This is a genomic window from Enterocloster citroniae (assembly GCF_040545455.1).
GTDB lineage: Bacteria > Bacillota > Clostridia > Lachnospirales > Lachnospiraceae > Enterocloster > Enterocloster citroniae.
In genome coordinates, this window is sequence record NZ_JBEPLZ010000005.1 from 57,672 (window position 1) to 115,342 (window position 57,671).

General features: G+C 48.7%; 52 protein-coding genes and 2 pseudogenes (1 of these 54 only partly in view). 24 read left to right on the forward strand and 30 right to left on the reverse strand.

Annotated features, from left to right (window positions below; translation table 11 throughout):
• The 7 genes from ABID13_RS08050 to ABID13_RS08080 form a co-directional block, all read right to left on the reverse strand.
• Window positions 1-76, reverse strand: partial view of a hypothetical protein gene (locus ABID13_RS08050; protein WP_007861798.1) — the beginning only. It extends 683 nt beyond the left edge of the window; the window shows 76 of its 759 coding nt (coding positions 1-76); its start codon is at window positions 74-76; its stop codon lies beyond the left edge, outside the window.
• A 100-nt stretch (window positions 77-176) separates the two neighbouring features.
• Window positions 177-1,199, reverse strand: a complete 1,023-nt coding sequence (locus ABID13_RS08055; RefSeq protein ID WP_048929250.1) for a zinc-binding alcohol dehydrogenase family protein — start codon at window positions 1,197-1,199, stop codon at window positions 177-179.
• A 28-nt stretch (window positions 1,200-1,227) separates the two neighbouring features.
• Window positions 1,228-2,121: an SDR family NAD(P)-dependent oxidoreductase gene (locus ABID13_RS08060; RefSeq protein WP_007861801.1), complete on the reverse strand. Its 894-nt coding sequence runs from the start codon at window positions 2,119-2,121 to the stop codon at window positions 1,228-1,230.
• A 28-nt stretch (window positions 2,122-2,149) separates the two neighbouring features.
• Entirely contained in the window at window positions 2,150-3,421 is a 1,272-nt protein-coding gene (locus tag ABID13_RS08065; protein WP_007861803.1) for a TRAP transporter large permease, read from the reverse strand.
• Window positions 3,422-3,424: 3 nt separating this feature from the next.
• Window positions 3,425-3,904: a TRAP transporter small permease gene (locus tag ABID13_RS08070; protein ID WP_048929066.1), complete on the reverse strand. Its 480-nt coding sequence runs from the start codon at window positions 3,902-3,904 to the stop codon at window positions 3,425-3,427.
• A gap of 88 nt (window positions 3,905-3,992) precedes the next feature.
• Window positions 3,993-5,084, reverse strand: a complete 1,092-nt coding sequence (locus ABID13_RS08075; RefSeq protein ID WP_007861807.1) for a TRAP transporter substrate-binding protein — start codon at window positions 5,082-5,084, stop codon at window positions 3,993-3,995.
• Window positions 5,085-5,122: 38 nt separating this feature from the next.
• Window positions 5,123-5,806 carry a ribulose-phosphate 3-epimerase gene (locus ABID13_RS08080; RefSeq protein ID WP_227162123.1) on the reverse strand — a complete coding sequence of 228 codons (684 nt, stop codon included), beginning with the start codon at window positions 5,804-5,806 and terminating at the stop codon, window positions 5,123-5,125.
• Between the two features lie 463 nt (window positions 5,807-6,269).
• Here ABID13_RS08080 and ABID13_RS08085 point away from each other — a divergent pair, with 463 nt between their 5' ends.
• Complete coding sequence (locus ABID13_RS08085; protein ID WP_007861809.1) at window positions 6,270-6,950, forward strand: GntR family transcriptional regulator; 681 nt, start codon at window positions 6,270-6,272, stop codon at window positions 6,948-6,950.
• Between the two features lie 115 nt (window positions 6,951-7,065).
• Here ABID13_RS08085 and ABID13_RS08090 read toward each other — a convergent pair whose 3' ends face one another.
• The 7 genes from ABID13_RS08090 to ABID13_RS08120 form a co-directional block, all read right to left on the reverse strand.
• Window positions 7,066-7,908, reverse strand: coding sequence for a class II fructose-bisphosphate aldolase (locus ABID13_RS08090; RefSeq protein ID WP_007861810.1), 843 nt, complete (start codon window positions 7,906-7,908; stop codon window positions 7,066-7,068).
• A gap of 12 nt (window positions 7,909-7,920) precedes the next feature.
• Window positions 7,921-8,241 carry a hypothetical protein gene (locus ABID13_RS08095; protein ID WP_045092995.1) on the reverse strand — a complete coding sequence of 107 codons (321 nt, stop codon included), beginning with the start codon at window positions 8,239-8,241 and terminating at the stop codon, window positions 7,921-7,923.
• Between the two features lie 30 nt (window positions 8,242-8,271).
• Window positions 8,272-9,270, reverse strand: a complete 999-nt coding sequence (locus tag ABID13_RS08100; protein ID WP_048929067.1) for a dihydroxyacetone kinase subunit DhaK — start codon at window positions 9,268-9,270, stop codon at window positions 8,272-8,274.
• 16 nt (window positions 9,271-9,286) lie between these two features.
• Window positions 9,287-9,907, reverse strand: coding sequence for a DAK2 domain-containing protein (locus ABID13_RS08105; protein WP_048929068.1), 621 nt, complete (start codon window positions 9,905-9,907; stop codon window positions 9,287-9,289).
• Window positions 9,908-10,123: 216 nt separating this feature from the next.
• On the reverse strand, window positions 10,124-11,071 hold the full coding sequence (locus ABID13_RS08110) for a sugar-binding transcriptional regulator (protein ID WP_048929069.1): 948 nt from the start codon (window positions 11,069-11,071) through the stop codon (window positions 10,124-10,126).
• A 6-nt stretch (window positions 11,072-11,077) separates the two neighbouring features.
• A complete protein-coding gene (locus tag ABID13_RS08115; RefSeq protein ID WP_161797494.1) occupies window positions 11,078-11,512 on the reverse strand; it encodes a ribosomal maturation YjgA family protein in 435 nt (144 codons plus the stop codon).
• A gap of 47 nt (window positions 11,513-11,559) precedes the next feature.
• The gene (locus ABID13_RS08120) at window positions 11,560-12,966 is read right to left on the reverse strand and encodes a deoxyguanosinetriphosphate triphosphohydrolase (RefSeq protein WP_048929070.1); all 1,407 of its coding nucleotides are present in this window, start codon (window positions 12,964-12,966) and stop codon (window positions 11,560-11,562) included.
• A 360-nt stretch (window positions 12,967-13,326) separates the two neighbouring features.
• On the opposite strand from ABID13_RS08120, the gene ABID13_RS08125 reads away from it, so the two are divergent.
• The 3 genes from ABID13_RS08125 (at window position 13,327) to zwf (ending at window position 17,192) form a co-directional block, all read left to right on the forward strand.
• Window positions 13,327-14,298 (forward strand): beta-propeller fold lactonase family protein, encoded by a 972-nt coding sequence (locus tag ABID13_RS08125; protein WP_007861818.1) that lies wholly within the window; start codon window positions 13,327-13,329, stop codon window positions 14,296-14,298.
• A gap of 91 nt (window positions 14,299-14,389) precedes the next feature.
• Window positions 14,390-15,808 carry an NADP-dependent phosphogluconate dehydrogenase gene (gene gnd, locus ABID13_RS08130; RefSeq protein WP_007861819.1) on the forward strand — a complete coding sequence of 473 codons (1,419 nt, stop codon included), beginning with the start codon at window positions 14,390-14,392 and terminating at the stop codon, window positions 15,806-15,808.
• Window positions 15,798-17,192, forward strand: coding sequence for a glucose-6-phosphate dehydrogenase (zwf, locus tag ABID13_RS08135; RefSeq protein ID WP_045092998.1), 1,395 nt, complete (start codon window positions 15,798-15,800; stop codon window positions 17,190-17,192). Before gnd ends, zwf begins: the two co-directional genes overlap by 11 nt.
• 23 nt (window positions 17,193-17,215) lie before the next feature.
• Here the strand turns inward: zwf and ABID13_RS08140 are convergent, their stop codons facing one another.
• From ABID13_RS08140 to ABID13_RS08150, 3 genes are read right to left on the reverse strand one after another with little or no spacing between them, the layout of a single operon-like run.
• A complete protein-coding gene (locus ABID13_RS08140; protein ID WP_007861822.1) occupies window positions 17,216-18,544 on the reverse strand; it encodes an MATE family efflux transporter in 1,329 nt (442 codons plus the stop codon).
• 1 nt (window position 18,545) lies between these two features.
• Window positions 18,546-19,253 carry a gamma-glutamyl-gamma-aminobutyrate hydrolase family protein gene (locus tag ABID13_RS08145; RefSeq protein WP_007861824.1) on the reverse strand — a complete coding sequence of 236 codons (708 nt, stop codon included), beginning with the start codon at window positions 19,251-19,253 and terminating at the stop codon, window positions 18,546-18,548.
• A gap of 22 nt (window positions 19,254-19,275) precedes the next feature.
• The gene (locus ABID13_RS08150; protein WP_048929071.1) at window positions 19,276-20,139 is read right to left on the reverse strand and encodes a hypothetical protein; all 864 of its coding nucleotides are present in this window, start codon (window positions 20,137-20,139) and stop codon (window positions 19,276-19,278) included.
• Window positions 20,140-20,395: 256 nt separating this feature from the next.
• Here ABID13_RS08150 and ABID13_RS08155 point away from each other — a divergent pair, with 256 nt between their 5' ends.
• Window positions 20,396-21,025 (forward strand): flavin reductase family protein, encoded by a 630-nt coding sequence (locus ABID13_RS08155; protein WP_048929072.1) that lies wholly within the window; start codon window positions 20,396-20,398, stop codon window positions 21,023-21,025.
• Between the two features lie 161 nt (window positions 21,026-21,186).
• On the opposite strand, the gene ABID13_RS08160 is transcribed toward ABID13_RS08155, so the two are convergent.
• The 12 genes from ABID13_RS08160 to ABID13_RS08215 all read right to left on the reverse strand — a co-directional run bounded on the left by ABID13_RS08160 (window position 21,187) and on the right by ABID13_RS08215 (window position 34,485).
• Window positions 21,187-21,921 carry a SanA/YdcF family protein gene (locus ABID13_RS08160; protein ID WP_045093002.1) on the reverse strand — a complete coding sequence of 245 codons (735 nt, stop codon included), beginning with the start codon at window positions 21,919-21,921 and terminating at the stop codon, window positions 21,187-21,189.
• A 116-nt stretch (window positions 21,922-22,037) separates the two neighbouring features.
• Window positions 22,038-22,406 (reverse strand): RidA family protein, encoded by a 369-nt coding sequence (locus ABID13_RS08165; RefSeq protein ID WP_007861832.1) that lies wholly within the window; start codon window positions 22,404-22,406, stop codon window positions 22,038-22,040.
• A 152-nt stretch (window positions 22,407-22,558) separates the two neighbouring features.
• Window positions 22,559-23,848 carry a CCA tRNA nucleotidyltransferase gene (locus tag ABID13_RS08170; RefSeq protein ID WP_048929073.1) on the reverse strand — a complete coding sequence of 430 codons (1,290 nt, stop codon included), beginning with the start codon at window positions 23,846-23,848 and terminating at the stop codon, window positions 22,559-22,561.
• Between the two features lie 100 nt (window positions 23,849-23,948).
• Window positions 23,949-25,307, reverse strand: a complete 1,359-nt coding sequence (gene dsdA, locus ABID13_RS08175) for a D-serine ammonia-lyase (RefSeq protein WP_007861834.1) — start codon at window positions 25,305-25,307, stop codon at window positions 23,949-23,951.
• A gap of 82 nt (window positions 25,308-25,389) precedes the next feature.
• Window positions 25,390-26,154: an alpha/beta hydrolase family protein gene (locus ABID13_RS08180; protein ID WP_045093005.1), complete on the reverse strand. Its 765-nt coding sequence runs from the start codon at window positions 26,152-26,154 to the stop codon at window positions 25,390-25,392.
• 18 nt (window positions 26,155-26,172) lie between these two features.
• Complete coding sequence (locus tag ABID13_RS08185) at window positions 26,173-27,624, reverse strand: Na+/H+ antiporter NhaC family protein (protein ID WP_045093006.1); 1,452 nt, start codon at window positions 27,622-27,624, stop codon at window positions 26,173-26,175.
• Between the two features lie 217 nt (window positions 27,625-27,841).
• On the reverse strand, window positions 27,842-28,396 hold the full coding sequence (locus ABID13_RS08190) for a cupin domain-containing protein (RefSeq protein ID WP_082082623.1): 555 nt from the start codon (window positions 28,394-28,396) through the stop codon (window positions 27,842-27,844).
• Between the two features lie 219 nt (window positions 28,397-28,615).
• Window positions 28,616-30,055, reverse strand: a complete 1,440-nt coding sequence (gene proS, locus ABID13_RS08195) for a proline--tRNA ligase (protein ID WP_045093007.1) — start codon at window positions 30,053-30,055, stop codon at window positions 28,616-28,618.
• Between the two features lie 35 nt (window positions 30,056-30,090).
• A complete protein-coding gene (locus ABID13_RS08200; protein WP_147329427.1) occupies window positions 30,091-30,270 on the reverse strand; it encodes a hypothetical protein in 180 nt (59 codons plus the stop codon).
• Between the two features lie 319 nt (window positions 30,271-30,589).
• Window positions 30,590-31,663: an AI-2E family transporter gene (locus ABID13_RS08205; RefSeq protein WP_045093008.1), complete on the reverse strand. Its 1,074-nt coding sequence runs from the start codon at window positions 31,661-31,663 to the stop codon at window positions 30,590-30,592.
• A 109-nt stretch (window positions 31,664-31,772) separates the two neighbouring features.
• Window positions 31,773-33,494, reverse strand: coding sequence for a dihydroxy-acid dehydratase (gene ilvD / locus ABID13_RS08210; protein ID WP_048929074.1), 1,722 nt, complete (start codon window positions 33,492-33,494; stop codon window positions 31,773-31,775).
• Window positions 33,495-33,789: 295 nt separating this feature from the next.
• Window positions 33,790-34,485, reverse strand: coding sequence for a FadR/GntR family transcriptional regulator (locus ABID13_RS08215; RefSeq protein WP_007861845.1), 696 nt, complete (start codon window positions 34,483-34,485; stop codon window positions 33,790-33,792).
• Window positions 34,486-34,755: 270 nt separating this feature from the next.
• On the opposite strand from ABID13_RS08215, the gene ABID13_RS08220 reads away from it, so the two are divergent.
• Window positions 34,756-37,161, forward strand: coding sequence for an ATP-binding protein (locus tag ABID13_RS08220; RefSeq protein WP_045093010.1), 2,406 nt, complete (start codon window positions 34,756-34,758; stop codon window positions 37,159-37,161).
• A 466-nt stretch (window positions 37,162-37,627) separates the two neighbouring features.
• On the opposite strand, the gene ABID13_RS08225 is transcribed toward ABID13_RS08220, so the two are convergent.
• Entirely contained in the window at window positions 37,628-39,406 is a 1,779-nt protein-coding gene (locus ABID13_RS08225) for a DUF262 domain-containing protein (RefSeq protein ID WP_048929075.1), read from the reverse strand.
• A gap of 590 nt (window positions 39,407-39,996) precedes the next feature.
• Here ABID13_RS08225 and ABID13_RS08230 point away from each other — a divergent pair.
• The 18 genes and pseudogenes from ABID13_RS08230 (at window position 39,997) to ABID13_RS08315 (ending at window position 57,357) form a co-directional block, all read left to right on the forward strand.
• Window positions 39,997-40,311 carry a YdcP family protein gene (locus ABID13_RS08230; RefSeq protein WP_002566144.1) on the forward strand — a complete coding sequence of 105 codons (315 nt, stop codon included), beginning with the start codon at window positions 39,997-39,999 and terminating at the stop codon, window positions 40,309-40,311.
• A gap of 21 nt (window positions 40,312-40,332) precedes the next feature.
• Window positions 40,333-40,710, forward strand: a complete 378-nt coding sequence (locus tag ABID13_RS08235) for a YdcP family protein (RefSeq protein ID WP_002566145.1) — start codon at window positions 40,333-40,335, stop codon at window positions 40,708-40,710.
• Window positions 40,711-40,714: 4 nt separating this feature from the next.
• Window positions 40,715-40,954, forward strand: a complete 240-nt coding sequence (locus ABID13_RS08240; RefSeq protein ID WP_002566146.1) for a hypothetical protein — start codon at window positions 40,715-40,717, stop codon at window positions 40,952-40,954.
• A gap of 31 nt (window positions 40,955-40,985) precedes the next feature.
• Window positions 40,986-42,383, forward strand: coding sequence for an FtsK/SpoIIIE domain-containing protein (locus ABID13_RS08245; RefSeq protein WP_048929076.1), 1,398 nt, complete (start codon window positions 40,986-40,988; stop codon window positions 42,381-42,383).
• Window positions 42,384-42,534: 151 nt separating this feature from the next.
• Window positions 42,535-43,758 carry a MobT family relaxase gene (gene mobT, locus ABID13_RS08250; RefSeq protein ID WP_003524072.1) on the forward strand — a complete coding sequence of 408 codons (1,224 nt, stop codon included), beginning with the start codon at window positions 42,535-42,537 and terminating at the stop codon, window positions 43,756-43,758.
• A gap of 51 nt (window positions 43,759-43,809) precedes the next feature.
• Window positions 43,810-44,031, forward strand: a complete 222-nt coding sequence (locus ABID13_RS08255) for a hypothetical protein (RefSeq protein ID WP_002566149.1) — start codon at window positions 43,810-43,812, stop codon at window positions 44,029-44,031.
• Between the two features lie 129 nt (window positions 44,032-44,160).
• Window positions 44,161-44,655, forward strand: a complete 495-nt coding sequence (locus tag ABID13_RS08260) for an antirestriction protein ArdA (protein WP_007036144.1) — start codon at window positions 44,161-44,163, stop codon at window positions 44,653-44,655.
• 25 nt (window positions 44,656-44,680) lie between these two features.
• A complete protein-coding gene (locus ABID13_RS08265) occupies window positions 44,681-45,169 on the forward strand; it encodes an antirestriction protein ArdA (RefSeq protein WP_038286771.1) in 489 nt (162 codons plus the stop codon).
• Window positions 45,170-45,258: 89 nt separating this feature from the next.
• Window positions 45,259-45,651 carry a conjugal transfer protein gene (locus ABID13_RS08270; RefSeq protein ID WP_002566152.1) on the forward strand — a complete coding sequence of 131 codons (393 nt, stop codon included), beginning with the start codon at window positions 45,259-45,261 and terminating at the stop codon, window positions 45,649-45,651.
• Window positions 45,635-47,140 (forward strand): annotated as a pseudogene (locus ABID13_RS08275) (ATP-binding protein); the annotation flags it as partial. The gene ABID13_RS08270 and the pseudogene ABID13_RS08275, both read left to right, overlap by 17 nt.
• A 744-nt stretch (window positions 47,141-47,884) precedes the next feature.
• A complete protein-coding gene (ltrA, locus tag ABID13_RS08280) occupies window positions 47,885-49,711 on the forward strand; it encodes a group II intron reverse transcriptase/maturase (protein WP_007858427.1) in 1,827 nt (608 codons plus the stop codon).
• Between the two features lie 112 nt (window positions 49,712-49,823).
• A pseudogene (locus tag ABID13_RS08285) lies at window positions 49,824-50,768 on the forward strand (ATP-binding protein); the annotation flags it as partial.
• Window positions 50,765-53,095 (forward strand): CD3337/EF1877 family mobilome membrane protein, encoded by a 2,331-nt coding sequence (locus ABID13_RS08290; RefSeq protein WP_002566154.1) that lies wholly within the window; start codon window positions 50,765-50,767, stop codon window positions 53,093-53,095. The pseudogene ABID13_RS08285 and the gene ABID13_RS08290, both read left to right, overlap by 4 nt.
• Window positions 53,092-54,096: a bifunctional lytic transglycosylase/C40 family peptidase gene (locus ABID13_RS08295; RefSeq protein ID WP_002566155.1), complete on the forward strand. Its 1,005-nt coding sequence runs from the start codon at window positions 53,092-53,094 to the stop codon at window positions 54,094-54,096. Before ABID13_RS08290 ends, ABID13_RS08295 begins: the two co-directional genes overlap by 4 nt.
• Window positions 54,097-54,111: 15 nt before the next feature.
• Complete coding sequence (locus tag ABID13_RS08300; protein WP_002566156.1) at window positions 54,112-55,035, forward strand: conjugal transfer protein; 924 nt, start codon at window positions 54,112-54,114, stop codon at window positions 55,033-55,035.
• A 220-nt stretch (window positions 55,036-55,255) separates the two neighbouring features.
• A complete protein-coding gene (locus ABID13_RS08305) occupies window positions 55,256-55,954 on the forward strand; it encodes a hypothetical protein (RefSeq protein ID WP_002566157.1) in 699 nt (232 codons plus the stop codon).
• Between the two features lie 744 nt (window positions 55,955-56,698).
• Window positions 56,699-57,121 carry an RNA polymerase sigma factor gene (locus ABID13_RS08310; RefSeq protein WP_002566159.1) on the forward strand — a complete coding sequence of 141 codons (423 nt, stop codon included), beginning with the start codon at window positions 56,699-56,701 and terminating at the stop codon, window positions 57,119-57,121.
• Window positions 57,118-57,357 carry a helix-turn-helix domain-containing protein gene (locus ABID13_RS08315; RefSeq protein WP_002566160.1) on the forward strand — a complete coding sequence of 80 codons (240 nt, stop codon included), beginning with the start codon at window positions 57,118-57,120 and terminating at the stop codon, window positions 57,355-57,357. Before ABID13_RS08310 ends, ABID13_RS08315 begins: the two co-directional genes overlap by 4 nt.
• The last annotated feature ends 314 nt before the right edge of the window (window positions 57,358-57,671 follow it).

A 57,671-nucleotide genomic window follows, 5' to 3' on the forward strand; every position in this document is an offset into this window, starting at 1 on the left:
TCCTTGGCAGCACGACCAAAAACAGGGCCGCTATTACTGCGATCAATACAATCTGCCCTGTGGAACTATCCTGCATGGTATTACTCCTCTCTCAAAACTTATTTATCAGCCAGTATTTGTTTATTATACCATGTCAGCGGGCAACCAGCAATGTTGGTTTTTAGGTCGTTCCAACCTCAGTCAAATGTGAGGACCACCTTGCCCGCACCGCTGCCCTTATCAGCCAGCACGGCAAATGCCTCCTCGTATTTTTCAGCCGGGAACACATGGGTTATAAGCCGGTCCACCCGGTCCAGGCGGTTTGGAAGCTGTTCCAGCGTTTCCGGGAATTTTTCCATCTGGTGCCTGGTCCCCAGGATGGTGAGTTCCTTTGCATTGACCGCCTTAAAGTCGATTGCAATGGGTGTCTGGCCAAATGTCATGGCCACCAGACGGCCGGCCGGTGACAGGATCTTTACGGCGTGTTCCAGAAGAGCCGGGATCCCCGCTGCCTCAAACACCACATTGACCCCCTCTCCCTTTGTCACCTCCATGATCAGTGCGTCCAGATCCTCCTTCATGGGATTGACCATGTGATCCGCCCCAAACCCGGCTGCCATGGCAAGCCTGTTTTCATTTGGCTCGGATACGATCACCACCGCTCCCCGGCTCTTAGCCACATCCGCTACGATCAGGCCGATAGGCCCTGCCCCGTGGACCAGGACCACGTCCCCGGGCCTGACATTGCCGCGCCAATTGGCCTGGGATCCAATGGTGTAGGGTTCACACAGGGCTGCCTGGACATAACTCATTTTACGTTTATCATATTGGTACACCTGGGACCGCTTTACCACTGCATACTCCCTGAATGTCCCGTCCACAATACATCCCAGAACCTTAAGGTCCCTGCACACATTGTGGTGGCCGCTGCGGCAGGCATAACATTTTCCGCAGTATGTAATGGGCTCAAATACCACCCCGTCTCCCACCTTAATATCCTTCACCGCCGTTCCGGCCGCCTCCACTTCTCCGGCCGCCTCATGCCCGATCACCCTTGGGTATACCGCATAAGGATTGCTTCCATGGGCCACATGCACATCGGACCCGCAGATCCCCGCGGCACGGATCCGCACCAGGACCTGGTCCGGTTCGGTGATAACAGGCTTCTCTATGTCCAGCATCTCCATGTGGTTTGGTCCAATTACCGTAATTGCTTTCATTTTTCCGTCCTTTCCATCCATTCTGTCCTTAAATACCGGGGCAGGACAGGAATCCTCCGTCCACTGCGATCACCTGCCCCGTAATGTAGCCCGACATATCAGGATCTGCAAAAAACCGCAGCGCTCCCACCAGTTCCCTGGAATCCCCCAGCCTGCCCATGGGCGTGCGGTGGATCACATTGTAGTAGCGCTGGGTGTAGGTTCCGTCAGGATTCACGTACATGTCATGGTTTAAAGGTGTGAGGAAGTATCCGGGAGCAACTGCATTGACCCTTACCTTACCGAATTCATTGGACAGGTAATTGGACAGCCACCGGGTGAACATATCCACGGCAGCCTTGCTGGACGCATAGGCAGGCACCATGCTGAGGGCGTCATAGGCCGCCATGGAGGTGATGTTGATAATGGAATTTCCCTCCACTCCTACAAGGTCCACTGCAAATACCTGGCTGGCGATCACAGTCCCCAGCCAATTCACATTCATGACCCCCATCATCTTTTCAGCGTCAATGTTAAACAGGGTACGGCTCTTTCCCAGCAGTTCCCGGGCAGCTCCCCTGCTGTCCGGGCTGTCCGGATCAGCCTTTGATACCTGCGTATCCATCTCCTCCCCCTGCCTGTATGCTTCCACAGTCGTCTTGGCAAGGGGGTCCTGGATTCCGGCGCAGTTGATCAGCACATTGCACTTTCCCAGTTTTTCCCTCACCTCCCGGCGGGCCTGTTCCATGGAATTTTTGTCCACCACATTACAGCGGACCGCAGCCGCAGTCCCGCCCTGTTCCCTGATTTTTGCCGCCACCCTTTGGGCAGCCTCCATATCATAATCCAGCACAGCGATCAGCTTACCGTCTTTGGCAAGCTCCACGGCAAACACACTGCCAAGGCCGCCGCCTGCGCCGGTTATAACAACAACCTGTCCCATTTTCCTCATCCTCCAACTACTTATAGTGTTAATTTAAAATGCTTGGTATCCACAGGGTAAGCTGGGGTACAAATGATACCAGCATCAGTACAAAAAGGCTCGTGGCCAGGAATGGAATCGTGGCCCTGAAAGCCTTAAAAGCAGAAATTTTTCCTATTTGGGCGCCTGTGCACACGCACATGCCCACCGGCGGTGTTGTCAGCCCCAGCATCAGGTTCAGGATCGCCATCAGCGCAAAGTGGACCGGATCCATCCCCACCGCGGTTGCCACTGGAAGCAGTACCGGAAAGGTGATCAGGATCGCCGCAAGGCTTTCCATGAACATACCCACAAACAGCAGCACCACATTGATGAGAAGGATCACCACAATGCGGTTATCCGTGATGCTGAGTATGCTGTTGGCCACCATCTGCGGAATGCGTTCCGCTGTCAGGATATAGGCAAATACATTGGCCAGGCCAATGAGCACGATAATGCTGGCGCAGGCCCTTATATTTTCCCACACAATCCTGGGCACATCCGTGATCTTGATCTCCTTATATACAAAGACTCCTACGATCAGTGCGTATACGCAGGTGACAATGGATGCCTCCGTGGGTGTAAACACACCGGAAAGGATCCCCCCAAGAAGGATGACCGGCATCAACATGGCCCAAATCGCGTCCTTGGTCGTCTGAGCACGCACCTTCCAGTCAGCCCTCTCATGCCTTGGATAATCGCGCTTTACGGAAATGATATAGGTGGGTACACAGAGGGCCAGGCCCAGCAGTATTCCCGGAATGATACCTGCCTGGAACATTTTCCCCACGGAAATACTTACGCAGGAACCAGCTATGACCATGGGCACGCTGGGCGGGATAATGGGACCCACCACCGAAGATGCCGCGGTCACCGCCACGGAAAAATCATCATCATAACCATCCTCCACCATGGCCGGGATCAACATGCTTCCCAGGCTGCACACATCGGCAATGGCGGTGCCGGAAATGCCGGCAAACACCATGCTTGCCACAATGTTTACCAGTGCAAGGCTTCCGCGGAAATGCCCCAGGAAGGAGTTACAGAAATTCAGGATGCGCTTTGTGATCCCTCCCCCGTTCATCAATGCGCCTGCCAGCATAAATCCCGGAATGCAGAGCAGGGTAAAGGAGTCCATGCCGGCATAAAACTTCTGGGCGATGACGGTCAGCGGTATTCCGTTTGCAAACAGATAAAACAGGGATGAAAACCCCAGTGAAAATGCAATGGGCACTCCCAATATCAGCAGTACAAGAAATATGATAAACATCATTGCAACCATATTTTATTCTTCCCCCTTTCCCATTTCCAGGATCTCCCTGATGATTCCGGAGACACAGTATACGGATGTCAGGGCGAATATCCCTACCGGAACCAGGTAGAAGATGCCCATGTTGATCCTCAGTGAAGTGGATACGGTCCTGAGACCTGTTTTCCAGAATATATGGGCCTGTTTTGTGCCTGCCACACCCACAACGCATATGAACACATAATCCAAAATGTTTATGATATGCCTGAACGGGCCATGCATATTGTTTGTCACAATATCGATAACCGCGTACTCGCTGTATTTGATGGCCATGGGCGCACCGAACATAATTGTGTACATAAAAAATAACCTTGTCATTTCGTCTGTCCAGGGAGCCGAGATCCCCGGTGTATACCGTGTGATGACCTGGACCAGAACGCAGATACTTACCAGGCCAAAGGAGAGGGCCGTAAGGTAGTGGAATATCTTATCCAGTATGTCAGTAATTTTCTTCATCGCTATCCCCCGACTGAAATCAAATTTATTAGCTGCGCTTTTATAAAACGCCGCCTGCTGCCCGCAAGCGGCGTCTAAAACCATCCTGTTATTTTGCATTGGCCTCGGACATTTCACAGATCTTCTGATACATATCCCAGAGTTCTGCCCCCTGGTCCTCCAGATAGGACTGGATCACCGGGCTCATGGCTTCCCTGACGGCCTCCCGGTCCACCTCTGTGTTAATTATCATGCCTGCGTCTATACACTTCTGGCGGTAATCATCCTTGTGCTCATAGTAGTAATCATTGGTCCACTGCTGCATTTCCCGGGATGTCTCTTCCAGCCAGCCCTTCATCTCATCATCCAGCCCATTGTAAAGGTCGGCCGAGATCAGATTGAGGATCGTTGAATATACATGGTTTGTCTCATTCACATACGTTTGTACTTCATAAAAGCTGTTGTCATAGATCATGTCATAAGGATTCTCCTGCATCTCCACAACCCCCTGGCTCAATGCGTTAAAGGTCTCTCCCAGGGCAATGGATGAGCACACAGCGCCTGCACTGTTCCACATATTGGTGTGCAGCGTGTTGCCGGACATACGCATCTTTCGTCCGCTCAGGTCAGCGGGGGTGTTGATCGGCACATTGGAAGTCAGCTGGCGGGCGCCGCGCAGCTGATACCACAGCACATGAAAGCCCGCTGTCTCAAAGTCGTTTTTGATGGAAGTTCCGATCTCACTCTCAACCATGTTCTGTACATCTTCCTCCGAGTTGTAAGCCCAGGGCGCTTCCAAAAGAGTGGCGCTGGGCGCATATCCGTTAAAGGATCCTCCGGACATGGTCATATCCGTTGTGCCCACCAGCATACCCGCCAGGGAATCCGCCTCTGAACCGGATGAACTGGAGGGATAGATTTCTACCACAAAGCGTCCGCCTGACTTTTCCTCCAGACGCTTCTTAAACTCGGTCGCCGCCTGCCCCCACGGATGGTCCAGGGATACGGTCAGATCATACTTCAGCTTTACGGTCTCCCCTGCGGCAGCCGCTTCCTTGCTGCCGGCAGCCGCTGCCTGAGTGTCCTTGCCCCCTGCCTCTGCCGCCTGGGTGGCAGGCGTGGCGCCCGAACCCGAACCGCATCCAAAGAGCATACTTGCACTTAATACCACGGAAATGATGACTGCTAATCTTTTTTTCATTCAATGATCCTCCTGTATTTATGTTTGTTTTAACTGTTTTAATAAGCCCGGATCCTGTCTATGCAGGCCGCATAATCCTCCTCCTGGAAAAACAGCTCCTGTTTTCCCAATACAAACCCCTCCACTCCGCAGTTATGGTACAGGTCGCTGATAATCTCCTTTGTGGCTCCCCCATCCAGCAGAAGGTGATAATCAAGTCCATGTTCCTCCCTGTAGCTGTTGAGTTCAATAAACTTCTGACGGGTATAGGGCATAAATTCCCTGCCTGCAAATCCGGGATTTACCGCCATGATCATGACATAATCCGTAATCGGAAGCATATCCTTCACACGTTCCAGCGCGGTACAGGGATTCAGGATAAGACCGGTCTTCTTGCCCTGCATCTGGATCAGCTCAAGGGTGGCGGACGGAATCAGTTCTGATTCCGGGTGGATATAAATGATATCAGCTCCTGCCTGGGCTACCTTTTCTATGTAGTTGTGCGGATTCATGACCATCATATGGCAGTCAATTAATTTGCGGGCCCCCCGGTCCGTAACCCTCCGGATCATCTCCAGTTCACGTACAGACATTCCAAAGTTTGGAACAAATGTCCCATCCATCAGGTCCACATGATAAATATCCATATCCGTGGCATCCAGTTTCTCAACCTCTTCCCTGATATTGTCGATGGCCAGATTTAATATGGACGGACACAATAATTTCGGCCTCATTTCCATCATGATAAGCTCCTTTTTAATGATTCCTTATTTGCGCTCTTAAAATGTATACTAGTATAACATCTGAGGCAAGTATAATACGATGTATATATAAAGTCAATGGGTTTTGTGATTTTTTATGTTTTTTACAACTTTATCGCTCTCTTATAGTGCTATTTTAACATATTTAATTGCTCATCATGTCTTTCATTATAAAATATTTTTAGTTTAACTCCATATTTTTTTACATATTATTACATTTATTTACTAATAATATATTTTATTCCATTCAATCTGGTATACATTTTTGAATTTCGGACGACTGTTTCAAATGAAATTTTATGGCATATTTACGTATAACACCAATTTTTAACAGTATAATATATTGAATTATTTGGGGTTATGTTATAGAATGTATACTAGATATTGTCATCTGGATATTACCAAATACCAAAAATATTGATTCATCTGACAGACAGGAGTAACTATGATCGAAACCATTCAGACACCGTCTAACCTTACCCAAATCATTTACCAGCATCTGTGGCATGAGATTGCTTCCCTTCACCTGATGCCGGGAGAAAAGCTCAGCGAGGTTAAACTGGCAAAAGAATTCAACTGCAGCCGTATTCCGGTCCGGGAAGCAGTGCATCTTTTAGCAGCTGAAAACGCACTGGAAGCCCGTCCTCAGAGAGGCAGCTACGTGACCCTGATCAATGTGCAGCAGCTGGAACAAATCCGTTATCTGCGTGAAGCTCTGGAATACAAGATCATGATGGATGGCTACCACACCGGATGTTTTGAATCCATTGTCCCATATCTGGAGTCCCTGGTAGCACGTCAGGAGGAGCTTCTGAATGCATCCGCATATGAACTGGCGTTTCAGCTGGATACGGAATTTCATAAGATATTTTATAATATGACACATAAGGAATTTGTGCTGGAACACACCGGTGAACGGGATATCCACTACATGCGGGCCCGTCTTCTTGCTCTCCGCCTGGAAAATCCCATTATGATGCCCCATCAGCACCGCGCCATTGTGGAATCCATTAAAAACCATGATGAGATCGGACTTCAAAAGGCAATTTATGGTCATCTGAATAATGTGAATATCATGTTTAATACCCTTCAGCCTGATCTGGAGCAGTACATCTGCCGAAATTAAAGACAGACGCCGCGCACAAAAAAACGTATGGTTCCCCGGTTGTTGTCTCCAAGGAACCATACGTTCTATCACATATGCGTTTATTCACTCCATTCCGGCAATGGATCCCATCCCCTCACTCCAGTGCAAACATGGCCATGGCCTTAAGTACGTCCGCCTCCATGGCATCCACTGCCGCCTTGGCCAGGTCATGGAAATACTTCACCTCTTTTTCCTCCAAAAGCTTCTTTACCGCCTTAACGCCTGCGTTTGACATGTAGGAAAAGTAATTGATCTTCCTGATACCGCAGCGGATGGCCTTTTGGGTATCCTCCACGCTGATCCCTGATCCGCCGTGCATTACAAGAGGAATGCCTGTGAGTTCTCTGATCTTTACGATCCGTTCAAAATCCAGGTTGGGCTTGGTGGTATAAAAGCCGTGTACCGTGCCCACGGATGCCGCCAGGGCATCGATCCCCGTATCCTTTACATACCTTGCAGCCAGGTCCGGATCCGTATACGCCTCGCTCACTTCCTTAAGGCCAAATTCCCGCCCCTCATGCCCGGTCACGATCCCGATCTCCGCCTCCACATCCGCGCCCGCTGCCTTTGCCAGGGCCACTACCTCCTTTGTCATACGGACATTTTCCTCATAGGAAAGGGAGGACCCATCGTACATAACAGCGCTGAAACCAATGTCCAGGGCCCGTTTCACATACTCTATATCCTCGCCGTGGTCCAGCATTACACACACGGGTACCTGGGCATCCTTTGCCATACGCACCATAATTGGGCCGATCACGTCAATGGACGTCTCGCACTCATGCAGCTGGGCGTGCTGGATAATAACGGGCTCGTTCCGCTTTTCGGCCGCCCCCAATACTGCCATCAGTATCTCCAGATTAGGTGTGTCAAAGGCTCCGATACAGCACCGGCGGTCCTCTGCATACTGCAGGACCTGATTCATATTGACTAACATCCGGCTATCTCCTTACTTTTCCTCATAAAGTTCAATAATGGCATCATCCCAAATCACAAATGCAAGCCTCACCCCGGGCCCCAGGTCCAGGGGACCAAATATCACCTGCTGTGCCAAGGCCGCATAGTGGTCCAGATCATCTACCTTATAAGCCACATGAGGCTGCTTGGAAAGGATCTCAGGAAAGGGAGTCCCCTCCTCAAATTTCAGGTATTCGATTTTAAAATCATAGTCATCCACATTGCTGACCCAGAATTTCATGGCCTCGTTATAGGTCATTCCCTCTTTTTTGTTCAGGACCGGAATTCCAATGTGCATATATTCAGCCGCCATATCATATCCTCCTTGGTGCGGACACCTGTATTATTTTTTCATATAAGGGGTGTTGCAGGGTGCATTCCAGTAGTGGAGCAGTTCATCATCCATCCTTGCCATAAACATCTGGAATCCGGCCTGCTCCTGTACTGTCAGCAGCTCACCCACATGGTTGGCAACGATCTCTATATTCTTACCCTTGAGATATTCCACGCATTTGCGGTAAATAATAAACAGTTCCATCAGGGTGGTGGCCCCGGTACCGTTGAGGATCAGCATAACCTTCTCCCCCTCCTTGATATCCAGGTCAGCGATCAGGCCGTCCAGCATGATGACCGCTGCCTCATCCGCTGACTTCATGGGCTGGCGTCCTCCGCCGCCCTCCCCGTGCTGCCCCATGCCGATCTCCATCTCATCCTCGCCCAGATCTGCCAGCAGGCTTCCGGTTGCAGGATGGGTCGCACCTGAAACAGCCACTGCCAGGGTGGCCATGTTGTCGGCAAAGCGCTGTGCCACTGCCGCCACCTCTTCCAGGCTCTTGCCCTCGGCGGCAGCCGCTCCCGCTATCTTGTAGGCGGGGATACAGCCAACCAGGCCGCGCCTGTCATCCGCATTGGACCTGGGCGCATTGGCAATGTCCTCCTGGGTCACTACCTTGATCACGTTCAGGCCTTCCTTGGCGCACTTTTTCATGGTCAGGTTGCCGGTCAGCATATCCCCCGCATGGTTCAGAACAATATAAAGTACGCCCTTTCCCTTGTCAGCCAGCTTGATGGCATCCAGGCATGCCTGCGGCCCGGGAGCAGCGAACACATCGCCCACAACCGACACATCCACCATACCCTCCCCCACAAAACCGCTGATGGCCGGCTCATGACCGGAGCCGCCCTGGGTCACAATGGTCACACGGTCCGCCTGGGCCAGCTTGTTATTGATGACCATACGGCTCTCCCCCAGGGAAACAAGATCCTTGTTTGCCAGTACAAAGCCCTCCAAAAGCTCAGGTGTCAGGTTCTCGGGATTGTTAATAAATTTTTTCATTTTCATACATGATACCTCTCTCCTATTTTAATCCGTCACACAGACCGGTGAAGAACAGCGATGTGCTCACTGCACCTGCGTCCGGTGTGCCAATGGTCTGTTCCTTATAGCTTCTGGCCCTTCCGTATTTGGAAATGTACTGTTCGCTCTCCTTTGCTCCCCTGACGGCCGCTTCCTTTGCAGCTTCCAGTATGGACATGATATCGTCCTCCGCCTTCTGCGCGGCTTCCACCGCCGGGATCAGGGCGTCCATCATGGTCTTATCGCCAATGCCCGCAGTGGTGATATCCTCCATGGCGGACTGGCACTCGGTAAACATTTCCTTTAAAGTCTTTGCATCAATGGGCTTACTGCCTTCCAATGGTCCTGAAAGGCCTCCGATCATGGTCCCATACAGGGGACCTGCGCTGCCCCCGCCGATCTCCATGGTGTTGTCCCCCAGGTCCTCGATAAACGTCTCCATGTCGTCATCTTCCCAGGCATTCATGCTTTTTTCCATCAGTCCGGCAATCTTCTCAATGGTTACGCCATGGTCCCCGTCCCCAAACCTGGAATCGATCTCACTGAGATAATCCTTGTTCTCGTTCCACAATTGGGCGATCTTTGTGAACATTTGTATAATCTCCGGTTTGCTTAGTAACATATGTAACCTCCTTTCACGCATTTTTTCCACATTACCCATGATTTTAGATTATCATTTTCTGACATTCTTGTCAATTTAATCTGTCTGCGATTCTATATTTTTAATATACTGCACAAAAAATGCGCAAGTTCTATGACAAACTGCGCATTTTAAGTTACATATGTAACTTTATTTTTCTTACGTATGACACCCGGCGCCGCCTTCCCGGGCCTTTGCCTATTGCTCCAGCATATCCCTTACCACATGCTCCGGGGCAAGGATATGGCCCAAATACCCTGTCTTCAGGGCTCCCCTTAAGGCCTTGGGGCTGGTATTGGCCGAACAGATCCCCACCACATGTTTTACCCGGGCCAGCAGTTCCAGGGGAATCTGTATGGCATAATCCGTCTTTGACCGGATCACGCGGCCTTCCACATCAATATAATAATTGAGGATCCTGCCCACCGCCTTCTGCTTCATCAGCTGGTCGCCGTACCTGGCCTCGGACGCAAAATCCGGCGTGGACGGAAAGTTTCCTATATTCACCAGAGCTACATCCAATTTCTCCCATGCCCGAAGGATCTCATGGTAATTGTCCAATGCCTTCATCAGCTTCAGCTCCTGCTCCGACAGCACGCAGGCGGGCGAATAGATAAATTGGGGCTGGGCCCCGCTGTGCTCCGCTATGGTGCGGACCAGTTCATTGGAGTGATAGTTCTTAAGCCCCACACCGCCGTTTCCGATCAGGGGGCAGACAGCCTGACACACGGGGACAAGGCGGTTTCTCTGCTCAATATGCCTTACCACATCCCCGATCACATGGCCCCATCCGATTCCAAGAGTGCCTTCTCCCAGGTTTTCCAGATAGCGGACAGCCGTCTCAGCCACCGCATCATTGGTGGTATGGTCATTCGGTCCGTCCCGCACCACCACTCCCTCGTAAATGCCGAATTTTCTGCCCACCTGCTCCATCAGGGATATCTGGCCGCTGTCCTTTGCCCCCGGCGCCTGGATGCGGATCGTCACGATCCCCACATCCCTGGCTTCCTTTAAAAGCTTGCTGACCATGGGCCTGGATATGCCGTACCGGACCGCGATCTCACTCTGGGTCCTGTCCTGTTCGTAATACATCCTGGCCACATCCACCAGGCGTTCTATCTTTTTTTCCGATTCTGCAGTACTCATACCCGGTCAGCTCCTGTCTCCCAATCTAATGTCATCCGGATCCCCCTGTTTTGTATCTCTGTATTTTGGTCCTATGTGCTCCATCCATTGCAGGATCAGGCATCCCGCCCCATAGCAGGCAATGTCCTTCCAGTCAAACACAGAACCCAGGATGATCCTGGCCGCTCCGCATCCCTCAAGTCCCAGGATCTCCACCAGGCGGAAATACTGCAGTACCTCCACGCAGACTGCAAACAGGAATACATAGGCCGGCAGATGCCGGATCCCTTCCGGCCGGAAGATCCGCACAAAGCAGTAGACCAGGACCACCACCAGCACATCCCCCATATAAGGCCGCACAAACCGGTCGTGGACCCATATGGCAATCGCCCCTTCTATGAGGAACAGGACCGCAAATGCAGCCATCCAGCGTCCCCTCCCATTTCCCCTGTGTTTCTCCATCACGATCTCCTCTCCGTATGCCAGCGGGACCCAAAAGGCTTTGCCTTCTAAACGATCCCGTTCAGTTCCTGATACATATCCTTGGCATAGCTGTCTGTCATTCCGCAAATATAATCCGTGACCAGCAGCAGGCGCAGATACAGTTTTTCCTCCTCGCTCCTGCCCTTTGAGCAGAGGGAGTATATCTTCTTATAATTATCGGAAATAAGGGAAACCATCTTTCTCTGCACCTGTGTCATGGCCAGGTCCGTATCCCACGGGATCACCCCGTCCACGAACCGGTCCAAAAGGAAGCTAAAGATGGTTTGTGCCGCGATCTCCAGCTTCAGGATGGGCCTGGTATCAAAGGCATACCTGTAGGCAATGTCCCCCAATGCCTCCATCAGTAGCTCCACATCGGTTCCCGCAAACATATCTTTTCCATAGGTACCATCCATGATGGCCCCGTAATGCTCCGTAAAACAGTCCGTTACCCCTGCGATCATCTGTCCCTGGGCGCTTATGATCCAGTTTTGTACCGCATACTGGTCCGGGCCGCTGTAGCCCCGCTCCACACCCTTGTAGTAGCGCTCCTCCAGCCAGGATACGATCTGCCGGTACCGGTCCGTCTGCCTGTCCGCACAGAATCCCTTCAGCTCCGCCAAAAGGCGGTCATAGGAAATGCAGCCCTTTTTCACCGCATCCTCTATATCCGCTGTCTTATATGCAATATCATCCGCCGCTTCCAGAAGAAAGGTGAGGGGATGGCGCCTGCCGCAGGTACCCGTGGACTGCTGCACGTCCTCAAAGTTGTCTTTATCTGCATAGAAATATCCCATTTTCTTGGTCCGGATATCGCCGCTGTCCTTACAGATCTCCAGGGAAGATACCGGATACTTGATAATGGTTCCCAGCAGGGCCTTTGTCAGGTTCATACCGTGCTCATCCACCAAAAAATGCAGCCGCGTAACCACACGGAACGCCTGGGTATTGCCCTCAAAGTTAAAAAAATCAAGGAGCATCTGGGGTTCCAGTATCTGGCTGATGGGTCTTCCCTTAAAATTGAGCCTGCTCAGATTCTGTTTAAACCAGTCCTGAATAGAAGTCTCCCCAAAATGTCCAAAGGGCGGGTTTCCAATGTCATGGATCAGCCCGGCGCACTGAAGTATGTCGCACACAGCGGCCTTGTGTTCAGGCAAAAATGTCTCGTCCTTGATCCTGGTACGGATGCTCTCGGAAATATTCTGTCCCAGGGACTTGGCCAGGGAGGACACCTCCAGGGAGTGGGTAAGCCTTGTCCTCACAAAATCACTCCTGTCCAGCGGAAACACCTGGGTCTTGTCCTGAAGGCGGCGGAAGGAGGCGCTTCCGATGATGCGGTGGTAATCCTTCTCAAACTCCGTGCGCAGGTCTGTGGATGATATTTTTTTATAACTCCGGATTCTGTCATCACAGAGCAGTGTATTCCAGTTCATGGCCTGTCTCCTTTTTGTTTTCTATCTCTATTATCAACAAATTAAGGAAAAATGCAAATAGTATTGGAAAAGAATTTCTAACTTTCCATAAACAGCGGATACCGGTTCTCCCTGCCGCACTCCCCTTCCTTTACCAGCAGCATCTCATCCTCAGGGTAATGCTTTTATTCAGAAAATTTCTCAACAGGACTCCGTGCAAAAGGCACATAACCCTGTAAATATCAGGGAATACTGGATTATCGGCTGAATGTTACATTTTTAATATTTCATTTGGCTCTTGACATATGTTACTGTAACTTTTATAATTACAATTAGTAACTGTAAAGTAATCAGTAACAGATAGCATAGAAAGGATCTCACATGAATAAACTCACCGGTTATCTGGGCACTTACGCCTCACCTGAAAGTCTGGGCATATACCGTTTCTCCCTTGACCTGAAGGATGGCTCCCTGTCCCGGCCCGAACTCTATTATAATGCCCCGGACTGTAAGTACCTGTCCCTGGACGGCACAATGCTGGCCGCCCCGGAGAAAAGAGGCGGCCTTGCAGGGGTCTGCCTGCTGGACATCAGCGCTAAGGAGCCTGTTCTTATAGGGGAAGCCTTCCACGAAACAGCGCCTGCTTGTTATGTAACACAGGATTGCGGACACCTGTACACTGCCAATTACCACGAAGGCTCTGTTCTGGTATATGACAGATCTCCCGAGGGGATCAAGCTGGCAAAGCGTATCCATATTGCACCCAAAGCCGGCTGTCACCAGATTCTCCTCTATGACCATTATATGCTGGTTCCCTGTCTGTTACTTGACTCAGTGAAAATATATGACTGCGACAGGGACTATTCCCTTGTGGGAGAGCTGACATTTCCAAGGGGCACAGGCCCCCGCCATGGAATATTTGATCCCTTCCATCATAGACTGTTCCTGGTCAGCGAACTGAGCAATCAGGTGTTCCTGTACCAGGCAGGAGAAACCGATCCACGGGAAGTATACCCCATCCTGCCCCAGGGAGCAGTATACCGTGACCCCCCTGCATCAGCAGCAGTCCGGTTGTCCCCGGACGGGCGCTTCCTGTATGTATCCACCCGTTTTGCCGACCTGATCACTGTCTATTCCATAGACGGATCCGGACTGCACCAAATCCAGCAGGCCGGCTGCGGCGGGGTCCATCCCCGGGATATCATCCTTACACCGGACGGCAGGTACCTGCTTTCCGTGAACCGTACCAGGGGAGGCCTTGTATGCTTTGGCCTTGACCCTGAAAGCGGACGCATCCTTGGCCTGTGTTCCCGTGTTCCCGCCCCGGAGGCGGTATCCGTGGTGCTTGCATAAGATGCCGCTGCATTGATGGCTGAAAAACAGCCGCAAAGATAGATGCTTGGGAGCCCCCAAGAGTACAAATAAATAATATGGAGGAATTAACATGACAAAGATTGATATTGGAATTATCGGCCTGTCCGTTATGGGGCGCAGCCTTGCCCTTAATATGGCGGACCATGGATTTAAAGTTGGAGGTTACAACCGCAGCGCTGCTGTCACAAAACAGGTGGTACAAGAGCATCCCCATGAGAACCTGGTCCCATTTTATGACCTGGAGGCACTTATATCCTCCCTCACCCCTCCCAGAAGGGTCATGCTGATGATCCAGGCCGGCAAACCTGTGGACGCGGTCATCGGCCAGCTGGCGCCGCTCCTGGAGCAGGGTGACATCATTATGGATGGAGGCAACTCCTTTTACGGGGATACCGTGAGACGGGCCAGGGAATTGGAAGAAAAAGGGATCCACTATCTGGGTGTGGGCATTTCCGGAGGGGAAGAAGGAGCAAGATTCGGTCCATCCATCATGCCCGGAGGCAATGGGGAGGCCTATGAGTCCGTACGTCCCATCCTGGAAGCCATTGCGGCCAGGGCAATGGGAGAACCCTGCTGCGCCTACATCGGGCCGGATGGCGCCGGACATTATGTAAAAATGGTCCACAACGGCATCGAATACGCCGACATGCAGCTGATCGCGGAATCCTATCTTCTCCTGAAATATGTGGGCGGCTTTACCAACGAGGAGCTGGCGGACACCTTCCATTCCTGGGATCAGGGTGAACTGCACAGTTATCTCATCGGCATCACCGCTGATATTTTCAGGGAGCAGGATGACCTGGGCCAGGGCCGGCTCATCGATTCCATCCTGGACAGCGCCAAGCAGAAGGGCACAGGAAGATGGGCCAGCATAGAAGCCTTAAAGCAGGGTGTGGACATCTCCATGATCACCTCCGCCTGCGCGGCCCGCATCATGTCCAACCACCTGGAATCAAGGGAAAAGGCCGCCCGGCTGATCCCTTCCCCTGATCTGCGGATTGCACAGGACAAAAAAGCATTTGCCCACATGGTCCGCGCAGCCTTATATACCGGAAAGATCATCGCATATGCCCAGGGGTTTGCCCTGATGCAGGATGCTTCCAGTCAGTATGGGTGGAATCTGGACTTAGGCAGGATCGCTGCCATTTTCCGGGCCGGATGCATTATCCAGGCCGCCTTCCTGAATGATATCACCCACGCATTTGAGGCAGAGGATAAGCCGGAGAACCTGATATTCGACACCTTTTTCCTGTCCAGGGTCAATGAGCACCAGGACAGCCTGCGCACAGCGGTATCCACAGGCGTGTTAAACGGACTTCCCGTTCCCGCCCTCTGCAACGCGGTATCCTATCTGGATGCGTTCCGGGCAAAGGCTGCAGGAGCCAACCTGATCCAGGCCCAGCGGGACTGTTTTGGCGCCCACACCTATGAAAGGACGGACCGCCAAGGCACATTCCACCACCAATGGAGGAAAACAGATGAAAATTGACACAAATATTACCATTTTCGGCGGCACTGGAGACCTGACGTTCCGCAAGCTTCTTCCCGCGCTGTACACCATGGTTCTCACGGGCAAGCTTCCAAATGCCAGCCGAATCGTCATCATCGGACGCCGGGATTATGACAGCGGCAGCTACCGCAGGGCGGCCAGGGACTGGGTGGAGAAATTCACCCGGCTCCCCTTTAAGGAAGACAGCTTTTTGCAGTTTGCAGAAAAACTGTATTACTATCAAATGAATTTTTCTGATATCAATGCCTACCAGGGCCTGGATGCATATTACAGGGAGCAGGATATTGGTTCCCACATCTTTTATTACGCGGTGGCTCCCCGCTTTTTCAGCGTCATCACCCAGGGACTCAAGGAAGTAAAAGGCTCTGAGAACGGCAAGGTCATCCTGGAAAAACCCTTTGGCGAAAACCTGGCCTCGGCAGCGGCCCTGAACAAGGAACTGGAAGCTCACTTCGGAGCCAGGGGGATCTACCGGATCGACCACTATCTGGGCAAGGAAATGGTCCGCAACATCCAGGCTATCCGGTTTGCGAACCCCATCTTCACAGATGTGTGGAACTCACGTTACATTGAGTCCGTACAGATTTCAGCCCTGGAGGATATGGGCGTGGAGACCCGCGGCGGATACTATGACGCCAGCGGCGCGCTAAAGGACATGGTGCAGAACCATCTGCTGCAGATCCTGTCCATCATGGCCATGGAAGAACCCGGTGAAATGACCCCAAAGGGGCTGCACGATGCCCAGCTGGATGTATTCACATCCCTGCGTCAGGCTGATGAGGAGTCCATCAGCGACATGCTGGTACTTGGCCAGTATGACGGCTACCGGCAGGAACCGCTTGTCAAACCGGATTCCAAAACCGAAACCTTTGCGGCCTTAAAGCTGTTTATTGACAACACCCGCTGGAAAGGGACCCCATTTTATATACGCACGGGCAAAAAGACAGGGATGCGGGAGATTGAACTTTCCGTGATCTTCCGCCGGCCATACGCCCAGGTGGAGCCCAATGTGCTGATCATCAAGATCCAGCCCACCGAGGGCGTCTACCTGCAGTTTAATATCAAGCGGCCCGGGGATACGGACGATATCATTCCCACCAAAATGGACTTTTGCCAGAACTGCAACCTGGTCCATCAGCTTAACACGCCTGAGGCATATGAGCGCCTGATCACTGCCTGCATTAAGGGTGAAAGCTCCTGGTTCTCCCAGTGGGACCAGATCGAACTCTGCTGGAATTATGTGAGCAGGCTGAAGAAGCTGTATTCAGATACGGACCTGCCTTTGTACTCCTATGTTCCGGGAACCCCCGGGCCCGGGGAAGCTGAGAGGATGCTTGGGCAGGGGGAGCATTGGCTTTTGTAGGATTGGATACGCGGCATTCCTTCCTACAGTTCCTTGCGTACCCTCCCGTAATATAAAAATCCAGCCAGATCCGCCAGGATCCATCCAATGGGAACCGAGACCCAGATCCCGGTCACCCCAATGGATGGGACGGATGCCAGCGCATAAGCCAGCGCCACCCTGGTTCCCAGGGAGATCACGGTGAGGACCACGGACATCCCCGGCCTTCTGACAGCCCTGTACAGGCCATACAAAAGGAACAGGCATCCGATGCCCCAATAAAATGCCCCCTCGATCCTGAGATATCCCACGCCCACGGCCAGTATCTCCGTCTCCTGGGGCTGGACAAAGATCAGCATCAGCTGTTTTGCAAATATCCATACAATGGCTGATATAAAAAGACAGAAGGAAATGGATACAATAACCGCGCTTTTGATCCCGGCCTTGATCCTGTCCCGTTTGCCGGCTCCGTAATTTTGGGCTATGAATGTGGAAAAGGCATTTCCAAAGTCCTGCACCGGCATATAGGCAAAGGAATCTATTTTTACAGCTGCCGCAAATGCAGCCATTACCACGGTCCCAAAACTGTTTACAAGGCCCTGCACCATCAGTATGCCGAAGTTCATCACCGACTGCTGGGCGCAGGTAAGAAATGAAAACTGGGATATTTCCCCAAGGACACGGCGGTCCATTCTCATATGGCTTTTTCCGATCCTGAACTCGGGCATTTTTACAAACGTATAGATTCCGATACCGACCCCTGACACAAACTGGGCGATCACCGTTGCCCCGGCCGCGCCCCCAACGCCCCAGTGGAATACCAGGACAAAGACCAGGTCCAGGATTACGTTGAGCACTGCCGCAATGCCTAAAAACACCAGCGGGATAAAGGAATTTCCCACCGCGCGCAAAAGGGATGCAAAAAAATTATACAGGAATACTGCAAATATCCCATAAAATATGATCCACAGATACTCCCGCATCAGGGCATACAGTTCACCCGGCACACACAAAAGCCTCATGATCGGGTCGATGAACAGAAACACACCTGCATTTACCGCCAATGCAACTGCCGCTATCATAACAAAGGAGACAAATATGCTGTTCTTAAGCATATCCGAATTTTTCTCCCCGAACCGGAGGGAAAACACGGCCCCGCTCCCCATACTCAGTCCCAGAAGGATAGAGGTAAGAAATGTCATCAGCGCATAGGCCGCTCCCACGGCAGCCAATGCATTCGCCCCCAGATAACGCCCTACGATCAGGGTATCCGCTATGTTATAAAATTGCTGCAAAAGATTGCCCAATATCATGGGCAGTGCAAACCGCAGCATGGTTCCTGTAATGCTTCCCACTGTCAAGTCTCTATGCATGTCACTTACATCCTTCAACAAATTCTCTGAATATTTTTCCCGAGTCCCGGTCTTCCCGACCCATAAACTCCGGGTGCCACTGAATGGCCTGTATGTATCTCTTATCCCGGGCATAGATTCCTTCCACCAGCCCGTCCTCGGCCACGGCCGAGATTCCCAGTCCAGGCGCCAGCTTTTTGATCCCCTGATGGTGATAACTGTTTACTCCCAGTTCCCTCTTTTCCAGCAGCCGGAAAAGAGGTCCCTCCTCTGTCAGTTTCACCTGATGGCAGGGCCTGTCATAAGGAGGGCACATATGATGCTCTATCTCCTTTGACCCTTGAAACTGTGACGGCAGATCCTGGTACAAGGTTCCTCCCATGAGCACATTGATAAGCTGCAGGCCGCGGCAGATGCCCAGAACTGCCTTATCATCGTTCCATGCCAAATGAAAAATATATGTTTCCAGCTGATCCCTCTGACGGTTGGCAGGGCCGCAAAGGCTGCTTTCCGTCTCGCCGTACAGTTTAGGCGCCACATCATGTCCCCCGGTAAACAGATAGCCCCTGCACATGCTGTTGATTTGTTCTAAATCTCCCTTTTCCCATGTCAGGGGAAGCATCATGGGAATACCTCCCGCCCGGCGGATTCCCTCCATGTATCCCGGCACCATCCAGATACTGTCTTTTTTATCATCAAACAGGGGTATGACTCCAATTACAGGCTTCATCCGCATTGCCTCCATTCCTTTTTTATGACACTATACCACATTTTTCCATAAAGCAACAGATAAGTTCCCTGTTTGTTTGATTATTAATGGAAATGTCCTCCCTGGCTTTTGCACTCTCCCTGTCTCCTTCCGGATCTTCGCCGCACACGTCCATGCCTATGATCCGGCGGCAGGAGGCGGCCGCACTGATACAGTCCAATAAAACGGAACGTTTTGTACTCCCCTGGTTCCAGTTCGTCCTGGCATGATCCCGGCTCAGCACGTCTTTATCCACGGAAATATACAGGGGAAGGGAGGAGCTGCCCATCTGTTTCTTCCAAAAGCCCAGATCCGTCATATCATCCTCGCTGATCCACACCACCCTGACCTCTGCCATCCCTGATGCCGGCCCCGGCAGCGGAACCGGCAATGGCCCCGGCAGCGGCCCTGACCGCTGCCCTGATGCCGCCCAGCTCTCCCCTGCAATCTCCCTCACGGCCTGGGCAGGCGGCCCTGCCAGCCACACGCGTTTCACCCTGGGATTATGCTCCAGTACTGTTTTGATCCATCCCCCGCAGGACAGGATATCCCCGAACATGGGGAGCTGCATATCCGTGTGATGGTCAAACACAAGAAGTTCCATATCTTCCTCCACCTGGTCCAGCCAGATCTTGCTCAGATAATGGTAATTGCCTGAATCCAGGAAATGGATCCCCTCTTTCAGCTGTTTATCCCTGATCCGTTCCCCGATCCGCGCCTCTGCCTCCTCATCACAGTAGCAGTTTGTCCCCAGTATATCCCTGCAGTCGATCCACAGGTGCTGCATGTCCTTATAGAAATCCTCTTTTTCGTACACCCCGGAAAAGTTCATAATAACCAGTTTTTTCCTATTTTTCACGGCAGCCATTATCTCCCTTCTCTTTACTGTTTACATTTCTGCTAAACATGCCATTTTGTGTTAAAAAGATGTTATAATAATAGTAATTATTATTGATTTAATCCATTTTATGTGATATAATATAAACATATACATATTATCAAATGAACGTGGTAAAATCAAACTATACCCTCAACGGACAAGGGGGACACACGCCCCTTGTCCGCTGAGGATAGCAAACAGAATGTACCAAGTGCATCATATCCAAAACAGGAGGGTTATATTTATGGATCCAAAAGCATTTTTCAAATTAAATTATGGGGTTTACATTGTATCCAGCAGTGCTGACGGAAAGGACGGCGGATGCGTGATCAATACCATGGCCCAGGTAACATCATCACCGGCCAGGCTTTCCATTGCGCTGAACAAAAACAATTATACATTGAAGCTGATCGAGACGTCCGGTACATTTTCCGGCGTTGTCCTGTCCGAGGATGTGGAGATGGAGCAGATCAAGCGGTTCGGTTTCCAGTCGGGCAAGAATGTGGATAAGTATGACGGCATTCCCCAGGGACGCGACAGCCTGAGCAATCCATACCCCATCGAAGGGGTCTGCGCCCGTTTTGCCTGCCGCGTGATCTCCACCCTGGATGTGGGGACCCATGTGATCGTCATTGGTGAAGTAGTGGAAGCGGAGGTTATGGATTCTGCCTCCCCATCTCTCACCTACGCCAACTATCATGTAAAGAAAAACGGAACCACACCGCCTAACGCCCCTTCCTACCAGGAGAATACCGAAAAGGCGGCGGGCTACCGCTGCACCGTGTGCGGCTACATCCTGGAGTCAGACACGCTGCCCGATGACTTTATCTGCCCGGTATGCGGCAAGGACGCCAGCTATTTTGTAAAATTATAATATTGCTATATTTTCTTTTACCATATAGATAAAACGGTATGTGCACGGCCTGTGCATTGCTTCGGACCATTACGGACCGGAGCAGACCAATACCCCCATATCCTGCTCCCCAAATATAGCAGGGTATGGGGGTATTTTATGATGAGATAAACGGAAATCCCTTACTCATTCTCCTGGGGAACCGCTGTTGCGGAAACTGCCCGCTTACGGTTCTCATCCTTGTCATTGGTCACATTGCCGTCCCCGCTCACCGGAATGGAGTCTCCAAGGTAGGTGGGTTTTGGCATCACAATGGTGTAGATCAGGTCCTTTGGCCGTGCCAGAAGTTCCCTCACATCCCTCATCCGCTGCCCCCCGTAGGTTCTGGGGTCCGAGGCCACGCCGTAAGCCTCCATGCCCATGGACTGAGCCACATAGAGGGCGCGGTACATATGGTAGCGCTGGGTCACGATCACAATCTTCTTCACCTGGAAAATGTCCCTGGCGCGGTACATGCTCTCATAGGTGGAAAAACCTGCATGGTCCATAAAAATATTCTCAGAGGGAACCGCCCTGTCAATGGCAAACTGTTTCATCAGGTTCACCTCGTCATAGTTGACCTTTCCGTGGTCACCGCTCATGAGAAGTTTGTCCGATACATGTTCATCATAAAGCCGGATCCCCTGATCCAGCCGGTCGCTCAGCATACCCGATGGAGTACCGTCAGGCCTGACGCCGCAGCCCAGCACCATAATACAGTCCACATCCTCCAGTTCCCCGGCCTGGTCCGCGGTCAGGATATACTTTTCCTCTTTGCGGATCATATACAGATTCACCAAAAACATCACCAGGCATCCTGCCAATCCCAAAACCAGCAGCACTCTGACCGTCTTCCTCACAAATGACCTTATCTTCATCCCGCAAGCCTTCCTTTCCCGCCATCTCCCCCGGCATGTTTATATATCAGCAAAGCCGCACTTCCCGTGCATGACTACGGGAAAATGCGGCTTTTATGATCTTATCTGGTAATCCCTTATTTAACAGCGATTGCTTCGATCTCACACAGCACGCCCTTTGGAAGGGTCTTAACAGCCACACAGCTTCTGGCTGGCTTGGAAGTGAAATACTTAGCATATACTTCGTTAAATGCAGCAAAGTCACCCATATCTGCCAGGAAGCAGGTGGTCTTAAATACCTTGTCAAAGCCGCTGCCTGCTGCTTCCAGGATGGCGCCCACATTTTTGCAGCTCTGCTCAGCCTGTGCTGCAATGCCCTCAGGAGTAGTGCCGTCTGCCGGGTTTACAGGAATCTGCCCGGAAGTATAAACCATTCCGTTTACTTCAAATCCCTGAGAATATGGTCCAATTGCGCCTGGTGCTTTTTCTGTACTGATTACGTTCATTGTAAATCCTCCTTAATTTAGGGGAAATGTCCGTACGTTCATATATTCCCCATATTATTATTTTTCATTCTTACGCGTTCACACGAACCCCATAGCCATTATATCCAATTATTGAAAATGTTGCAATAGCTTTGTTATCTATGGCGGATCTGTTATTGCCCGGATCCAAGATACTGCAAAAGAATCTCCCTTGTGTTCCGCTTTGGATCCTCCAGCACAAACTCCAGAAGCCCGGCCAGCGCTGCGCCCACTTCCTTTCCCGGCTTCACGCCCGCCTCCATGATATCGTGTCCGCTGACTGCCAAAGTTTTCAGGCTGATGCAGTCCCCCCGGCAGCGGATCTCCTCCGCCAGCCGGGCAATGAGTTCCAGTTCCTCCCCTGTCTCCGGCCGGGGTTCCCCTGTCTTAAGATCCGGTTCGGCCAGACACATTTTCAGCGACAGCAGATCATCAAACAAATCCGGTTCCATCCGGCTCATCACAACCCGGATCGAATGTTTGTCCGGTGTAATCCTGGTTCCCTGCCAGTGAACAAGGGTCTTTGCCTTGTTTATAGTATCATTATCCAGTTTCAGATCTTTTAGCACGGCCTCCGCATGGTCCGGCGTGCATCTGCGCAGAAAGCCTGCCCAGCGCATGTGCTTTTCAGGAGCAATGGACGCGGGGATCAGGGGAACCCTGCGGTCCGTCCGTTCCACTGCGCTCTGAAAAGAGGCCGGAACCTTTCCGGCTTCCTCTTCTCTCCAGTATGCCCGGTGAAATGCGTCAGACACATAGGAACTGATCCCCGTCTCATACACCAGCTCCATATGCCCCGGATGGCTGCTTAAAAGCAGCTTTGTAAGTTCGGTCTGGATACGCTCCTTGCTCACATGGACCATGTTGGGAGCGATCTTCCTGATGGCCTCATAAGTCCTGTCCTCAATTAAAAACCCTAACTGGGCGGAAAAACGGATGGCCCGCAGGATCCTCAGGGCATCCTCTGTAAAGCGGTCCATGGGTTCCCCCACACATCGGATGATCCCTTTCTTCAGGTCCTCCGCACCGCCAAATTCATCCACAAAACCGGTCCGGCTGTTGTATGCCATGGCATTGATCGTGAAGTCCCGGCGCTTTAGATCCTCCGCCAGGTTGGGGGTGAATTCCACATGGTTGGGATGGCGTCCGTCAGAGTACTCCCCATCAATGCGGTATGTGGTGACCTCATAGCCCTCATTCCCCATCATCACAGTCACAGTGCCGTGCTGGATCCCTGTGTCCACCGTGCGGCGGAACACCTGCTTCACCTGGTCAGGCAGGGCACTGGTGGTGATATCCCAGTCTCCCGGCTCCCGCCCCAGCATCATATCCCTGACACAGCCGCCAACAACATATGCCTCATATCCATATTCATTCAGTTTACCGATGATCTCCTCTGCGGGAGCAGGTATGCTAATCTTCATATTATGGTTCCATTCCTTATAGTTTGTCTCTACCTGCTCTATTTTACCAGCTTTTTATTGCATTTTCCAGTCCGGATTATGCAGCATTTTGCCGTGCATCTTACTGTGTGTCTTGCTGTGCCCTGAGTTTCCTGCTCTTCTCGTAGTACTGTCTGCGCACATCCTGGGGTACAAGGTTTCCTCCTGTGGCCCAGGCGATGTGAACGGCCTGCGCCATCTGACCCTCAAGTCCGTGTTCCTTCAGGAACTTTCTTCCCTCAGGACTGGAACACAGTTTGGCCGGTCCCTGGAAGGCAGCACAGGAGCTGGGCTCTATGAAGATCCCCTCCTCGTCCATGAGCGCACCCATGAACCGGTACAGATTGTCATCCCCTATGGTAAACTCTCCTGCCAGCATATGTGCAATGGTCTTTCCCACAAATTTGGACGGCCGCCCCACTGCCAGCCCATCCGCCGCAGTCTGACCGGAAAGCCCGATGTCCTGGACACAAATATCATTGTGAAGCCCTGTCATAACCCCCAGAAGCATACATGGGGCCTGCACCGGTTCCTCAAAGAAACAGTATACATGATCCCCAAAAACCTGTTTTAACCCAAATGCCACGCCTCCGGGGGCGCCTCCCACTCCGCAGGGAATGTATACAAACAGAGGATGTTCCCCATCCACCGTCACACCTGTCCCGTCCAGCTGCGTTTTCAGGCGCTTGGCTGCTACGGAGTACCCCAGGAACAGATTCACGGAATTCTCATCATCCACAAAATAGCTCATTGGATCCTCCTTTGCCAATTTCCTCCCCTGTTTTACAGCTTCGCTGTAATCGGAAGCATATTCCATCACGTGGACACCCTTTTGCCGCAGCAGATCCTTTTTCCACTGCTTCGCATCCATGGACATATGTACAGTCACATTATATCCCAGGGCAGCGCTAATGATTCCGATGGACAACCCCAGATTTCCGGTGGATCCCACATGGATGGAATGCCTGTGAAAAAATTCCCGGAACCGGGGAAGGGCAAATTTCTCATAGTTGTCCTCCCTTGTGATCATTCCCTGCTCCAATGCCAGGTCCTCAGAATGCTTCAGTATTTCATAGATACCGCCTCTTGCCTTTACCGAACCGGCCACTGCCAGGTTGCTGTCCATTTTTAACATCAGACGGCCCTCCAGCCCGGCCCTCCATTGTGTGTTCAGGCAGTCTTTCATTTTACCGATTTCCTTCAGGGGCGATTCGATCAATCCTCCCCACTCCTCTGTTTCAGGAAATTCCCTCTCAATAAAAGGGGCAAAACGTGTCCATCTGCGCTCTGCATCATCTATATCATCCACGGAAAGGGTCAGCCCCTCCATGGCAGATTTCGTATCCATCAGGCCTTCATTCATCCATATGACCGCTTTGGCCTGTTCCATATCCTTTATTAAAGGATACTTGTTTTTTAACTCCTGTACATTTACCACCATATCAGATTCGTCCTTTCAATAATACCGGACCGCCCTGAGGCAGGATGCGCCGCAGGGCCGGACCTTTTAATGCAGGGAAAGCCTAATCTCCCATTATATCTTTTACAAACCTTTTTGTATAATCCAAAAGTTCCCTTTGCCAGGATACCCTGTCATAACCATGGGTTGCGCCGGAGATCACATGGCGCACAGCCTTTGGCACTGTCTCCTGATATCTGCGGGAATTATATACCGGCACGTCTTTATCGCCATCTCCCTGTATCAGCCTCAATGGCTTTTTAAAATTCCGTATGGCGGCCAGAGGGTCAATCTGCGGTGCGTCCAGCCCCTCAAAAAATTCATGGGAAACCAAGTCGCCCATAAAGTCCACATCATTTCCCTGAAGTCCTTTTTCAAATAATTCCTCCCCCAGCAGATGGCGGAAATTGGCATAGGGTTCACTGCATGGGCTCCACAGCAAAATACCATCCAACGGAACCTCATTGCACAGCACAGATGTGACAATGCCTCCCATGCTGTAGCCCAGTATCATAAATTTATCCGGCTTCACCTGCTCTTCAATCCAATGCAGGACCACCTTTGTATCTTCAATCTCCCCGTAAATGGTAGTGTAATGGCTGTCCCCTTCGCTGTCCCCTGCGCCCACACAGTCAAAGCGGCAGATGGTATAGCCCTCCTCCTGAAGCTCATGGCCAGCATTCACCATGATGCGGTGAGGCGTTATCTTGTTTCCAAAAAATCCATGTTTATAAAGGATCACTTTCTTCCCCCGCGCAGCCGGGTCCTTGTATTCCAGCAGGCAGACCATATCCTTTCCCCTGCTCTTTAATGTAAATGCCTCAATCATAAATTATTCCCTCCTTTGTCAGTCCTTTGGTTCTTCCTTCACCGGCTCTCCATTCTCTCCCTCAAAAATACGACCCCAACCAATCAGGATTGCAAACAGCATCACAAACCACAGGATGCATGGATAGAAGCAGGTAAAAAGAAATGCGTTAGGAGACAACACTTCCACAAAATCATAGGTTGTGGACAGTGTCTTCATGATTCCCAGCAAAAGCAGTACACTGCCGCCAAAGGGCATGCAGGCGTTAAAGGAATCACACGCCACAGCCAGGAAGTTGGCTCTGCGGTACGGGTGAAGCTTTGCCTTCTGTCCCACTGCATTTACCAGTGGCGATGCGCAGATGTTTGGAATGGTGTTGATCGCACTGATCAGAACGGAGAACACACTGCTGAACAGGAAGATGAGAAGCTCCGCCCCCCTGGTGGTTTTAATGTTCCTGCTGAGATGCTCCACCAGTTCTTCCATATATCCGCTGGAAATGAGCAGGGAACCCATGGAAACTACAACCATCAAAAGAATACACACGCTAAGCATTCCAGCCACGCCGTCCGGAAATGCTCCCATAGCTGCTCCATTTTCAATGCGGAACAGGTCTGAAAATCCAAATAATCCTCCTCCCAAACCTACAGCTACTGCAATGATAATCCCTACAGGAAGGGTAACAAACAGGTTGTTCCCCATAACCGCCATTCCGATAACAATCACAGTGGGGACCAACATAAGAAGTCCGGCAGGATTCTGGTTCTCAGCAAGCAGGGCCGCCGCCACACCAGTGTCCAGTCCCTGTCCCGACTTGGCTCCCCCGAATATGGCATACAGCACAATTGAAATAAGGAACGTGACTATAACGTATTTGGAACGGTCCTTAACAGCGCCGCCGATTTCCGCACTTCCTGACTTTTTTGTGTAAGTCTGGCCTGTGGTAGATACAATGGTCGTGTCTGAGACAGGTGCAATATTATCTCCAAAAATAGCTCCCGATATAATAGCGCCTCCCAGCACTGCAGGATTGCATCCCATAAGGATGCCAACAGGATACAAAATATAACTCATGGCTGCCACGGTACCAAAAGCAGCGCCTGTGGCCAGGGCAAATGTAGCTGAAAATAAAAAGGTTGCCACACAAAAGCCTGCTCCTGATAAATGCAGCTTAACACTGAGCCACACCAGTCCCTCTACCAAATGCCCTGATTTTAGTACAGAGCCATAAATGCCCACTATCAGCCAGATAAGAACCGCTGTCATGGCCATCTTATCCCCCAGGCCTTCCAACACAATGTCCCAGTATCTTGGCTTGTCCTTTACCAGCAGCATACCAACAATAAGACCGATTACACCAGAGGCGATCATCATGTTAAGATCCGCCGCATTGATAAATGATAACCCGATTGTAATCACAATGAATACAATGAAGGGCACCAATGACATCCCATTGCCTCCGTAAAACTCCAATTTTTTAGCCTTTTCCATACCGCTTCTCCTTTCGCTTTTGTTTAATGATTGTTAATTGTAACTTAACCATATATTAATATATACTTTACATTTTGTAAAGTACTTTTTATCTATTTTTTATATTTTTACTATGATATTAGCTATTCAATGTATATATGCAACAAAAAAGCTGCGATCATAGTTAATCACAGCTTAACGCATATTATTATTACATTTTGCTTATATCAACTTGCATTTAAAAACTGGGGGGTGTGATCGCAAATATTACCTGCACAATGGTCCCTCCCTGATTGTTCCACTGATGAGGAGTTAAAGGAGGTATACGGATACTGTCTCCCTCCTCCAGCCGGTAAGGAACCCCGGCAACGGTAATCTCCACACTGCCATTGATGACATATGCCACTTCCTCACCCGCATGTTCCTGAGGATTTCTTCCCGAAGTTAATCCCGGCGGTATGGACATCATACAGAATTCAATGCTTCCCCTTACATCCGGGGTCAAAAGAGTATAAGCCAGATCTGCATCCGGATGTCCGATCGTCTTGTTCTCCCCCCTCCTTACAATCATCTGTACCTGTGGCAGATCCTCCTTAAAAAACTTGAACATGGGCACTTCCAGCGCCTGGGCTATAGCCTTTAGCGTACTTATGGAAGGGTTTACCAAGTCCCTTTCTATCTGGCTGAGCATAGAGGCAGTCATGCCAGCGCGTTTAGCCAGTTCCCGAAGGCTCATGCCTCTCATGTTGCGGAAATCCTGGACTTTTTTTCCTAAGTTAATTTCTTCCATCATTCAATAACTCCCCCGTGACTCACTTGTAAAACATTGGTCTTGCTTTATCATATCACAGTTTCCTATTTTATTGTACTATTTATCTATTCTTTAGAACTATCGCCAAAAAGGACATGAGGTATCATTCCCCATGCCCTTCCCTTTGACAATGCCTTTTTCTTAATGCCTGCATCACAATGTCCGCCTTATAAAGTCTGTTTCACAGCATACAGCCAGTCATTAATATGCCCGTCCCCAGTAAACCATCTTCTTGGCAGGTTTTCCGCAGCACACACAGTGGCCGGACAGGCTCTCCTGTACAAATGGCATGCATCTGGAGGTGGCCCCTGTCTCTTCCTTGATCTTATCCTCGCACTCCTGGCATCCGCACCACATGGCCTTTACAAAGCCCGGCTTGCTGTCCACTGTCTTTGCAAACTCATCCCACTCTGTTGCCGCATACGTGTGGGCATCCCTGTGGGCCTTTGCCTTCTCGTACATGGCCTTCTGAATGGTTTCAAGCATTTCTGAAACCTTTGCCTCCAGCTCATCCAGGGAAATAAAGGTCTTTTCATGGGTATCACGGCGTACCAGAACCGCCTGGTTCTTTTCCATATCCTTTGGTCCGATCTCCACACGAAGGGGGATCCCGCGCATCTCGCAATCGGCAAACTTCCAGCCCGGGCTCTTCTCGGAATCATCCGTCTTTACAGAGAAACCAGCCTTCTTAAGGCGGTCCTCCAGTTCAAACGCCTTGTCAAGAACCCCTTCCTTCTGCTGCTGTACCGGCACGATCATCACCTGGACCGGAGCGATTCTGGGAGGAAGCACCAGCCCGTTGTCATCACCGTGTACCATGATCAGGGCGCCGATCATACGTGTGGTCATACCCCAGGATGTCTGGTGTACGTACTTTAGTGTATTGTCCTTGTCCGTGAACTGAATGTCAAAGGCCTTTGCAAATCCATCTCCAAAATTATGGCTGGTCCCTGACTGAAGGGCCTTTCCGTCATGCATCAGAGATTCTATGGTATATGTCGCCTCAGCGCCTGCGAACTTCTCTTTGTCGGTCTTCTGTCCTTTGACCACAGGGATTGCCAGAACTTCCTCGCAGAAATCCGCGTATACGTTCAGCATCTGGATGGTTCTGGCCTCCGCTTCCTCAGCGGTTGCATGGGCCGTATGGCCTTCCTGCCACAAAAATTCCCTGGAGCGCAGGAACGGACGGGTGGTCTTCTCCCAGCGCACAACGGAACACCACTGGTTGTATACCCTTGGCAGGTCACGGTAGGAGTGGATATCCTTTGAATAGAAATCACAGAACAGGGTTTCGGAAGTAGGCCTTACACACATACGCTCCTGGAGGGGCTCCAGACCGCCGTGGGTCACCCACGCAACCTCAGGCGCAAATCCCTCCACATGATCCTTTTCCTTTTCAAGCAGGCTCTCGGGAATAAAGATAGGCATGTATACATTCTGTACACCTGTCTCCTTAAATCTCCGGTCCAGCTCATTCTGGATATTCTCCCAGATTGCATACCCTGCGGGCTTGATCACCATACATCCCTTAACGCTGGCGTAATCGCACAGCTCAGCCTTCTTTACCACATCCGTATACCACTGGGCAAAATCCTCATCCATGGATGTGATGGCTTCCACCATTTTCTTATTGTCTGCCATGACTTTTCTCCTTTTCTTCATCATTGATCAGTTTATCACCTGATCAGCTGGTTCAATGCTTCATTCACTGTTTTACGCAAAAAGAGCCATCCGATCCCATGCATTATATTGTGCAAGGGACCGAATGACTCGGCGGTACCACCCAAGTTAGCGTCCTGTCCATCACTGCCCAGGGTCTGTCCCCGGCAGCCGTTAAACACGAACCGCTCTCTCATAATCCGTTAACGCCGGACTTACGTTGCATTCATCATACAAAGCTCCAGGGCTGGTTGGGCATGTGCTGGCGTAAGGACCTTCCACCGTGAGTCCTCTCTCTGTGACGTGCATCAGGCTTACTATTCCCCTTCAACGCTGTCTGTCATCTATTCATATAACATCATGGTAGGGCGTGTTTAGAACACGCTCCGGATCATTTCTTTCACGTATTGTTGATTTTACGCCAGAAACACTACTTTGTCAATGCTTAAAAGCAAACAATATGCAGGACGTCTCTTATCCCCATCTCTTATCCCCATCTCTTATCTCCATCTTTCATCACCCCATTGGCTCCCTGGTCCATACCTCTACCAGATCCTCCACCAAAAGCAGACCCAGAGGACCCAGTATAAAGCCAAAGAATCCAAACAGTTCCAGCCCCACATACACGGAAGCCAGGGTCTCAAGGGGCGACAGCCCCACCTGTCCGCCCATCATACGCACCTCCATGATCTGGCGGACAAAGTAGCATACCAGATACAGGACCGTGAGAATGACGGCCTGTTTCCAGTCTCCCATGAGCAGTTCCAGCACGGCCCATGGGATCAGAACAGTACCCGTGCCGAATATAGGCAGGGCGTCCAGTATGCCGATCCCAATACCGGCCATGATGTAATAAGGATTTTTGATCAGGAACATTCCCCCGATACACAGTCCGGTGGTTATGAACAGTATAATTCCCTGGCTCCTAAACCACGCCTTGCCTGTCTGTACCAGCCTTCCGCCTATGAGGTTAAACTCCTTTCTGAAGGTGGACTGATCCCTCCTCACCCTCAGATCCTCCATCTCCTGAAGACTTAAGATAGCTGCCAGGAACACCACCAGACTGACAATTGCCCCCTTTGCAAGGCAGCTGATAATGGACAGGGAATTGGTCATAAGAAAGGGCATGGCTGCAGCCTTTCCCGTGTCTACCAGATTATAAAGCATTTCCCCGGCCATGTCCGCCACACAGTCATACCGCAGTCCAAAGGCAGCCTCCACCCGGTGGCAGCTGCCTGTAAGCCATATGTCAAAGCGGTCGATCCACACAGGAAGCCGCATCATGAGCATTTTTCCCTCTGCACACAGCTTCACTGCTCCCAGATACAGTCCTGTTCCCAGGATAGATACCAATATGAGAAATTCCACGCCTCCGATCACTCCAATAGGCATGTGGTATCTCTTTCCCTTCACAGTAACCCTCATCCGGTATGCCAGGAAACGGGCGGACGGGCGAAGGAGCAATGCAAAAATATAACCCACGAAAAAAGGAGCCACGAGGGGCAGCAGGTATTTAAACCCGGCATACACCGCTCCCGTGGTTCCTGTTATGATTAATAATTTCTTCAGTTTCTTACCGGGCTTTTCCATGGACTCACCTGTTTCTGATTCGTACTTCCTTTGTACCCTCTTAGTATGAGCCGATGGTTGGAAAATATACCAGCCACTTTTTTCTAATATTCAATCAAAAGTAACTTCATTAAACCATGTATCCGCCCTTCATAGGGGACACTGCATGTTCAGAGAAGATCTTAAGCACACCCTTTGTATACTTAGGCGGCATTGGCTTCCAGGCTTTCTTTCTCTCTGCCAGGATCCGGCCGATCTCCTCCTTGGGAAGTTCCTCTCCCTTAACGCCAATGATCTCCAGTACCCGGGCCGGGATATCGATGCGGATCAGGTCATCCTCCTCCACCAGGGCAATGGGACCTCCCTGGGCTGCTTCCGGTGACACATGACCGATGGCCGGCCCCTTGGATGCGCCTGAGAACCGTCCGTCCGTGATCAGGGCAATGGTCTTGCCAAGTTCAGGGTCAGAGGAAATAGCCTCTGTGGTATAGAACATTTCCGGCATGCCGGAGCCCTTAGGTCCTTCATAGCGGATGAATACAGCATCCCCCGGCTTGATCCTCTTGGAAATAACAGCCTCAATGGCATCCTCCTCACAGTTAAAGGGCCTTGCCCTGAGAACTGCCTGGAACATTTCCTTTGGAACCGCAGAGTGTTTTACAACAGCCCCTTCCGGCGCAAGGTTGCCCCTTAATATGGCAACGGTCCCGTCTGCTCCAATGGGCTGGTCAAATGTACGGATCACATCCGTGCGCTTTAGCCCCCATTGCTCCAGGTATCCCTCACATTTATCATAAAAACCGTTGTTCTTCAGCTCTTCCAGGTTTTCTCCCAGGGTCTTGCCTGTTACGGTCATCACATCCAGGTGAAGCATGGATTTAATCTCCTCCATCACCGCAGGAACACCGCCTGCATAATAGAAGAACTGAGCCGGCCACTTTCCCGCGGGCCTGATATCCAGCAGATAGTGGGCGCCCCTGTGCATGCGGTCAAAGGTATCCCCATCTATCTCCAGGCCGAACTCGTGGGCAATAGCGGGAATGTGGAGCAGTGAGTTGGTGGAACCGGAAATAGCTGCGTGTACCATGATCGCATTCTCAAATGACTTCATAGTCACAATATCGCTGGCCTTAATGCCTTTTCGTGCCAGCTCCATCACCTGTACCCCTGCCTTATAAGCCATTTCCTTTAAGTCCCCACAGGTGGCCGGCATTAAAGCGGAGCCGGGAAGCATAAGGCCCAGGGCCTCTGCCGTCACCTGCATGGTGGAAGCAGTCCCCATAAATGAACAGGCGCCGCAGGAGGGACATGCATGGTGTTTGTAGTAAGTCAGTTTTTCCTCTGTGATCTCCCCTCTCTGGCACATGGCAGAGTAGGCGCCGATCTGTTCCAGGGTCAGCAGGTCCGGGCCTGCATCCATCACCCCTCCGGTGACAACAATGGATGGCATGTCCAGGCGGCCAAGCCCCATGAGACATGCGGGAACGGATTTATCACAGCTGGCAATAAACACACCGCCGTCAAAACCAGTGGACTTTCCATGTATTTCAATCATATTGGCGATCATATCCCGGTGTGCCAGGGAGTAGTTGATCCCATCATGCCCCTGGGAAATACCATCGCAGATATCCGTGGTAAAATACCGGGCGCCCTTTCCTCCGGCGTCAGCAATCCCTTTCAGTGCCTGGTTTACAAACTGGTCCAGATGAGCGCTTCCCGGATGGCTGTCTCCAAAGGTGCTCTCCACCATGATCTGCGGTTTATCCAGATCCTCAACCGTCCACCCCATTCCAATCTTTAATGGATCATTCTCAGGAGCAAGCGCTCTCACTTTCTGGCTGTTCAATTCCATGATCATACCTCCTCAGTATAATAATTCATCAGATGTTTTCTGGTTTTATAGTAGCATTATTCATTATTTTTTTCAAGTCATCAGACTACATTTCCATTTTTTCATTAAAATATGCCTATTTAGATTGTGCATTTTATACAAACCTCGTAACAGTTCAGGACGGCGTGAACAGTTACCAAACTTCCTTAGAATAAAAAACATCCACAGATAAACTCCCCATTGCCGGCCTTAAGCCGCTCTCAAGGTTTTATCCATAGATGTCATCAGACTGCTTTTTATCACAGCACGTATTTATTTACTGCTTCATCATGTCCTTTATCATATTCCTGTTAAATGTCATATGCATCATCATGGCCGACTTTGCTCCCATGGGATCCCTTTCCGCAATGGCATCGGTCACGGCCCGATGGGTCATGATGGTTTCCTGGGTCAGTTTTCTGTGAGTTACATTTACAAACATCATAACAGCCGTATCAATGATAGGTACCAGCTGTTCCACCACCATATTGCCGGAACACTTTGCCACCGCTGTGTGGAAAGCGATGTCCTCCTCAATATAGTTTTCCCCTGTTTCAATCTTTTGCTCAATGACGGCGCACAGTTCCCTGAGGCGTTCCACATCCCGGGCTGTTGCATTCATGGCAGCCATCTCCGCTATGCCTGGCTCTAATATCATTCGGACATTCACAAGATCCATGGCCAGGGCCATCTTATCCTCCACCGCCCCCAGCCCCAAAGGATCCAGATCCATGGGCGTGGTGCTGACCACGTAAGTACCGGAGCCTCTGCGCACCTCCAGGATTCCTCTTGATATAAGAAGCTTTACCGCTTCCCTGATCGTGCTTCTGCCAACCCCAAACTTTTCCCCCAGTTCAAACTCATTCGGCAGCTTGGCCCCTATGGCAATAGGGGTATTCAGTATGTACTGGTATATCTGTTCCTGAACCTGCTCCGCAAGCAGCTTGCTTTTTAAGTGAGACAGTTCTCCCATAACGTTATGTACCGGTGCAATTACTGCAGCAATCCTTTCCTAGAATATGTTTAAAAATTGTCCCCCGCCGGCTGTACGCCGCAATTTTACATATTCTAAATTCTCTCCAGACTATTGTACCAAAAATTACCCATTGGTACAAGTCCAACCACAATCACCCTCTTTCTATTTTTTCCTGTTGGTTGTATAATGAATGTAATTTATGCACATACAACGGACCGGCCAATGGGCTGTATGTATCAGGCCCTATGATAATGAGGAGAGGCAATTATGTCTGCTGACAATCTGATGAATCTGCTAAATGCGCTGACTGAGACAAGCGTTTATGTCATCGATGAAAGGAACCACCAGCTGCTGTATTTTAACCGGCGATGTAAGGATACCGGGCGCGGGAAAGCTGCCCTTGGAATGAGGTGCAATGAGGTATGGCCCGAGGTATGCGCCAATTGTCCCCTGGATGCCCTGAAGGACGGTCCGTCCAGCCATATTGTATGTTACGACCCCCTGCTGGGATCCACGGTAGATGTTACTGCCAACCGGATCGCATGGGATGGCCGTATCCCCGCCGTGGTGGTGACCGCCACGCCCCACCGCCTTAACTTTGAGGAGGAACAGGGCGTCCATAAGATAAGGCAGATGTATGCCCAAAGCCTTGTGACCGTCTTTGACGAGTGCATCATTGCCAACCTGACCGCGGACTATTATGTAAACTGCCAAAAGGACGCTATGTGGAGCCATATTCCGGAACAGGGGAATTTTGGCGCCGAAAACAGAAAATATGCCCAGAAAACCCTGCATCCCGATGATCTGGAGGCGTTTAACCAGGCGTTTTCCCGGGAAGCAATGATTAAGTTATTCGGGGAAGGAAAAAGACATATTACAAGACGGCTGCGCCGCATACTCAGTGACGGGACCTACCACATGGTAGAATTCTCAGCCGCTCTCCTTGATTCAAAGGAGGACCGGCAGGAGAACCGGGACATTTGGTGTGTCCTGGTCTTCCGGGACATACAGGACGAATTTTTGCTGGAAATACAGCGGAATCTTGAAGTCAGCCAGCTGGCCACAGCTGCCCGGGCTGCCTATCATATGCTGATCGCTGTGAACCTGACCCAGAATACATATAAAATGCTGGAGTACAACCGTTTTCCGGTAAAGCGCCCCGGCAGCCACGGTTGCTTTGATGATCTGATCCAATCTGAATGTGCCACGGTCCATCCGGATTACCGCCAGGAATTCCTGGACAAATTCCTGCGAAGCCATCTGACCCGGACCTTTCTTCAGGGCGAACGCATTGTCTCCATGAAAGTCCCCCATCTGGGTGAGGACGGAATCTATCACTGGAATTTCACCCAGGTAGTGCGGGTGATCAGTCCTTATACGGACGACATCATTGAAATCACTCTTTCCAGGAATATTGATGATGAACGCCGTATGCAGGAGGAAGCCCTGGAAAAAGAGCGTCAGGCCAAACAGCTTCTGGAGGAGGCCCTGGAAAAGGCAAAAAAAGCCAGCCAGGCCAAAAGCGACTTCCTGTCTAAGATGAGCCACGACATCCGCACCCCCATGAACGCAATTGTAGGAATGACCGAGCTGGCCCGCCTCCATGTGGATGAGGAAGAAAAGATACGGGATTACCTTGAAAAAATAGCCAGCTCCGGAGCCCATCTTCTCAGCCTGATCAATGAGGTGCTGGACGTGAGCAAGATTGAAAGCGGCGCCGCGGAACTTGCGGAACGTGAACTTGACCTGAGAAGCCTTGTGATGAATGCGGTGGAAATCGTGCGCATTCCCATGGACAACAAACATCAGACCCTGTCCGTCCATATAGATAAAGAACTTTATCCCCATGTAACAGGGGATGAGATGCGCCTCAAACAGGTACTGGTCAATATCCTTGAAAATGCCTCCAAATACACAGGGGAAAACGGCAGAATCTCCATTTCCCTAAGTGAGATCAAGCCTTTGGACCAGCACGCGGGAACCTACCGCTTTGTTATTGAGGACACGGGCAGCGGAATGAAACCCGAGTATTTAAAGCATATCTTTGAACCCTTCAGCCGGGCGGATGACAGCAGGACCAGTAAAATTCCCGGAACCGGGCTGGGGATGACCATTGTAAAGAATATCATCTCCATGATGGGCGGAGAGATTTCAGTGGAAAGCGAATATGGAAAAGGATCACGATTTATCATAACACTTTACCTGGCCAAATGCGGTACAGGCTATTCCCTGACCCGGAAAAAGGAAATTCCCCCCGTGGAATCCTTCCCTGAATTCCGTGTGCTTTTGGTGGAAGATAATGAGATCAACCGCCAGATCGCGACAGAGATGCTGGAAATGCTGGGCGCCACCGTGGAAATTGCTGTGAACGGGCGCCAGGCCGTGGATGCCGTGTGTTCCCACCCCGCCCTGTACTACGATATCGTGTTCATGGACATACAAATGCCTGTACTGAACGGCTATGATGCCGCCAGGGAGATCCGCAGTTCAGGAATGGAACGCATCAATGAACTCCCCATTATCGCCATGACAGCGGACGCATTTGCCGAGGATGCAAATCGGGCCCATCTGGCCGGTATGGACGGTCATCTGGCCAAGCCTGTTTCCATCGACCAGCTGAAGCAGGCCCTTTCCAGATGTCTTGTTTGGAAGCGGGAAAACCGGGTACAGTAGCTGCACTAACATATTCCGGGGAGATACGCAGGCGTATGCGGGAGATTTCTGCATGTTGAGGGATTCTGTTTTCTTTATTTCAGCCAGGTCACTGACAGGACAAACATTACCTCGGCGCCGCATAGAGGCTGGCAGCCTCTATGGCTGCCTAATTATATGAAAGATTCTAGTCCTCCTTCATACGGCGGAAAACTCCATGACATCAGAAATAGTGTCCAGCTTTTAACAGCAATTACATCATCCATTCTAGCGAACCGAACTTCTGTCATCAAAATATGGCTGTAAAATTATAACATACCCTCCGCGGACAAGGAGACACACGGTTTTGCACCACAGATTTGTGACTGCGGCATTACTGTCACCCGGCGTACATCCATACGCCCCTTCCAGTGCCTTGCAAAATCACAGACCCGTTGCGTGAGTGCCCCTGTCCACTGAGGGTGGTTATTTATGATGATTTATGATATTAAACAATAGTCTCAATGTTTATCCCTATATCTACTGGTAAATCCTTCTCTAATATTGCTTTATAGTAAATTGTAGCCAACTTTGTAGCCCGTTTGTCAATCATCTCATCATTCCATTTGGGATTGCTATTAATAAATTTAGCCACCCATGGGTATTTCGACTGTTCATAAAAAGGAATTTTATCTGCATAACATCTATTTCCTGCATCACTATTTATTTTTCCCTCCAAGAGAATCAAGTTTCCTATGTTTAGCGCATGCCCCTCTGTAGTCTCAGGAAGAATATGTTCAATACTTCCATCATCTTCAAAGGCTTCTTTACCGCCAAAGTGCGAATTCAATTTATAAATTGCATACTTGGTCTTTATATTTAATGGACTGTCTCTTTTTACAAAAAGCAACTCCTTAAAACGAATAGCAAATAAATCATAACTTGGATATAATTTATCAAGTGGTTCTATTAACTTTCGTTGTACAATGGCACTTGTTTCTGATTTATCCGTACTCTTTCTTAGAGCAATAGCAAAACGAGAATAAATCGATTCCAAATTATTAGTTCTTAATGAACAAATAGCAGTGAAAGCAAAGTGAAAATTCTCCATTGCTAAAACAGCTTTTTTAAACTGGTCCGAAGATATTATTTCACGCTCTTTTACATCATATAGTGCAAGAAGTGCTATTCTTGTCTGTACAATATTAAACGTTTTATTCATGGCATTCAACGATTGTATTAACCAGAAATATTCTTTGCGATTATTGTAATCCTCTCGTTTTGGATTTACTATTTTCATATAGTTTCTAGCATTTAGGCGGAGATCCTCTAGAAATTGCTGATAAACACTTTCATTTTTATTAATTATTTTTATAAAATTATCGTAAAGTGCAGTAGCATTACACCTTTGATACTTAGATATCCAGTAATGCCTAAAAAAAGTAGCCAGCCCTACGGTCTCGTCTCCAGTATTTAAAATACTCTTGATTTCTCCCCAACACTCTTCTGCAAATGTTCCTATAACACCATCCCGTAACTCCTCGAAAATTTTATTTTTTATCAAGTCAATATACACCAGTCTTTTTCCTTTTGCATTTAAAATTGCAAAAATTCTGTTTGCTTGGTCTTTATCTACAGCGGCGATTGATATAAAAGTACAGTCAAGAACCTGATCACGTAATGCCTTCAAAATATCCGCATGTGAAAAGGTTTTAACAGTATCTTCTCCTATTCTCTTTTTTAACACTTTCTTTAACATATCTTCGGATGTCTGCTGCCAAAAATATTCATAAGTTTCTTTTATACAATTTTCTTCTTCGCTGCTAGGCTCCTCAACAACCTTCTTCTCTCTATCCTGTATAAAGTACAAAAAATATGGATAACTGCTACGGCTTTGCAATACACGCACATCCGTTCCATTATCATCAGCTGTCATAATATAATTAAATAATTGTTTACTGAGCGTATCCTCTCCCATTTCACGAAACCTGTCTGATAATGCTGAGAATAATATTGTTATAGTTGTTAATCTCTGTTGACCATCCACAACCTCTATTGGTTTGTCTGGTTTTTCAGCAAAATTCCCAATAAAAAGCATTGTACCTAAAAAGTACTGATCATCACTTATCTTCCCATTAGAAACAATTAAATTGTTCATCATATCTACAAAAAATTCTTGATAATTTTTTTTATCCCATGAATATTCTCTCTGGAATCGAGGAATAACAAACTGACAACCTGATTTTAACAAACTGCGAATATTCTTTTCATCTGGTTTAAAATTCACTGCCAGCACCTCCAGTACAAAAGTATTTCTGTTCTTATCATAGACATTTTATCTTTTAGTTCATCCCTACACAAATTTATGCTGAATTAGATATACTCATAATTTAAAGATACGATATTTTAAAACAGCCCTAAAACGCTACATATTACTAGTTACAATAAATATTTGTATGCTGAATAAATTTTTCATTATTATAAAATCAACAGGTAATCTCCATAGACTACCTGTCATATAACATAATCAACATACTTTTACTCCCACTCCAGACAGACAGTATGCTATATAAGTGAAAATCATTGATTTTAAGGCATTTGCAGGAACTATTAACCAGTAAAATTTATATGAAACCAAATAAAAAATGCAATAAAAATGTAACCGAAGTACAGTCAGATTGATATAGTAAACCTATAAAATCTCAATATGTCCCCTGATAGACGTTCAGCAGTGAGCGTCTATTTTTTTACTCCAAAACCAGAAAGGACGTGATACTACGAAGAAATCACCGCCGCCGGAGCGTTCCCCTCCTCTCCCAGACTGAATCACGAAAACCACTATCAAATACAACATTCAGAAAGGACAGGTAAATCTATATGGAATTAAAATTCGTTATCCCCAACATGGAGAAGACATTCGGCAACTTGGAGTTTGCCGGAGAAGACAAAACAGAGCAGCGGAGAATCAACGGACGCATGGCGGTACTCTCTCGCGGCTTCAACCTTTATTCAGACGTACAGAGGGCAGATGATATTGTGGTTATCCTCCCTGCCGAAGCCGGAGAGAAACATTTTGACTTTGAGGAACGTGTGAAGCTCGTCAATCCCCGTATCACCGCAGAGGGCTATAAAATCGGCACAAGGGGCTTCACCAACTACATTTTACACGCTGACGATATGGTAAAAGTGTAAGGAAAAGGAGGACATCAGACTATGAGATTAGCAAACGGAATCGTGATTGACAAGGAAGCAACATTCGGGACATTGAAATTTTCTGCCCTCCGCCGGGAGGTTCACATCCAGAATGAGGACGGAACTGTGTCGGAAGAAATCAAGGAACGCACCTATGATTTAAAATCCAGAGGGCAGGGGCGTATGATTCAGGTTTCCATCCCTGCCAGCGTGCCGTTAAAGGAGTTCGACTACAACGCAGAAGTGGAAATCATCCATCCGGTGGCGGACACCGTGGCAACGGCTACCTTTCAGGGAGCGGATGTGGACTGGTACATTAAGGCAGAGGATATTATCCTGAAAAAAGGTGTTGCTATGAATCTACAACCGCCAAAGAAAGACCATCCGGCAGAGAAATAAGTCTATGAAATCTATCGCCGGATATGATGAGTATGAGCAGGACTTCCAGCTCCTTGCACTGCCGGAGTACCGCTGGATGGCGGAACAGCTTCTGATAGAAGCATTTGAGGACTACCAGCCCAAGGAGCCATTTCACGTTTACCTGCCGGACTGTTTATGCGGTGAGCCGTCCGGTTATACTTTTTTCTTTGAAGCCTGTACAGAGGGCAGAGGACACTCCCTGCTCTACACGGGCTTTTATTAAAATACTCCCCGGAGAAAGGAGGAATTTCGCCATGAAGCCGTTCCGTTCCCGTGGCAGGCGTATCCGCCCCACGGATAAAGACCTTGTGTTCCATACCGCCCTTGCCGCCTTGCTCCCTGTCTTCCTGCTAATTGTCCTGCTGTTTCATGCAGGGCAGCTTCGCCGGATAGACTGGCAGCATACTTCCCTCTCCCAGATGGTGCAGGGAATAAACCTCCCCTATCTGCTGTTCAGTTTGGGGATAGCCGGGCTTCTCTGTCTGGGGACTGCCTGTGCCAGTTACCATTATTGCAGGGATGGGATAAAACAACTCATCCACCGCCAAAAGCTGGCAAGGATGATACTGGAAAATAAGTGGTATGAAGTGGAGCAGGTACAGGCAGACGGCTTTTTCAAGGACCTGTCTTCCAGCCGTTCCAAAGAGAAGATTACCTGCTTTCCCAAAGTCTACTACCAGCTTAAAAACGGGCTGATTCACATCCGGGCGGAAATCACGCTGGGGAAATACCAGGAGCAGCTCTTAAACCTGGAAAAAAAGCTGGAAAGCGGCCTGTACTGTGAACTGACGGGCAAGGAATTAAAGGATTCCTATGTGGAGTACACCCTGCTCTATGATACCATTGCAGGCCGTATCTCCATTGAGGACGTACAGGCAAAAGACGGCAAGCTCCGGCTCATGAAAAATGTCTGGTGGGAGTATGACAAGCTCCCCCATATGCTCATTGCCGGAGGAACCGGCGGCGGAAAGACCTACTTCATCCTGACCCTCATTGAAGCCCTGCTCCGCACTAACGCTGCCCTGTTCGTGTTAGACCCAAAGAACGCCGACCTTGCGGATTTACAGGCGGTCATGCCTGATGTGTACTACAAAAAGGAGGATATGCTCGCCTGCATTGACCGCTTCTATGGAGAAATGATGAAACGCAGCGAAGACATGAAGCTTATGGAGAATTACAGGACAGGGGAAAACTACGCTTACTTAGGGCTTCCGGCACATTTCCTTATCTTTGATGAATATGTGGCATTTATGGAAATGCTCGGCACAAAGGAAAACGCCGCTGTCCTCAACAAGTTAAAACAAATCGTCATGCTCGGGCGGCAGGCTGGTTTCTTCCTGATTCTCGCCTGCCAGCGTCCAGACGCAAAGTATCTGGGGGACGGAATCCGTGACCAGTTCAATTTCCGTGTGGCTCTGGAGCGGATGTCGGAAATGGGCTATGGGATGATGTTCGGGGAAACCACAAAGGATTTCTTCCTAAAGCAGATAAAAGGGCGTGGCTATGTGGATGTGGGAACCAGCGTTATCTCAGAGTTTTACACGCCCCTTGTGCCAAAAGGACACGATTTCCTCAAAGAAATAAAAAAACTTACAGACAGCAGGCAGGGAGTGCAGGCGGCGTGCGAAGCAAAAGCCGCAGAAACGGACTGACCTGCTGTGGCTGGTGTGCCGTAAGGCACGCCAGCATGAACCCCTCGTATCTAACAGAGGGGTACAAATCGACAGGCAACAACCAAACAACAGGGCAGAATCCCACGGTACACAAGGGATTTTCCCATATCCGGCGTGTGTCAACAAGGCTATGAAAGTTGACATACGCTTTTTTAGACAGGAGGGATTTTCACTGAATGAAGAAACATGGGTACGGGAAATCAAAGAAAAACGGGAAATTTACGGTATCTCACAACAGAAACTTGCGTTAGCTGCCGGAATCACCCGTCCGTATCTGAGCGATATTGAAACGGGCAAGGCTCACCCATCCGAAGCATTACAGGAAGCCATCATGGAAGCTCTGGAACGCTTCAATCCAGACGCTCCTCTTGAACTGCTCTTTGACTATGTGCGGATTCGCTTCCCCACTACGGATGTGAAGCATATCGTGGAAGACGTACTGCGGCTAAAGCTGCCTTGCTTTATCCATGAAGACTACGGCTTCTACTCTTACACGGAGCATTACTATCTGGGTGATGTTTTCGTTCTGGTATCGCCGGAACTGGAAAAAGGGGTGCTGCTGGAACTGAAAGGGCGTGGCTGCCGCCAGTTTGAAAGCTATCTGCTGGCGCAGGAACGGAGCTGGTATGAATTTTTCATGGATGTTCTCATGGAAGACGGCGTGATGAAGCGGCTTGACCTTGCCATCAATGACAAAACGGGAATCCTGAACATTCCCCATCTGACAGAGAAGTGCCGGAATGAGGAATGTATCTCGGTCTTCCGCAGCTTCAAAAGCTACCGCAGCGGTGAACTGGTACGGCGTGGGGAAAAAGAATGTATGGGGAACACCCTGTATATCGGTTCCCTCCAAAGTGAGGTGCACTTCTGCATTTATGAAAAGGACTATGAGCAGTACAAGAAGCATGATATTCCCATTGCAGACGCAGAGGTAAAGAACCGTTTTGAAATCCGGCTGAAAAATGAACGTGCCTTTTACGCCATCCGTGACCTGTTAGAACATGACAATCCAGAACGGACAGCCTTTCAAATCATCAACCGCTATGTCCGTTTTGTGGACAGGGACGATACGAAGCCCCGTTCGGACTGGCGTATCAATGAGGAATGGGCGTGGTTCATAGGGGAACGCAGGGGAAGCCTGAAACTGACAACGAAACCGGAACCCTATTCCTTTGAACGCACCCTGCACTGGCTCTCCCATCAGGTAGCACCCACGTTAAAGTTGGCTCTCCGTCTGGATAAGATGAACCACACCCAGATTGTCCATGACATCATCACCCATGCAAAACTGACGGAAAAGCACGAAAAAATCCTAAAGCAGCAAGCCGCCGCTGCAAAGGAGGTGGTGCTTTAACGGCGTCAATCTTAGAACTTAAGGAATCTTACAGGGTAGAAAGGAGCTTTTATGAATTTCGGACAGAATCTTTACAACTGGTTTTTATCCAATGCCCAGTCCCTTGTGCTGCTGGCAATCGTGGTGATTGGACTGTACCTCGGATTTAAGAGGGAATTTTCCAAACTTATCGGCTTTCTGGTGGTTTCCCTTGTAGCGGTCGGTCTGGTCTTCAACGCGGAGGGCGTAAAGGACATCTTACTGGAACTGTTCAATAAGATTATCGGTGCATAGAAAAAAACATATCACACTTCCGTTATGGAGCAAGCTCTGATTGCTTCATGGCGGAAGTCCACTAGGGGCTTGGGGAGCGTAACTCCCCAAACAACCTAACAGAGAAAGGATGTGTTACCGATTGAAGAAATGAGAATCTACATCCTGAACACCACACGGTTTTACCATGAAGATTTTGAGGAATATCCGGGGGCTTGGTTTTCCTGTCCCGTGGATTTTGAGGAAGTCAGGGAACGTCTTGGGGTTCAGAATGAGGAAGAAATTGAAATTGAAGATTATGAGCTGCCGTTTCCATTGGAGGGCAGCACAAGGCTCTGGGAAATCAACGCCCTTTGCCGGATAGTACAGGAAATGCAGGGAACGCCCCTCTATTATGAAATGGATGTGATACAAAAGCGGTGGTTCCATAGCTTTACGGAATTTATCGACAACAAAGACCACATACGCTGCTATCCAGTGCAGGACGGGGAATCCCTCGCCCGTTATCTGGTGCAGGAAACGCAGATATTTGGGGAAGTACATCCAGACCTGATGAACCATATTGATTATACTGCCATTGGTCGGAAACTGGAAACCAGCGAAAACTACCTGTTTACGGACAATGGTATCTTTTCTTACCGCTAAAGGGAGGTGGAAGAACTTGGAGGAAATGCGGATTTACATTGCCAACTTAGGAAAATACAATGAGGGCGAACTGGTAGGGGCATGGTTCACGCCGCCTGTGGATTTTGAGGAAGTTAGGGAACGTATCGGCTTGAATGATGAGTATGAGGAATACGCCATCCATGATTATGAGCTGCCCTTTGCGATTGATGAATACACCCCCATTGAGGAAGTCAACCGCCTGTGTGAAATGGTGGAGGACTTACCGGAATATATTCAGGAAGAACTATCAGAACTGCAATCCTATTTTGGCAGTATCGAAGAACTCTGTGAGCATGAGGACGATATTATCTTCCATTCCGGCTGTGACGATATGGCGGACGTGGCTCGCTACTATCTGGAAGAAACCGGACAGCTTGGGGAACTTACGGCACACTTACAAAACTATATCGACTATGAAGCCTATGGGCGTGACATGGAATTGGAGGGAACTTTTATCGTCACGAACCACGGCGTATATGAAATCTTACGGTAAACCCGTCTGTATCTCCTTTGGGAAGTGCAGGCGGCTTTTTTATTCAGGGGCGGCTTTTGCTGCCCCATCTTTTAGAAAGGACAGACAACATGAAGAAAATACGAAGCTATACCAGTATCTGGTCGGTGGAAAAGATACTCTATTCCATCAATGATTTTAAGCTTCCATTCCCCATCACGTTCACACAGATGGCGTGGTTCGTGATATCGGTGTTTGCGGTTATGCTCTTGGGGAACCTCCCTCCCCTTTCGTTCATTGGCGGGGCATTTTTAAAATATTTCGGCGTACCCTTTGCCCTCACTTGGTTCATGTGCCAGAAGACCTTTGACGGGAAGAAGCCTTACGGCTTCCTGAAATCCGTACTGGCATATCTGGTACGCCCGAAACTGACGTATGCAGGAAAGCCCGTGAAGCTGGAAAAGGAATATCCGGCACAGCCCATCACGGCAGTTAGGAGTGATATTTATGGCATATCCGATTAAGTATATCGAAAATAACCTTGTGTTCAACCATGACGGGGAGTGCTTCGCTTACTATGAGCTGCTTCCCTACAACTATTCCTTTTTAAGCCCCGAACAGAAATATCAGGTACACGATTCCTTCCGGCAGCTTATCGCCCAGAACAGGGACGGGAAGATTCACGCCCTGCAAATCAGCACTGAATCCAGCATACGGGCGGCACAGGAACGCTCCAAACAGGAAGTGACGGGCAAGTTAAAGGACGTTGCCTGTGCAAAGATTGACGCACAGACCGAAGCCCTGATTTCCATGATAGGGGAAAATCAGGTGGACTACCGCTTTTTTATCGGCTTTAAGCTGCTTGTCAATGAGCAGGAAGTCACCATGAAGCAGTTCCGCAGGGAAGCAAAGACCGCCGTTTCCGATTTCCTCCATGAAGTCAACCACAAACTCATGGGGGATTTTGTTTCCATGAGCAATGAGGAAATCTGGCGGTTTCAGAAGATGGAAAAACTGCTGGAAAATAAAATCTCACGCCGCTTTAAAGTCCGGCGGCTTGACAAGGACGATTTTGGTTATCTGATTGAGCATTTATACGGGCAGACTGGAACCGCCTATGAAGATTATGAGTATTACCTGCCGAAGAAGCGGTTTCAGGAGGAAACGCTGGTGAAATACTATGACCTCATCAAACCCACCCGTTGTCTGATAGAGGAAAACCAGCGGTATCTGAAAATCGAACAGGAAGATGGGACGGTCTATGCCGCCTACTTCACCATCAACAGCATTGTGGGGGAACTGGACTTTCCATCCTCGGAAATCTTTTACTATCAACAGCAGCAATTCACCTTTCCCATTGATACCTCTATGAATGTGGAGATTGTCACAAATCGGAAAGCCCTCTCCACGGTGCGGAACAAGAAAAAAGAGCTGAAAGATTTGGATAACCACGCATGGCAGAATGACAGCGAAACCAGTACAAACGTGGTGGACGCTCTGGACAGCGTAAATGAGCTGGAATCCACCTTAGACCAGAGCAAGGAATCCATGTATAAGCTGTCCTATGTGGTGCGTGTGACGGCTCCCGACTTGGAAGAACTGAAACGCCGTTGCAATGAGGTAAAAGATTTTTATGACGATTTGAACGTGAAGCTGGTCCGCCCCTTTGGGGATATGCTGGGGCTGCATGGGGAATTTCTCCCTGCCAGCAAACGGTATATGAACGATTACATCCAGTATGTCACCAGTGACTTCCTCGCGGGTCTAGGCTTTGGTGCAACCCAGATGTTGGGGGAACCGGAGGGCATTTATATCGGGTATAGCCTTGATACGGGAAGAAACGTGTACTTAAAGCCTGCCCTTGCCAGTCAGGGTGTGAAAGGCTCTGTCACCAATGCCCTTGCTGCCGCTTTTGTCGGCTCCCTCGGCGGTGGAAAATCATTCAGCAACAACATGATTGTCTACTACTGTGTATTGTTTGGGGCACAGGCTCTTATCGTTGACCCGAAAGCGGGTGCGAAACGTTCCTGCTTGAAAAGAGTAGGCACAGCACTTCATTAAATCAATATTTAATGTGTGTTGGAGAACTAAACACACGAATAGTCGAATGACGGGGTAACGCCCTGAAAGGCTACTTTAATACTCCGACTGGCAGAAACTTGAGTAAACAAGGCTCTGTCAGAAGCTCGGTGAAGTCGGCAGACAGACACCGTAACAGATAATGCTGACGAAAGATTCCCAGAGGTGGGCGTTGTGTCTTATATGCCGGAAGTCTATAAAATATCTATGGTTAGAATGTAGATGAGAGGTCTACTGACGAATCCTTGAATGTACAGGTCTATATCGGGGCTGGATAGAAATGTCCAGTGACACAAATAGTGTCGCTACTGTGGGTGAGTAAGACTCTGCATTTATGAAAATCCATATAACGTTAAAGGCGTTATCAAGGTAGCAGGCTTATAGAGGAAACCTAAGGATATATGTACAGATAGTGTGTTTGGAACGTTGAAAGCTGACAACATGGAGATTTTACTGTCTGTGAAGTGTTCACATCAGAAAGTTATTGTGAGATTAGCAATGATATAAGGTGTGTTAATGTCAGTGAGAGTGGTGGCACAGTACCTATGAAACCGTGATAACAAGCGGTGGAGGGATAGCCACTAGTCATATGAAGAATAGAATTACTAAGAAAAATGGTATGGGTTCGAGTAAGACTAAGAGATGTACTTGCTCCTGCAAACAAGGAGGGTACAGACCATGCTAAAGAAAAACAAGCTCCGCTATAACGAGTATTATGATATGCAACATATTTATGACGAGTTATACGCACAGAGCAAGAACGGTAATAACTTTTATAAGTTACTTGAAATTATTGGTTCGGAACAAAATATTTGTTTAGCTTACCGTAATCTGAAATCAAACAGTGGAAGTAAAACGGCTGGAACGGACGGAATGACGATAGATGATATAAAACGATTCAGTAATGCTGAGATTGTCGCTACCGTTCGGGAAAGTCTTAACGACTACCGCCCGAAATCAGTCAGACGTGTTTTCATTCCCAAAGCTGGGAGCGATAAAATGCGTCCATTGGGGATTCCGTGTATCTGGGACAGGCTGGTACAACAATGTATCCTGCAAGTCCTAGAGCCGATATGCGAACCAAAGTTCCATAATCATTCCTATGGATTCCGTGCGAATCGAAGTGCCCACCATGCAGTCAGCAGAGTAACGACACTGATAAATTTATCAAAATATCATTACTGTGTTGACGTAGACATTAAAGGATTTTTCGATAATGTCAATCATGGAAAACTATTAAAACAAATCTGGACACTTGGTATTCGGGATAAAAGATTGATTTGCATTATCAGCAAAATGCTGAAAGCTGAAATTGACGGCGAGGGTGTCCCAGAAAAAGGAACACCACAAGGCGGTCTGTTAAGTCCACTGCTCTCCCTCATAGTCCTTAATGAATTAGACTGGTGGGTAAGCAGTCAGTGGGAAACATTCCAGCCGAAGAACCGCAGTAAAAATGGGTGGCTTCAATACGCAAAGAAATATACCAAACTGAAAAGCGGTTTTATTGTACGTTACGCTGATGATTTTAAAATCATGTGTTCAACCTATGGAGAAGCACAAAGATTTTACCACAGTACCGTAGATTTTCTTAATAAAAGACTGAAATTAGAAATCAGTCCAGAGAAATCAAAGGTAGTAAATCTGAAGAAAAATTCATCAGATTTTCTGGGGTTCAAAATCAAAGTCATTCCAAAAGGAAGAACGAAACACGGTTATGTTGCCAAAACAGATATGAACCAAAAAGCATTAAAGAAAGCGAAAACAAATCTAAAGTTAAAGGTAAAAGATATAGCCAGACATACGACTGGCTTCAATATCAGCAGATATAATCTGACAGTTATCGGTATGCAGAATTACTACTGCATAGCAACTAACGTATATAACAACCTGACAGAAGTAAGTTACGCTCTCTTACCGACCATACGAATCCGTTTAAGGAACATTGCAAAATCAGTTCCATTTGAAAGTACAAGTTCAGAATTTCAGAGCAGGACAAAAGGAATCAGACCAAAAACAAAAATAGTGATGATTGCGGATAATCCGCTATTGCCGATTCAAGGAGTACAACACAAAAATCCTATGAATTTCTCGCAAGATATTTGTAATTTTACAAAGCAAGGGAGAAACAAGGTGCATGAGGACGTTGTAGTTGTAACAAAAGAAGAAATCCGAGCGTTGTTGGAAAATGAAAACCCTGCCGATAGCGTAGAGTTTAACGACAATCGTATTTCGGCATATATCGCACAACAAGGCAACTGCTATGTAATGAATCGTCGAGGAACTCCGTCCACTCTGATATGTATTCACAAATCAGACAAAGGAGATAACCTTGACAGATATTCTAATCTGGCATTTGTGGAAATTCCCATTGCAAAGGCAATCCTAACAGAATCAGCAGATGAAGCAAAATCACTGTTAAAAGGTTATGTTCTTAATAGTCAGCAGAAGAAAAAACTGAACAGAATACGGACGAATTACGGATACCAGACAATAACTGGGAAATAACTTATAAATCTATTTGGATATGATGGAACGCCGTATGAAGCGAAAGTTTCATGTACGGTGTGAAGCGGGGGAAAACTTGGAGATAACATCAAAAAGTTACCTATCGCTATAACGGGGACGCTGGAAGGAAACCCTGCCGGAAATCGCCCATGAAATCAATATCGTAAACCTGACTTCGGAGGAACAGAACAGGGGCTTACTCGACCCGTATGTGATTATGGAGAACCCAAAGGATTCCGAATCACTGGCAATTGACATCCTGACCTTTTTAACGGGAATTTCCAGCCGTGACGGGGAGAAGTTCCCTGTTCTTCGGAAAGCCATCCGTGCGGTGACAAACAGCGAAGAACGGGGGCTTTTAAAGGTGATTGAGGAACTTCGGGCGGAGGGGACCACCATCAGCACCAGCATAGCCGACCATATCGAATCCTTTACGGACTATGACTTTGCACACCTGCTCTTTTCGGATGGGGATGTCACACAGTCCATCAGCCTTGAAAAGCAGCTCAACATCATTCAGGTGGCGGATTTGGTGCTGCCGGATAAGGAAACCTCGTTTGAAGAATACACCACAATGGAGCTGCTTTCCGTGGCAATGCTCATTGTTATCAGTACCTTTGCCCTCGACTTCATCCACACCGACCGCAGCGTGTTTAAGATTGTGGATTTGGATGAAGCATGGAGCTTCTTGCAGGTGGCACAGGGCAAGACCCTTTCCATGAAGCTGGTCCGTGCCGGACGTGCCATGAACGCAGGTGTTTACTTTGTGACCCAGAACACGGACGATTTGCTGGATGAAAAACTGAAAAACAATCTGGGCTTGAAGTTTGCGTTCCGTTCCACGGACATCAACGAAATCAGGAAGACCCTCACCTTTTTCGGGGTGGATTCCGAAGATGAAAACAACCAGAAACGGCTCCGTGACTTAGAAAACGGACAGTGCCTTATCAGTGATTTGTACGGGCGTGTAGGAGTGATACAGTTCCACCCTATCTTTGAAGACCTGTTCCATGCCTTTGACACCAGACCGCCCGTAAGAAAAGAGGTGGAGGAATGAAGATAAGAAAGCCCATCCAGCAGGGGACAGCCCTTGTCCCTTGCCGGACAAAGGGACAAAACTCTTTAAAAAAAATCGGGAGTATAGCAGGAAAAGTGCTGCTGGCACTCCTGCTCATCCTCCTGCTGCTGGCAGTCTCCGGTACTGCCGCCCACGCTGCCGGACTGGTGGATGATACGGTGGACGCTGCCAACGAATACAGCAAATATCCTCTGGACAACTACCAGCTTGATTTTTATGTGGACAGTGGATGGGACTGGCTCCCGTGGAACTGGCTGGACGGTATCGGAAAACAGGTAATGTACGGGCTGTATGCCATCACAAATTTTATCTGGGCCATCAGCCTGTACCTTTCCAACGCCACGGGGTATTTGATTCAGGAAGCCTACTCACTGGACTTTATTTCCTCTACGGCGGATTCCATTGGGAAAAATATGCAGACCCTTGCAGGCGTTACCACAGGCGGCTTATCCTCGAAGGGATTTTATATCGGGTTCCTGCTGATTCTCATTCTGGTGGTGGGGATTTACGTTGCCTACACAGGGCTTATCAAACGGGAAACTACAAAAGCCATCCATGCCGTTGTCAATTTTGTGGTAGTGTTCGTGCTGTCCTCTGCCTTTATCGCCTACGCTCCTGATTATATCGGGAAAATCAATGAATTTTCCGCAGACATCAGCAATGCCAGCCTGACCCTTGGCACAAAGATTGTGCTGCCCAACTCGGAAAGTCAGGGAAAAGACAGCGTGGATTTGATACGGGACAGCCTGTTTTCCATTCAGGTAAAGCAGCCGTGGCTCCTGCTGCAATACGGCAATTCGGATGTGGAAAGCATTGGAGCAGACCGTGTGGAAAGCCTGCTTTCAACCAGTCCAAATGAAAACAACGGGCAGGACAGGGAAGAAATCGTGGTGGAGGAAATCGAAGACAGGGAAAACACCAACCTTACCATCACAAAGACCATCAACCGATTGGGAACCGTCTTCTTCCTGTTCATGTTCAATATCGGTATCTCTGTTTTTGTATTCCTGCTCACGGGGATAATGATTTTCTCACAGGTGCTTTTTATCATCTACGCCATGTTCCTGCCTGTGAGCTTTCTCCTTAGCATGGTTCCCTCTTTTGAGGGGATGTCAAAACGTGCCATCACGAAACTGTTCAACACCATCCTTACCAGAGCCGGAATCACCCTGATTATCACGGTAGCGTTCAGTATTTCCACCATGCTCTACAACCTGTCTGGGGAATATCCGTTCTTCCTGACGGCGTTCTTGCAGATAGTGACCTTTGCCGGAATTTATTTCAAGCTAGGGGATTTGATGGGGATGTTCTCCTTACAGAGTGGCGATTCCCAAAGCATGGGAAGCCGTATCATGCGAAGACCCCGTATGCTCATGCACGCCCATATGCACCGTTTACAGCATAAGTTAGGGCGTTCTGTGGCGGCTCTTGGGGCTGGAACGGCTGCATACCATGCAGGAAAGCAGGCTGGCTCAGACCAGAGAAATGCTTCCAACTCCGGCTCTTCCAAACGTACACAGGCAGACCACACCCGACCAAATGGACAGGCAGCACCGGAAAAGAAATCCGCATGGAAACGGGCTGGTTCTGCTGTGGGTGCGGTGGCAGATACCAAAGATAAAATAGCCGATACTACTGGACAGCTTCGGGAGCAGGCAAAGGATTTGCCCGTCAATGCAAAGTACGCCCTTTACCACGGGAAAAAACAGGTGTCAGAGGGAGTACGGGATTTTACTTCCAGTGTGACCCAGACCCGAACTGCCAGAGCTGAACAGCGGAACGCACAGGCAGAAAGCCGCAGACAGACCATTGCAGAACGCAGGGCGGAACTGGAACAGGCAAAACAGACGCAAAAGACAGCTTCCGAAGCACCCAAAGGGGTGGCTCCCGTCCATGAACGCCCTGCCACTGCAAAGACAAAGCAGCCAGCTTCCCCAGCTATTAGGGAACGGGGGCAGGTTTCTTATGGGGGAACTGTAGCGGAACGGACTTCGGTTCCGGTGGTAAAAGCGGCTTCCATCCACCACGAACAGATACCGCCTGTAAGGACAGAACGCCAGATAGTCCCTCCGGCTTCCCCAGACAAACCAGATGAAAGACAAAAGATAGCTCCTGCTATTACACCTGCTGCTCCCCGTCCGGCAAGACCTGTCCAGAATGATACGGCTCCTGTGATACCGGAAAGAAAACGGGCTGCCCCTGTGGTTAAGGAATCGAACTTTACCATCCGGCGTACCACCGCCAGAAAGGAGTGGACAAAAACGGGAAAAGCGGCTGCCAAACAAAAGAAAGGGGAGAAAACATGAAGTTAAGACACCTTTTCTTTGCCTGTTCCGGCGTGTTCGTGATGATGTTCTCCATGCTCCTCTTGGTGGTGATTGTCTTCTCGGATGAGGAAGACGGCGGAAGTGGCGGAAACCTTATCTATGGGGGCGTGAGCGTATCACAGGAAGTCCTCGCCCATAAACCTATGCTGGAAAAGTATGCAAGGGAATATGGCATAGAGGAATACTTAAATGTGCTGCTCGCCATCATTCAGGTGGAATCCGGCGGCACGCTGGAAGACGTTATGCAGTCCTCGGAATCTCTGGGTATTCCCCCGAACTCCCTTAACACAGAGGAATCCATCAAACAGGGCTGCAAATATTTCTCGGAACTGCTTACAGCAGCAGAAACAAAGGGCTGTGACCTAAACAGTGTGATTCAATCCTACAATTACGGCGGCGGCTTCCTGGACTATGTGGCAGGACACGGGAAAAAGTACACCTTTGAACTGGCAGAGAGCTTCGCAAGGGAAAAATCCGGCGGAAAGAAAGTCACCTACACCAACCCTGTTGCCGTAGAGAAAAACGGGGGCTGGCGGTATTCCTACGGAAATATGTTCTATGTCTTCTTGGTATCGGAATACCTGACCGTGGCACAGTTTGATGATGAAACGGTGCAGGCTATCATGGAGGAAGCCTTAAAGTATGAGGGCTGGACGTATGTGTACGGGGGCGATTCCCCCTCCACTTCCTTTGACTGTTCGGGACTGGTGCAGTGGTGCTATGGCAAGGCAGGAATCGCCCTGCCACGGACAGCACAGGAACAGTACAATGTAACACAGCACATCCCTCTGTCCGAAGCAAAAGCAGGGGATTTGGTCTTTTTCCACTCCACCTATAACGCCGGAACCTATATCACCCATGTGGGGCTATATGTGGGAAATAACCAGATGTACCATGCCGGAAATCCCATTGGTTATGCAGACCTGACAGGCTCCTACTGGCAACAGCACCTTGCCGGAGCCGGACGAATCAAACAATAGAAAGGATGAACCGATATGATTCAGATTAGAAAAGAGGAAAACCAGAAAAAGCAGAAAGAAAAGAAGCTGAAAGTTTACAAAGTCAATACCCACAAAAAAACCGTGATTGCCCTGTGGGTGCTTCTGGCGGTGAGTTTCCTGTTTGCCGTCTATAAGAATTTCACGGCGATAGACATCCACACTGTTCATGAAACCAAAGTGATTGAGGAAAAAATCATTGACACCCACAAGATAGAAAACTTTGTGGAGAATTTCGCAGAAGTCTACTATTCATGGGAACAGTCCGCCGCTTCCATTGATAACCGGACAAATGCTTTAAAAGGGTATCTCACGGGAGAACTGCAAGCCCTGAATGTAGATACCGTCCGAAAGGACATCCCCGTATCGTCTGCCCTGACTGACTTTCAGATATGGGAAATCATAGAAGAAAAGGAGCAGCATTATCAAGTGACCTATACGGTAGAACAGCGTATCACAGAGGGGGAATCCAGTAAAACCGTCCGTTCCGCTTATCAGGTGACAGTCTATGTGGATGGCTCTGGAAACCTGACGATTGTTCAGAATCCTACCATCACCAGCGTTCCCGTAAAATCCGGCTACACTCCAAAAGCAGTACAAAGTGACGGTACAGTGGATTCCATCACTACGGAGGAAATCAACGAATTTCTCACTACCTTTTTCAAGCTGTACCCTACGGCAACCGCAAAGGAGCTGACCTATTATGTGAATGAGGGCGTGCTGAAACCTGTTGGGAAAGAATATATCTTCTCGGAACTGGTGAATCCGGTTTACAACCGAAAAGGGAATCAGGTGACAGCTTCCCTTGCGGTGAAATATCTGGATAACCAGACCATGACAACACAGGTGTCGCAGTTTAAACTTGTATTGGAGAAAGATGAGGGGAAATGGAAGATATTGTGTAGTATGAAAGCTCAGTAATTAGCCAGATGACTATTAATTAGAAAGTGGAAATAAATCAACTTTTCACTTTGGTGAAAAAATATATTAAAACAATGCTTTGTGGGACGATTGACAAAATATTGCACATATGATACTATGAAGTTAGCTATAGCTAACACAAAAGTGCACATGTAAATAGGAGTTATTGATTCTTTGTAAATAATTTTTGAACAAATGCAGAGAAGGGAGAAAAAGGAATATGAAAGGAATATTTAAAAAGATGATTTCTGTAGTTTTAGCAGTTGTCATGTTATTTTCATTGTCAGCGCAATCAGTATTCGCCTCATCTGTAGGAGCTGATACATTAAATGGCATTAAGATTATTGAGCAAAAAGATACAGATACAACAATGTATGCTAAATATTACATGACTATTAACGGAGAAACGACTTTGTATACAGAATATGGAGAAATTCAGAAGGACAGAGTTGTTGTGGATAGTGTTAGCATAAAAGTTGATGAACATATGGTAATCATTCCCTCGACAGAACAAAGGCAGCATTTTGAATATCCAATTACGGCACCTGATTCTAGTAATTCGATATCCAATTCCGATAATTTGACAACAAGAGCAAGTTCGTGCCAATATAAGCCACATACCGAAACATTTAGTTTGAAGATTCACCAATTTACATTATCTGTGGTAAAGGCGGCCATAATTACTTCGCTTGGTTTAGGAGCAGGAGATGCAGGTGTAGTAGCAGGAGCTATGATTGATGTCGTGATTAGTCATGGTGGTTCGTACATTCCTGACAGTATTTATTTTGATGGTAAAAGATGTGTAAGTAAGTCTACTGGAAAAATATACTACAGGTATAAAGGAAATATTTATATGGATTCCTCTAAAACAGAACTTTTAGCCAAAAATGTTTCGTGGTCAAGGCGTTGGGGGCATTAAATTTAAGGGAGTGGACTAAATGGAAGACTGGCTGATGCTATTACCTGATATTTTGGTAGTACTTATTATTATTACGTTAGCGCTAGATATAAGAAAACAAAAAAAGATAGGAAAATATGATGAAAAGGTATCTACTCTATCTCTCATGGCGCTTGCCATACTATATGTTCCGATATTAATTGTAAGCATATATTGTTTAATAACAAGTAATCCGTACTTGAAAACGTGGCGTTTAAGAACCAGCTATATTTCTGCGGCTATTGTACTTATTTGCGTAGTTTTTCGTAGACTGAAAAATAGAAGTTAGAACTGGCTGTAATTAAAAACTAATACTGAAACTTTTTTACGTGGTACACAATTTACAGCGGATTCTGTAAGCGCATTCTTAGCGGCAACAAGCGGAATAGGGTTATCGGCTGCTAAAAATGCCGAATCAGCTCTTATTGGTAGAGATATAGTTTTTAAGTACAAAAACTTTATAAAGAATAAGCGATGTTTATATTTAAAAAAGGGAGTGCATTTTTTGCGCTTCCTTTTTTTGCCTATAAATGCGAACATCATTTTGAATTGTTCTAAAATGCCGTATGACAGATGGCTTTGTACCTATTCTTATTGCTGTGTCATTAGAAATTAGGAAATTTAACAGATAATGCAACAAACAACCCTTTCGTGTCGGGACTAAGCACGAAAGGGGGAAGTCAAGAAATCTTTTACCCTCTTTTAAGGCAAGAAAGGGGGTGAGTAATGATGAAGCCATCTGAATTTCAGACAACCATAGAGAACCAGTTTGATTACATCTGCAAGGTCGCTATGGAGGATGAACGTAAAGACTACCTCAAAGCGTTATCCAGACAGTGTAAACGTGAAACCCTGTTCTGTGATATGGACGATTACACCGTCAACTTGCTTTCTTCCAAAGACACCTATCCATCCCACTTCCATACTTTTGAAATGGACGGGTTTACTGTCCGTATTGAAAACAGCCTGTTAGCAGAAGCGTTGGAAAATCTGGACGGAAAGAAACGTGATGTTATCTTGAGATATTATTTCCTCGGATTTGACGATACGGAAATTTCAAAAATTCTGGAAGTCAACCGTTCTACCATCCAGAGAAGAAGACACGCCGGACTGGAATTTATCAAAAAATTCATGGAGGAAGAAACATGACAGCAAAGCACCCTATGATTCCGTTTCCTGTGATTGTAAAGGCTGCGGACGGCGATATTGAAGCAATCAATCAGATTGTACGCCATTATAGCGGTTTTATTGCCAGCCGTTCCATGCGTCCCATGAAAGATGAATATGGGAATACCCACATGGTTGTAGATGAAACCCTACGCCGCCGGATGGAAACACGTCTGATTGCAAAGATTTTATCTTTTGAAATCAGGGAGCCAAACTAAAATAACGCTCTCCTGTGGAAGCATGGACAAGCCCATGCTTCCCAGACAGAGCTTGCCAGTCTATTAAAGTGCATTATCACCAGTGCATTTTAACAGGCTGACAAAGCCGGATTGTTCCTTGAAAAAGAAAGCGTCTAATCAACGCAGCATAAAGCAGTCGAATACGTTTCGATAGAAAGAGAGCCGTTGGGCTGGCACGCCGTAATCCACCAAAGGAGGGATGAAACCGGATAGCGATTCCTGCCAGCGTTCCATAAGCAGCTTGCCGCAGAGCTGCCGCCATGACCTTTCTATCGTGATAATGATACTTCCGT

Bases quoted from the DNA above. Each gene is read 5' to 3' on its own strand.
- ABID13_RS08055 (WP_048929250.1), bottom strand. From the start codon at position 1,199: ATGAAAGCAATTACGGTAATTGGACCAAACCACATGGAGATGCTGGAC.
- ABID13_RS08060 (WP_007861801.1), bottom strand. From the start codon at position 2,121: ATGGGACAGGTTGTTGTTATAACCGGCGCAGGCGGCGGCCTTGGCAGT.
- ABID13_RS08065 (WP_007861803.1), bottom strand. From the start codon at position 3,421: ATGGTTGCAATGATGTTTATCATATTTCTTGTACTGCTGATATTGGGA.
- ABID13_RS08070 (WP_048929066.1), bottom strand. From the start codon at position 3,904: ATGAAGAAAATTACTGACATACTGGATAAGATATTCCACTACCTTACG.
- ABID13_RS08075 (WP_007861807.1), bottom strand. From the start codon at position 5,084: ATGAAAAAAAGATTAGCAGTCATCATTTCCGTGGTATTAAGTGCAAGT.
- ABID13_RS08080 (WP_227162123.1), bottom strand. From the start codon at position 5,806: ATGATGGAAATGAGGCCGAAATTATTGTGTCCGTCCATATTAAATCTG.
- ABID13_RS08085 (WP_007861809.1), top strand. From the start codon at position 6,270: ATGATCGAAACCATTCAGACACCGTCTAACCTTACCCAAATCATTTAC.
- ABID13_RS08090 (WP_007861810.1), bottom strand. From the start codon at position 7,908: ATGTTAGTCAATATGAATCAGGTCCTGCAGTATGCAGAGGACCGCCGG.
- ABID13_RS08095 (WP_045092995.1), bottom strand. From the start codon at position 8,241: ATGGCGGCTGAATATATGCACATTGGAATTCCGGTCCTGAACAAAAAA.
- ABID13_RS08100 (WP_048929067.1), bottom strand. From the start codon at position 9,270: ATGAAAATGAAAAAATTTATTAACAATCCCGAGAACCTGACACCTGAG.
- ABID13_RS08105 (WP_048929068.1), bottom strand. From the start codon at position 9,907: ATGTTACTAAGCAAACCGGAGATTATACAAATGTTCACAAAGATCGCC.
- ABID13_RS08110 (WP_048929069.1), bottom strand. From the start codon at position 11,071: ATGAGTACTGCAGAATCGGAAAAAAAGATAGAACGCCTGGTGGATGTG.
- ABID13_RS08115 (WP_161797494.1), bottom strand. From the start codon at position 11,512: ATGGAGAAACACAGGGGAAATGGGAGGGGACGCTGGATGGCTGCATTT.
- ABID13_RS08120 (WP_048929070.1), bottom strand. From the start codon at position 12,966: ATGAACTGGAATACACTGCTCTGTGATGACAGAATCCGGAGTTATAAA.
- ABID13_RS08125 (WP_007861818.1), top strand. From the start codon at position 13,327: ATGAATAAACTCACCGGTTATCTGGGCACTTACGCCTCACCTGAAAGT.
- gnd (WP_007861819.1), top strand. From the start codon at position 14,390: ATGACAAAGATTGATATTGGAATTATCGGCCTGTCCGTTATGGGGCGC.
- zwf (WP_045092998.1), top strand. From the start codon at position 15,798: ATGAAAATTGACACAAATATTACCATTTTCGGCGGCACTGGAGACCTG.
- ABID13_RS08140 (WP_007861822.1), bottom strand. From the start codon at position 18,544: ATGCATAGAGACTTGACAGTGGGAAGCATTACAGGAACCATGCTGCGG.
- ABID13_RS08145 (WP_007861824.1), bottom strand. From the start codon at position 19,253: ATGAAGCCTGTAATTGGAGTCATACCCCTGTTTGATGATAAAAAAGAC.
- ABID13_RS08150 (WP_048929071.1), bottom strand. From the start codon at position 20,139: ATGGCTGCCGTGAAAAATAGGAAAAAACTGGTTATTATGAACTTTTCC.
- ABID13_RS08155 (WP_048929072.1), top strand. From the start codon at position 20,396: ATGGATCCAAAAGCATTTTTCAAATTAAATTATGGGGTTTACATTGTA.
- ABID13_RS08160 (WP_045093002.1), bottom strand. From the start codon at position 21,921: ATGAAGATAAGGTCATTTGTGAGGAAGACGGTCAGAGTGCTGCTGGTT.
- ABID13_RS08165 (WP_007861832.1), bottom strand. From the start codon at position 22,406: ATGAACGTAATCAGTACAGAAAAAGCACCAGGCGCAATTGGACCATAT.
- ABID13_RS08170 (WP_048929073.1), bottom strand. From the start codon at position 23,848: ATGAAGATTAGCATACCTGCTCCCGCAGAGGAGATCATCGGTAAACTG.
- dsdA (WP_007861834.1), bottom strand. From the start codon at position 25,307: ATGGTGGTAAATGTACAGGAGTTAAAAAACAAGTATCCTTTAATAAAG.
- ABID13_RS08180 (WP_045093005.1), bottom strand. From the start codon at position 26,154: ATGATTGAGGCATTTACATTAAAGAGCAGGGGAAAGGATATGGTCTGC.
- ABID13_RS08185 (WP_045093006.1), bottom strand. From the start codon at position 27,624: ATGGAAAAGGCTAAAAAATTGGAGTTTTACGGAGGCAATGGGATGTCA.
- ABID13_RS08190 (WP_082082623.1), bottom strand. From the start codon at position 28,396: ATGATGGAAGAAATTAACTTAGGAAAAAAAGTCCAGGATTTCCGCAAC.
- proS (WP_045093007.1), bottom strand. From the start codon at position 30,055: ATGGCAGACAATAAGAAAATGGTGGAAGCCATCACATCCATGGATGAG.
- ABID13_RS08200 (WP_147329427.1), bottom strand. From the start codon at position 30,270: ATGAGAGAGCGGTTCGTGTTTAACGGCTGCCGGGGACAGACCCTGGGC.
- ABID13_RS08205 (WP_045093008.1), bottom strand. From the start codon at position 31,663: ATGGAAAAGCCCGGTAAGAAACTGAAGAAATTATTAATCATAACAGGA.
- ilvD (WP_048929074.1), bottom strand. From the start codon at position 33,494: ATGGAATTGAACAGCCAGAAAGTGAGAGCGCTTGCTCCTGAGAATGAT.
- ABID13_RS08215 (WP_007861845.1), bottom strand. From the start codon at position 34,485: ATGGGAGAACTGTCTCACTTAAAAAGCAAGCTGCTTGCGGAGCAGGTT.
- ABID13_RS08220 (WP_045093010.1), top strand. From the start codon at position 34,756: ATGTCTGCTGACAATCTGATGAATCTGCTAAATGCGCTGACTGAGACA.
- ABID13_RS08230 (WP_002566144.1), top strand. From the start codon at position 39,997: ATGGAATTAAAATTCGTTATCCCCAACATGGAGAAGACATTCGGCAAC.
- ABID13_RS08235 (WP_002566145.1), top strand. From the start codon at position 40,333: ATGAGATTAGCAAACGGAATCGTGATTGACAAGGAAGCAACATTCGGG.
- ABID13_RS08240 (WP_002566146.1), top strand. From the start codon at position 40,715: ATGAAATCTATCGCCGGATATGATGAGTATGAGCAGGACTTCCAGCTC.
- ABID13_RS08245 (WP_048929076.1), top strand. From the start codon at position 40,986: ATGAAGCCGTTCCGTTCCCGTGGCAGGCGTATCCGCCCCACGGATAAA.
- mobT (WP_003524072.1), top strand. From the start codon at position 42,535: ATGAAAGTTGACATACGCTTTTTTAGACAGGAGGGATTTTCACTGAAT.
- ABID13_RS08255 (WP_002566149.1), top strand. From the start codon at position 43,810: ATGAATTTCGGACAGAATCTTTACAACTGGTTTTTATCCAATGCCCAG.
- ABID13_RS08260 (WP_007036144.1), top strand. From the start codon at position 44,161: ATGAGAATCTACATCCTGAACACCACACGGTTTTACCATGAAGATTTT.
- ABID13_RS08265 (WP_038286771.1), top strand. From the start codon at position 44,681: ATGCGGATTTACATTGCCAACTTAGGAAAATACAATGAGGGCGAACTG.
- ABID13_RS08270 (WP_002566152.1), top strand. From the start codon at position 45,259: ATGAAGAAAATACGAAGCTATACCAGTATCTGGTCGGTGGAAAAGATA.
- ltrA (WP_007858427.1), top strand. From the start codon at position 47,885: ATGCTAAAGAAAAACAAGCTCCGCTATAACGAGTATTATGATATGCAA.
- ABID13_RS08290 (WP_002566154.1), top strand. From the start codon at position 50,765: ATGAAGATAAGAAAGCCCATCCAGCAGGGGACAGCCCTTGTCCCTTGC.
- ABID13_RS08295 (WP_002566155.1), top strand. From the start codon at position 53,092: ATGAAGTTAAGACACCTTTTCTTTGCCTGTTCCGGCGTGTTCGTGATG.
- ABID13_RS08300 (WP_002566156.1), top strand. From the start codon at position 54,112: ATGATTCAGATTAGAAAAGAGGAAAACCAGAAAAAGCAGAAAGAAAAG.
- ABID13_RS08305 (WP_002566157.1), top strand. From the start codon at position 55,256: ATGAAAGGAATATTTAAAAAGATGATTTCTGTAGTTTTAGCAGTTGTC.
- ABID13_RS08310 (WP_002566159.1), top strand. From the start codon at position 56,699: ATGATGAAGCCATCTGAATTTCAGACAACCATAGAGAACCAGTTTGAT.
- ABID13_RS08315 (WP_002566160.1), top strand. From the start codon at position 57,118: ATGACAGCAAAGCACCCTATGATTCCGTTTCCTGTGATTGTAAAGGCT.